Source organism: Streptomyces sp. 1114.5 (assembly GCF_003635085.1).
GTDB lineage: Bacteria > Actinomycetota > Actinomycetes > Streptomycetales > Streptomycetaceae > Kitasatospora.
In genome coordinates this window covers 458907-516089 of record NZ_RBXE01000001.1, presented here as the reverse complement: position 1 = coordinate 516089, position 57183 = coordinate 458907, and the positions used below count along the sequence as shown (strand labels likewise).

The 57183-nt window shown below is 72.6% G+C and carries 52 protein-coding genes (2 of these 52 running past the window's edge); 34 read left to right on the top strand and 18 right to left on the bottom strand.

The window, feature by feature from the left end:
* The 15 genes from BX285_RS02170 to BX285_RS02100 all read left to right on the top strand — a co-directional run.
* Window positions 1–1205: the end of a SpoIIE family protein phosphatase gene (locus tag BX285_RS02170; protein WP_121174317.1), read on the top strand. The gene continues 1546 nt to the left of window position 1, outside the view; only the last 1205 of its 2751 coding nucleotides appear in the window; its start codon lies off the left edge, out of view; it ends in the stop codon at window positions 1203–1205.
* Between the two features lie 239 nt (window positions 1206–1444).
* Window positions 1445–4054, top strand: a complete 2610-nt coding sequence (locus BX285_RS02165) for a SpoIIE family protein phosphatase (protein ID WP_373560484.1) — start codon at window positions 1445–1447, stop codon at window positions 4052–4054.
* Between the two features lie 108 nt (window positions 4055–4162).
* Window positions 4163–5968 (top strand): ABC transporter family substrate-binding protein, encoded by a 1806-nt coding sequence (locus BX285_RS02160; protein WP_183106983.1) that lies wholly within the window; start codon window positions 4163–4165, stop codon window positions 5966–5968.
* Window positions 5969–6254: 286 nt separating this feature from the next.
* Entirely contained in the window at window positions 6255–8159 is a 1905-nt protein-coding gene (typA, locus tag BX285_RS02155; protein ID WP_097236406.1) for a translational GTPase TypA, read from the top strand.
* Between the two features lie 432 nt (window positions 8160–8591).
* Window positions 8592–10235 (top strand): ABC transporter substrate-binding protein, encoded by a 1644-nt coding sequence (locus BX285_RS02150; protein WP_097236405.1) that lies wholly within the window; start codon window positions 8592–8594, stop codon window positions 10233–10235.
* A 141-nt stretch (window positions 10236–10376) separates the two neighbouring features.
* The gene (locus BX285_RS02145) at window positions 10377–11303 is read left to right on the top strand and encodes an ABC transporter permease (protein WP_097236404.1); all 927 of its coding nucleotides are present in this window, start codon (window positions 10377–10379) and stop codon (window positions 11301–11303) included.
* Window positions 11296–12240, top strand: coding sequence for an ABC transporter permease (locus BX285_RS02140; RefSeq protein WP_097236403.1), 945 nt, complete (start codon window positions 11296–11298; stop codon window positions 12238–12240). Before BX285_RS02145 ends, BX285_RS02140 begins: the two co-directional genes overlap by 8 nt.
* Before the next feature lie 19 nt (window positions 12241–12259).
* Window positions 12260–13309, top strand: a complete 1050-nt coding sequence (locus BX285_RS02135) for an ABC transporter ATP-binding protein (protein ID WP_097236402.1) — start codon at window positions 12260–12262, stop codon at window positions 13307–13309.
* Window positions 13302–14318, top strand: a complete 1017-nt coding sequence (locus BX285_RS02130; protein WP_097236401.1) for an ABC transporter ATP-binding protein — start codon at window positions 13302–13304, stop codon at window positions 14316–14318. The genes BX285_RS02135 and BX285_RS02130 overlap by 8 nt, the downstream gene beginning before the upstream one ends.
* A gap of 186 nt (window positions 14319–14504) precedes the next feature.
* Window positions 14505–16130, top strand: a complete 1626-nt coding sequence (locus BX285_RS02125) for an ABC transporter substrate-binding protein (RefSeq protein ID WP_121174315.1) — start codon at window positions 14505–14507, stop codon at window positions 16128–16130.
* Window positions 16131–16247: 117 nt separating this feature from the next.
* Window positions 16248–17174, top strand: coding sequence for an ABC transporter permease (locus BX285_RS02120; RefSeq protein WP_097236399.1), 927 nt, complete (start codon window positions 16248–16250; stop codon window positions 17172–17174).
* 76 nt (window positions 17175–17250) lie between these two features.
* Window positions 17251–18165: an ABC transporter permease gene (locus BX285_RS02115; protein ID WP_097240030.1), complete on the top strand. Its 915-nt coding sequence runs from the start codon at window positions 17251–17253 to the stop codon at window positions 18163–18165.
* Between the two features lie 28 nt (window positions 18166–18193).
* Window positions 18194–19234 (top strand): ABC transporter ATP-binding protein, encoded by a 1041-nt coding sequence (locus tag BX285_RS02110; protein WP_097236398.1) that lies wholly within the window; start codon window positions 18194–18196, stop codon window positions 19232–19234.
* Entirely contained in the window at window positions 19224–20408 is a 1185-nt protein-coding gene (locus tag BX285_RS02105) for an ABC transporter ATP-binding protein (protein WP_259470406.1), read from the top strand. Before BX285_RS02110 ends, BX285_RS02105 begins: the two co-directional genes overlap by 11 nt.
* Before the next feature lie 176 nt (window positions 20409–20584).
* Entirely contained in the window at window positions 20585–21634 is a 1050-nt protein-coding gene (locus tag BX285_RS02100; RefSeq protein WP_121174314.1) for an ABC transporter ATP-binding protein, read from the top strand.
* 14 nt (window positions 21635–21648) lie between these two features.
* On the opposite strand, the gene BX285_RS02095 is transcribed toward BX285_RS02100, so the two are convergent.
* The 5 genes from BX285_RS02095 to BX285_RS02070 all read right to left on the bottom strand — a co-directional run bounded on the left by BX285_RS02095 (window position 21649) and on the right by BX285_RS02070 (window position 27780).
* The gene (locus BX285_RS02095) at window positions 21649–23367 is read right to left on the bottom strand and encodes an ABC transporter family substrate-binding protein (protein ID WP_097236396.1); all 1719 of its coding nucleotides are present in this window, start codon (window positions 23365–23367) and stop codon (window positions 21649–21651) included.
* A 138-nt stretch (window positions 23368–23505) separates the two neighbouring features.
* Window positions 23506–25902: a hypothetical protein gene (locus BX285_RS39085; protein ID WP_183106982.1), complete on the bottom strand. Its 2397-nt coding sequence runs from the start codon at window positions 25900–25902 to the stop codon at window positions 23506–23508.
* 243 nt (window positions 25903–26145) lie between these two features.
* Window positions 26146–26604 (bottom strand): DUF6113 family protein, encoded by a 459-nt coding sequence (locus BX285_RS02080; protein ID WP_220783894.1) that lies wholly within the window; start codon window positions 26602–26604, stop codon window positions 26146–26148.
* Complete coding sequence (gene mshB / locus BX285_RS02075; protein ID WP_121174311.1) at window positions 26601–27539, bottom strand: N-acetyl-1-D-myo-inositol-2-amino-2-deoxy-alpha-D-glucopyranoside deacetylase; 939 nt, start codon at window positions 27537–27539, stop codon at window positions 26601–26603. Before mshB ends, BX285_RS02080 begins: the two co-directional genes overlap by 4 nt.
* Before the next feature lie 46 nt (window positions 27540–27585).
* Window positions 27586–27780, bottom strand: a complete 195-nt coding sequence (locus BX285_RS02070; RefSeq protein ID WP_097236392.1) for a DUF2304 family protein — start codon at window positions 27778–27780, stop codon at window positions 27586–27588.
* A gap of 314 nt (window positions 27781–28094) precedes the next feature.
* Between BX285_RS02070 and BX285_RS02065 the strand changes: the two genes are divergently transcribed.
* The 4 genes from BX285_RS02065 to BX285_RS02050 all read left to right on the top strand — a co-directional run bounded on the left by BX285_RS02065 (window position 28095) and on the right by BX285_RS02050 (window position 33393).
* Entirely contained in the window at window positions 28095–30248 is a 2154-nt protein-coding gene (locus BX285_RS02065) for a prolyl oligopeptidase family serine peptidase (RefSeq protein WP_121174310.1), read from the top strand.
* 213 nt (window positions 30249–30461) lie between these two features.
* Complete coding sequence (locus BX285_RS02060; RefSeq protein WP_121174309.1) at window positions 30462–31409, top strand: ABC transporter ATP-binding protein; 948 nt, start codon at window positions 30462–30464, stop codon at window positions 31407–31409.
* Window positions 31406–32128 carry an ABC transporter permease gene (locus tag BX285_RS02055; protein WP_097236389.1) on the top strand — a complete coding sequence of 241 codons (723 nt, stop codon included), beginning with the start codon at window positions 31406–31408 and terminating at the stop codon, window positions 32126–32128. Before BX285_RS02060 ends, BX285_RS02055 begins: the two co-directional genes overlap by 4 nt.
* An 8-nt stretch (window positions 32129–32136) precedes the next feature.
* Complete coding sequence (locus tag BX285_RS02050) at window positions 32137–33393, top strand: sensor histidine kinase (protein ID WP_183106981.1); 1257 nt, start codon at window positions 32137–32139, stop codon at window positions 33391–33393.
* Window positions 33394–33436: 43 nt separating this feature from the next.
* Here BX285_RS02050 and BX285_RS02045 read toward each other — a convergent pair whose 3' ends face one another.
* A complete protein-coding gene (locus BX285_RS02045; RefSeq protein ID WP_121174307.1) occupies window positions 33437–34846 on the bottom strand; it encodes a HAMP domain-containing sensor histidine kinase in 1410 nt (469 codons plus the stop codon).
* Complete coding sequence (locus BX285_RS02040; protein WP_121177171.1) at window positions 34840–35514, bottom strand: response regulator transcription factor; 675 nt, start codon at window positions 35512–35514, stop codon at window positions 34840–34842. The genes BX285_RS02045 and BX285_RS02040 overlap by 7 nt, the downstream gene beginning before the upstream one ends.
* 143 nt (window positions 35515–35657) lie before the next feature.
* On the opposite strand from BX285_RS02040, the gene murJ reads away from it, so the two are divergent.
* From murJ to BX285_RS02025, 3 genes are read left to right on the top strand one after another with little or no spacing between them, the layout of a single operon-like run.
* On the top strand, window positions 35658–37277 hold the full coding sequence (murJ, locus tag BX285_RS02035; protein ID WP_121174306.1) for a murein biosynthesis integral membrane protein MurJ: 1620 nt from the start codon (window positions 35658–35660) through the stop codon (window positions 37275–37277).
* A complete protein-coding gene (locus BX285_RS02030; RefSeq protein WP_097236385.1) occupies window positions 37274–37594 on the top strand; it encodes a hypothetical protein in 321 nt (106 codons plus the stop codon). Before murJ ends, BX285_RS02030 begins: the two co-directional genes overlap by 4 nt.
* Before the next feature lie 14 nt (window positions 37595–37608).
* Window positions 37609–37962, top strand: coding sequence for a hypothetical protein (locus tag BX285_RS02025; protein WP_097236384.1), 354 nt, complete (start codon window positions 37609–37611; stop codon window positions 37960–37962).
* Window positions 37963–37977: 15 nt separating this feature from the next.
* Here BX285_RS02025 and BX285_RS02020 read toward each other — a convergent pair whose 3' ends face one another.
* On the bottom strand, window positions 37978–38478 hold the full coding sequence (locus BX285_RS02020; protein ID WP_121174305.1) for a GNAT family N-acetyltransferase: 501 nt from the start codon (window positions 38476–38478) through the stop codon (window positions 37978–37980).
* Window positions 38479–38552: 74 nt separating this feature from the next.
* Between BX285_RS02020 and BX285_RS02015 the strand changes: the two genes are divergently transcribed.
* A complete protein-coding gene (locus tag BX285_RS02015) occupies window positions 38553–39182 on the top strand; it encodes a response regulator transcription factor (protein WP_097236382.1) in 630 nt (209 codons plus the stop codon).
* Between the two features lie 15 nt (window positions 39183–39197).
* Here BX285_RS02015 and BX285_RS02010 read toward each other — a convergent pair whose 3' ends face one another.
* Together BX285_RS02010 and BX285_RS02005 are read right to left on the bottom strand one after the other, a co-directional pair.
* Window positions 39198–40070, bottom strand: a complete 873-nt coding sequence (locus BX285_RS02010; RefSeq protein WP_121174304.1) for a transglutaminase-like domain-containing protein — start codon at window positions 40068–40070, stop codon at window positions 39198–39200.
* Window positions 40071–40151: 81 nt separating this feature from the next.
* Window positions 40152–41096: an N-acetyltransferase gene (locus tag BX285_RS02005; RefSeq protein WP_257032429.1), complete on the bottom strand. Its 945-nt coding sequence runs from the start codon at window positions 41094–41096 to the stop codon at window positions 40152–40154.
* Window positions 41097–41295: 199 nt separating this feature from the next.
* On the opposite strand from BX285_RS02005, the gene fdxA reads away from it, so the two are divergent.
* Entirely contained in the window at window positions 41296–41622 is a 327-nt protein-coding gene (fdxA, locus tag BX285_RS02000) for a ferredoxin (RefSeq protein ID WP_030061559.1), read from the top strand.
* A gap of 20 nt (window positions 41623–41642) precedes the next feature.
* The gene (gene dapC, locus BX285_RS01995; protein WP_097236379.1) at window positions 41643–42791 is read left to right on the top strand and encodes a succinyldiaminopimelate transaminase; all 1149 of its coding nucleotides are present in this window, start codon (window positions 41643–41645) and stop codon (window positions 42789–42791) included.
* A 113-nt stretch (window positions 42792–42904) separates the two neighbouring features.
* Here the strand turns inward: dapC and BX285_RS38065 are convergent, their stop codons facing one another.
* Complete coding sequence (locus BX285_RS38065; protein WP_259470746.1) at window positions 42905–43705, bottom strand: hypothetical protein; 801 nt, start codon at window positions 43703–43705, stop codon at window positions 42905–42907.
* Between the two features lie 307 nt (window positions 43706–44012).
* Window positions 44013–45086, bottom strand: coding sequence for a hypothetical protein (locus BX285_RS01985; protein WP_121174303.1), 1074 nt, complete (start codon window positions 45084–45086; stop codon window positions 44013–44015).
* Between the two features lie 369 nt (window positions 45087–45455).
* Here BX285_RS01985 and dapE point away from each other — a divergent pair, with 369 nt between their 5' ends.
* Window positions 45456–46532, top strand: coding sequence for a succinyl-diaminopimelate desuccinylase (gene dapE / locus BX285_RS01980; RefSeq protein ID WP_121174302.1), 1077 nt, complete (start codon window positions 45456–45458; stop codon window positions 46530–46532).
* A gap of 112 nt (window positions 46533–46644) precedes the next feature.
* Window positions 46645–47454, top strand: coding sequence for a TIGR00730 family Rossman fold protein (locus BX285_RS01975; RefSeq protein ID WP_097236377.1), 810 nt, complete (start codon window positions 46645–46647; stop codon window positions 47452–47454).
* A gap of 61 nt (window positions 47455–47515) precedes the next feature.
* Here BX285_RS01975 and folP read toward each other — a convergent pair whose 3' ends face one another.
* A complete protein-coding gene (folP, locus tag BX285_RS01970; protein WP_179853045.1) occupies window positions 47516–48328 on the bottom strand; it encodes a dihydropteroate synthase in 813 nt (270 codons plus the stop codon).
* Between the two features lie 181 nt (window positions 48329–48509).
* Here folP and BX285_RS01965 point away from each other — a divergent pair, with 181 nt between their 5' ends.
* Window positions 48510–48956: a DivIVA domain-containing protein gene (locus BX285_RS01965; protein ID WP_121174301.1), complete on the top strand. Its 447-nt coding sequence runs from the start codon at window positions 48510–48512 to the stop codon at window positions 48954–48956.
* Window positions 48953–49579, top strand: a complete 627-nt coding sequence (locus BX285_RS01960; RefSeq protein ID WP_121174300.1) for a DNA-3-methyladenine glycosylase I — start codon at window positions 48953–48955, stop codon at window positions 49577–49579. Before BX285_RS01965 ends, BX285_RS01960 begins: the two co-directional genes overlap by 4 nt.
* A 13-nt stretch (window positions 49580–49592) precedes the next feature.
* On the opposite strand, the gene BX285_RS01955 is transcribed toward BX285_RS01960, so the two are convergent.
* Entirely contained in the window at window positions 49593–50393 is an 801-nt protein-coding gene (locus BX285_RS01955) for an enoyl-CoA hydratase-related protein (RefSeq protein ID WP_121174299.1), read from the bottom strand.
* 299 nt (window positions 50394–50692) lie between these two features.
* On the opposite strand from BX285_RS01955, the gene BX285_RS01950 reads away from it, so the two are divergent.
* Window positions 50693–50860 (top strand): DUF3117 domain-containing protein, encoded by a 168-nt coding sequence (locus BX285_RS01950; RefSeq protein ID WP_014137929.1) that lies wholly within the window; start codon window positions 50693–50695, stop codon window positions 50858–50860.
* Between the two features lie 136 nt (window positions 50861–50996).
* On the opposite strand, the gene BX285_RS01945 is transcribed toward BX285_RS01950, so the two are convergent.
* Window positions 50997–51629: an O-methyltransferase gene (locus BX285_RS01945; protein WP_121174298.1), complete on the bottom strand. Its 633-nt coding sequence runs from the start codon at window positions 51627–51629 to the stop codon at window positions 50997–50999.
* Between the two features lie 288 nt (window positions 51630–51917).
* Between BX285_RS01945 and sigE the strand changes: the two genes are divergently transcribed.
* The 4 genes from sigE to BX285_RS01925 all read left to right on the top strand — a co-directional run bounded on the left by sigE (window position 51918) and on the right by BX285_RS01925 (window position 55183).
* Entirely contained in the window at window positions 51918–52649 is a 732-nt protein-coding gene (gene sigE / locus BX285_RS01940; RefSeq protein WP_097240025.1) for an RNA polymerase sigma factor SigE, read from the top strand.
* On the top strand, window positions 52646–53665 hold the full coding sequence (locus tag BX285_RS01935) for a zf-HC2 domain-containing protein (protein ID WP_121174297.1): 1020 nt from the start codon (window positions 52646–52648) through the stop codon (window positions 53663–53665). The genes sigE and BX285_RS01935 overlap by 4 nt, the downstream gene beginning before the upstream one ends.
* A gap of 159 nt (window positions 53666–53824) precedes the next feature.
* Window positions 53825–54259, top strand: a complete 435-nt coding sequence (locus BX285_RS01930; RefSeq protein ID WP_121174296.1) for a sec-independent translocase — start codon at window positions 53825–53827, stop codon at window positions 54257–54259.
* Window positions 54260–54514: 255 nt separating this feature from the next.
* Window positions 54515–55183 carry a hypothetical protein gene (locus tag BX285_RS01925; protein ID WP_183106980.1) on the top strand — a complete coding sequence of 223 codons (669 nt, stop codon included), beginning with the start codon at window positions 54515–54517 and terminating at the stop codon, window positions 55181–55183.
* A 93-nt stretch (window positions 55184–55276) separates the two neighbouring features.
* Here the strand turns inward: BX285_RS01925 and BX285_RS01920 are convergent, their stop codons facing one another.
* The 3 genes in view from BX285_RS01920 to BX285_RS01910 are tightly spaced (at most 56 nt apart) and all read right to left on the bottom strand, a layout consistent with a single transcriptional unit that may run on beyond the window.
* Window positions 55277–56437 carry an Mrp/NBP35 family ATP-binding protein gene (locus tag BX285_RS01920; RefSeq protein ID WP_097236370.1) on the bottom strand — a complete coding sequence of 387 codons (1161 nt, stop codon included), beginning with the start codon at window positions 56435–56437 and terminating at the stop codon, window positions 55277–55279.
* Between the two features lie 56 nt (window positions 56438–56493).
* Complete coding sequence (locus BX285_RS01915; protein WP_373560555.1) at window positions 56494–57069, bottom strand: DUF1003 domain-containing protein; 576 nt, start codon at window positions 57067–57069, stop codon at window positions 56494–56496.
* Between the two features lie 49 nt (window positions 57070–57118).
* Window positions 57119–57183: the 3' end of a magnesium transporter MgtE N-terminal domain-containing protein gene (locus BX285_RS01910; RefSeq protein WP_097236369.1), read on the bottom strand. The gene runs 1234 nt beyond the window's last position; the window shows 65 of its 1299 coding nt (coding positions 1235–1299); its start codon lies off the right edge, out of view; the stop codon is at window positions 57119–57121.

Below are 57183 nucleotides of genomic sequence, written 5' to 3'. Positions count from 1 at the left end.
ACCGGGCCGGCAGCTCGCTGGACAACGCCCGCCTCTACGCCCGCGAGCGCACCGCCGCGCTCACCCTCCAGCGCACCCTGCTCCCGCAGCAGGTCCCGCAGCCCACCGGCGTCGAGGTCGCCTACCGGTACGTGCCCGGCAGCAGCGGCACCGAGGTCGGCGGCGACTGGTTCGACGTCATCCCGCTGCCCGGCGACCGCACCGCCCTGGTGGTCGGCGACGTCATGGGCCACGGCCTGCGGGCCGCCGCCACCATGGGCCGGCTGCGCACCGCGGTCCGGGTGCTCGCCGCCCTCGACCTGCCGCCGGACGTCCTGTTGCGACACGTCCACGAGCTGGCCGACGACCTCGCCCAGGGCCCGGACGAGGCACTGCTCGCGACCTGCGTCTACGCGGTCTTCGACCCGGCGACGGCCCGGCTGACCGTCGCCAAGGCCGGGCACATCCCGCCGGTGCTGGTGGTGCCGGGCGAGGAGGTCCAGGAGCCGACCCGCACCGGTGGCCCCCTGCCCGGCGGCGCCGGCCGGATCCTCGACCTGCCCTCCGGCGCCCCGCTCGGCGTGGGCGGCGTCCCGTTCGAATCGGTCGAACTGAAGATCCCCGAGGGCAGTCTGCTCGTCCTGTGCACCGACGGCCTGGTCGAGTCCCGCGACAAGGACCTGGACGTCGGCCTCGGCCGGCTGATCACCGTCCTCCAGGGGCCGCACGCCTCGATCCAGGCCGCCTGCGAGGCGGTGCTCGACACCATGGAACAGGGCCGCGAGCCGGACGACGTCGCGCTGCTGCTGGCCCGGCTCGGCCACGGCCAGGCCGGCACCCCGACGGCCGGCTGGACCCTGCCGGCCGAGCCCACCGCCGTCTCCCGGGCCCGCCGGCTGGTCCGCGCCACGCTCGCCGAGTGGGGCGTCGAGGCACTCACCGACACCGCCGAACTGCTGGTCAGCGAGCTGGTCACGAACGCCGTCCGGTACGCCAGCGCCCCGATCGGGGTACGGCTGACGCTCGGTGAGACGCTGCTGGTCGAGATCTCCGACCCGTTGCCCGACCCGCCCCGGGAGCGGCACGCGGCCGAGGCGGACGAGGGCGGCCGGGGCCTGGAACTGGTCCGCCGGCTGGCCCTGCGCTGGGGCGCCCGGGCCGAGGGGATCGGCAAGGTGGTCTGGTTCGAGCAGGCGCTGCCGGGTAATGAGCCCGACGAGCCGTGAGGCGAAGAGGACCGGACGAAACAGCAGGAGAGCGGTGCCGCATATGCCATCGGGGGCCAGGGGGGAGCGCGCGCTCCGGCAGGGGGCGCGAGCGTGGCATTGTGGTTGCGCGGGCGGTAGGACAAAAACCTTCGCCCGATCTGATGTTGTGATGTTGAGGGCGTGTGAACGGACCCCTCGATGATGAATACTCGGTCTTCTCGACATCCGGACGGTCGCGGGTTGGAGGGGTCGGTCCGTTGAACAGCACTCCGGCGCGGAACGCGCCGAGCAGCAGCGGTCATGCCGCCGTACCGGGGCAGGCCGGTTCCCTGCACCTGCCCGTACCGGCGGCACCATCGGACGGCGCCACCGCGCGCCGCGGCGGCCACCCCGCCGCCGAGGCCCGGTCCTGGGGCGCCGGAGACCCGGGCTCGATCTACGACTACATCCGGGTCGCCACCTTCGCGATCGGCCCCGACGGCCGGATCAGCCAGTGGAGCGAGCGCGCCGCCGACTTCTTCGGCGTCCCCGCCGCGGAGGCCGTCGGCGCCGACCCGATCGCCACCTTCGTCCCCCGCGAGCTCTGGCAGCGCGGCCGGGCCCGGCTGGAACGCACCCTGGCCGGCGAGGAATGGGTCGGCACCACCCCCTACCGGGACGCCGACGGCAGCGAAGGTCTCGCCGAGCTCTACCTGATGCCCGACAGCGCCCTGCCCACCGCCGGCGCCACCTGCCTGGCCGTCGACCTCGGACGGCTGCGCCGGATCGAGACCGACCTCGCCGCCTCCGAGGCCGTCTTCGGGCAGACGCCCACCGGCTTCGTGCTCTTCGACGACCGGCTGCGGCTGCAGCGGGTCAACGACGCCTTCGCCTCCGGGATGGGCCTGGTCCCCACCGACCTGGAAGGCCTCACCGCGCACGACCTCTTCCCGCCGTCCGAGGCCGACCGGCTCACCGCCGCCCTGCGCAAGGTCCTCGCCACCGGCGAGCCCGTCTTCGACCTGCGCTTCCACGGCGCCGTCCCCACCCGCGAGGGCAACCGGCTCTGGGCCGTCTCGCTGTACCGCCTCAACGGCGCCGCCGGACAGCCGACCGGCGTGGCCGGACAGGTCTCCGACGTCACCAGCCGGCACGTCGCCGAGCGCGAGGCCGACGGCGTGCGCCGCAACCTCGCCCTGCTCAACGAGGCCAGCGCGCACATCGGCTCCACGCTCGACCTGGAGACCACCGCCAAGGAACTGCTGGACGTCGTCGTCCCGCCGTTCTGCGACCTCGCCACCGTCGACCTCTACACCGCGCTGCTCTCCGGCGAGACCGTCCCCAGCGCCGGCCGGCTCGGCGACACCGTGCTCACCGACGGCAGCGGCGAACTGCGCCGGGTCGCCGTCTCCAGCGTGCTCGGCGGCGCCTCCTCGGTGCTCGGCTCCGTCACCGGCCTGCCCATCGCCGAGGCCGGCGGCACCCTCTGTTACCCGCGCCGCTCCCCGCACGCCCGGGCCCTGCGCACCGGTCGCAGCGTCGTCCCCGAGCCCGGGCGCGACCCGCTGCTGCGCTCCACCCTGATCGTCCCGCTGGTCGCCCGCGACCAGGTGCTCGGCCTCGTCCAGCTCTCCCGCGCCATCGGCAGCGAGCCCTTCGACGCCCGCGACGTCGCGATCGCCGAGGAACTCGTCGCCCGCGCCGCCGTCTGCATCGACAACGCCCGGCTCTACCGCCGCGAGCACGAGCGCGCGCTGATCCTCCAGCGCAGCCTGCTGCCCCCGGGCAACCCGGCCGCCAGCGGCCTGGAGATCGCCTGCCGCTACCTGCCCAGCAACAACAACACCGAGGTCGGCGGCGACTGGTTCGACGTCATCCCGCTGCCCGGCAACCGCACCGCGCTGGTCATCGGCGACGTGATGGGCCGCGGCCTGCGCGCCGCCGTCGCGATGGGCCAACTGCGCACCGCCGTCCGCACCCTGGCCATGCTCGACCTCGAACCGGGCGAGGTGCTCACCGCGCTCGACGAGATCGCCCGAGGCCTCGGCGACGACTCCGTACCGGTCGGCCCGCCCACCCCGTACGGGCGGCTCACCTCGACCGCCGACGAGGAGGCCCGCGAGGTCTACCTGGCGACCTGCGTCTACGCGGTCTACGACGCCGTCAGCCGGCGCTGCTGGATCGCCAACGCCGGACACCTGCCGCCCGTCCTGCTCAGCCCCGGCGACGGCGCCCGGATGCTCGACGTGCCGCCCGGGCTGCCGCTCGGCGTCGGCGGCGAGCCCTTCGAGGAGGTCGAGGTCGAACTCCCCGACGGCGCCGTCCTCGGCCTCTACACCGACGGGCTGGTGGAGAGCCGCAAGCACCAGCTGGACGAGGGCCTGCGGGCCTTCCGCACGGCGCTCTCCGTCGAGGGCAAGGGCCTGGAGGACCTCTGCGACCACGTGCTCGGGGAGCTCAACCCGCACCACGGCGAGGACGACATCGCCCTGCTGATGGCCAAGGTGCACGCCTTCCCCGAGGACGCCGTCGGCAACTGGCACCTGCCGCCCGAGCCCACCTCCGTCGCCAAGGCGCGTGAGCTGGCCTGCAGCTGGCTGCTGTCCCGGGGGCTGGACGAGCTGGTCGACACCACCGAGCTGCTGGTCAGCGAACTGGTCACCAACGCGCTCAAGCACGGGCGGGGTGAGATCCGGCTGCGGCTGCTGCGTGAGCGCGGCCTGGTCTGCGAGGTCTGGGACGACGGTTACGCGCAGCCCCGGCAGCGGCGGGCCCAGGAGACCGACGAGGGCGGACGCGGCCTGCAGCTGGTCAGCCTGCTGGCCGAGCGCTGGGGCAGCCGGCGCACCCCGAAGGGCAAGATCGTCTGGTTCGAGCTGGCGCTGTAGCGGTTTCGGCCGGACCGGGTCGCGCGGATTGGGCCGGACGGGTGCAGTCGCCTCCGGCCCGCCGTGTCGGCGCGGGCGGGGCCGTACGGGCGGCGTTCGATGGCCGCCATGCGCGTCCGCCAGCTCACCACCGCAGCCGCCGCGCTGCTGCTCGCCGCCGGCCTCGGCGGCTGCTCCGAGGACCCGGCCCCCGCCCGGACCCCCGCCCCCGCGCCGGTCCGGGCCGACCCCACCGTCAGCACCGGGGACGTCCGGCCCGCCGAACGTGCCGCCGTCGCGGACGGCGGCACGCTGCGCTGGGCGGTGGACGGCGTCCCGGCCACCCTCAACGTCCACCAGGACGCGGCGACCGCCGACTCGGCGCTGATCGCCCACGCGCTGTACCCCTCGCTGTTCCGGCCCGACGAGCACGGCCGGCTCGTCCCCGACCCGGACTACCTGGCCGGCGCCGAATCCACCCCGCCCGGGCAGCAGCCGCAGGTGGTCACCTACCGGCTCAACCCGCACGCCGTCTGGAGCGACGGCACCCCGCTGTCGGCCGCCGACTTCGCCGCCCAGCGGGCTGCCCTCTCCGGCCTCGACCCGGCCTACCGGGGCGGGCATCCGGCCGGGTACGACACCATCGACTCCGTCGCCCAGGGCGCCGACCCGCACCAGGTGCGGGTCACCTTCCGGCGGCCGTACGCCGAATGGCGCTCGCTGTTCGGGCCGCTCTACCCGGCTGCCGAGACCGCCACGCCGGGCGCCTTCAACCGGGCGCTGACCGGTGTCGGCCACCCGAGCGCCGGGCCGTACATCCTCTCCCGGTACGACGCCGAGGGCGGGCGGGTCACCGTGGTGCGCAACCCGCTCTGGTGGGGCGACCTGCCCAAGGCCGACCGGATCGACTTCCTCGCCACCCCGGCCGAGCGGCGGCTGGACGCGCTCGACCAGGACCGGCTGGACATCGCCCCGCTCACCGCCGCCGTCGACCGGGCGGTGCCGGCGCCCGCCGCGGCGGGTACTCCGCTCCCATCGGTTCCGCCCGCGGCAGCTCCGCCCGCGGCCGCGCCCGAGGCGGCGGCGACGGCGCTGCGGCGGGCCGACTCGCTGCCCGGCGTCACCGTGCACCGGGCCGCCGCCGCCTCGCTCACCCAGCTCACCGTCAACGCCGCCCACGCCCCGCTCACCGACCCGGCGCTGCGGCGCGCCCTCGCCCGGGCCGTCGACCGGCGGCGGATCGCCGACGCCGCACTCACCCCGCTCGGCCTGCCCGCCGCGCCGCTGGGCAGCCACCTGTTCGCCGGGGACCAGGACGGCTACCGGGACAACAGCGAGGCGGCCGGCCCGGCGGACGCCGCCCGAATGCTCGACGAGGCGGGCTGGAAGCGGCCCCCGGGCGGGGGCACCCGTACCAAGGACGGGAAGCCACTCGCCCTCACCCTCCTCGTCCCGGCCGGCTCGGCCACCGCCAAACGCACCGCCGACGCCCTCACCGCCGTCCTCGCGGACTCCGGGATCGCCGTGAAGCCGGTGGCCGCGCCCGCCGAGACCTTCGTCCGGGACCACCTCGCCGCCGGCGACTACGATCTCGCCCTCTTCTCCTGGCCCGCCGGCCCCAGCCCGGCGAGCGAACAGCGCCCCGCCTACGCCAAGCCCCGACCCGACCCGGACGGCGCACTCGACCCCGGCACCAACTACGGCCGCAGCGGCACCGAGGAGATCGACCGCCTGTTCGACCGCGCCGCCGCCGAACTGGACCCGGCCGCCCGGCTGGACCTGCTGCAGGAGGCGGACGTCCGGATCTGGCAGCTCGGCCACTCCGTCCCGCTCTACCAGCGCCCCGACCTGGTCGGAGTCCGCACCGGCATCGACGGCGCCGGAGCCTTCGGCTACGGCTGGCCGCACTTCCAGGACATCGGCCGCCGTCGCTGAGGGCGGGTCCGGGGAACCGCGTCGGATCACGAACGGGAGGGTGCCGGTGCGGGGCCGGTGGGTGAAGGGGGTGTGACCCAGCTGTGATCTTGATCCCGCCCGACCTGCTGGTTTCAGCCCACCTGGGCGGTTCCCCGTACGATAGGAGGAAGCCGCGGCATGTCCATATGCCCGGCGGGTGGACCGGTAGTAGCAGGCGGAACGGGCGGCGGCGATCACAGGGATCGCAAGTGCGCGTCACGCAGCCGGGCGCCGCAACCCACGATTCCGGGAGAATCCGCAAGGCATGCCCACGCGCAACGACATCCGTAACGTCGCCATCGTCGCCCACGTCGACCACGGCAAGACCACGCTGGTCGACGCCATGCTCAAGCAGGCCGGCGCCTTCGCCGCCCACCAGCAGCTCGACGACCGCATGATGGACTCGAACGACCTGGAGCGCGAGAAGGGCATCACCATTCTCGCGAAGAACACCGCGGTCAAGTACCACCCGAAGGATGGTGGCGCGCCGATCACCATCAACATCATCGACACCCCGGGCCACGCCGACTTCGGTGGTGAGGTCGAGCGCGGTCTGTCGATGGTGGACGCGGTCGTCCTGCTGGTCGACGCCTCCGAGGGCCCGCTGCCGCAGACCCGCTTCGTGCTGCGCAAGGCGCTGAGCGCGCGGCTGCCCGTCATCCTCTGCATCAACAAGACGGACCGCCCGGACTCCCGGATCGACGAGGTCATCAACGAGACCTACGACCTGTTCCTGGACCTGGACGCGGACGAGGACCAGATCGAGTTCCCGATCGTCTACGCCTGCGCCCGTGACGGCGTCGCCTCGCTGACCAAGCCGGAGAACGGCACCGTTCCCGCGGACAGCACCAACCTGGAGCCGTTCTTCTCCACCCTGCTGGAGCACGTCCCGGCCCCCAGCTACGACGAGGACGCCCCGCTGCAGGCGCACGTCACCAACCTGGACGCCGACAACTTCCTCGGCCGCATCGCGCTGCTGCGCGTCGAGCAGGGCGAGCTGCGCAAGGGCCAGACCGTGGCCTGGATCAAGCGCGACGGCTCGATCCAGAACGTCCGCATCTCCGAGCTGCTGATGACCGAGGCGCTCACCCGCAAGCCGGCCGAGGTGGCGGGCCCCGGTGACATCTGCGCCGTCGCCGGCATCTCCGACATCATGATCGGCGAGACCCTGGCCGACCCGGAGAACCCGATCGCGCTGCCGCTGATCACGGTGGACGAGCCGGCCATCTCGATGACCATCGGCACCAACACCTCGCCGCTGGTCGGCCGTGGCGGCTCCGGCAAGGGCGCGGACGCCAAGTCCGGTGCCAAGGTCGACCGCAAGGTCACCGCCCGCCAGGTGAAGGACCGCCTGGACCGCGAGCTGATCGGTAACGTCTCGCTGCGCGTGCTGGACACCGAGCGTCCGGACGCCTGGGAGGTGCAGGGCCGCGGTGAGCTGGCGCTGGCCATCCTGATCGAGACCATGCGCCGCGAAGGCTTCGAGCTGACCGTCGGCAAGCCGCAGGTCGTCACCAAGGAGGTCAACGGCAAGACCCACGAGCCGGTCGAGCGCCTCACGGTCGACGTGCCGGAGGAGCACATGGGCGCCGTCACGCAGCTCATGGGCATCCGCAAGGGCCGGATGGACAACATGTCCAACCACGGCTCGGGCTGGGTCCGGATGGAGTTCGTCGTGCCGTCCCGCGGTCTGATCGGCTTCCGGACCGAGTTCCTCACCAACACCCGCGGCACCGGCATCGCGCACTCGATCCACGAGGGCCACGAGCCGTGGTTCGGCACCCTGACCACCCGCAACAACGGCTCGCTGGTCGCCGACCGCGCCGGCGTGGTGACCGCCTTCGCGATGACCAACCTGCAGGAGCGCGGCGTGCTCTTCTGCGAGCCGGGCACCGAGGTGTACGAGGGCATGATCGTCGGCGAGAACTCGCGCTCCGACGACATGGACGTGAACATCACCAAGGAGAAGAAGCTCACCAACATGCGGTCCTCGAACGCCGACGTGGCCGAGTCGATCGTCCCGCCGCGCAAGCTCTCGCTGGAGCAGTCGCTGGAGTTCTGCCGCGAGGACGAGTGCATCGAGGTGACCCCGGAGACGGTTCGCATCCGTAAGGTCGTGCTGGACCAGAAGGACCGCGGACGTACTGCCTCGCGTGCCAAGAAGGCATGATCCGGACGCACTGAACGGCCTTTGGCCGGAATGATTCGCCCCCCTTTCCGATGGAGAGGGGGGCGAACTTTTTCAACTACTCCAAGTTGTCGGGGCCGCTATTAACGGAATAGCGCTCATCACACCCGAGTGTCCGCTGAGCGGACGTGACAGTTCGTCATCCGTGACGACTGTCCGTTTGGTGCCTGTCTGGCTATGTCTCAAATGTCCGGTTTTCGAAACTTACCGACTGTTCATGTGACCTAATTGAGATCGTCACTGGTCACTTTCGTGTCCGTGCGTGACGGATAGTGGGTGCAGTCAGGCTCGGGTCAAGGGTTAACGCGCAGGGGTGCGCGCCGAAACCACGAGCGCGGACGGCACAGCGGGCCCGGTGACAAACCGTTCCGCGGTGCTCTCCTCGTTGCAACGTCGAATTCAGGAGGCACACCGATGCGTGGTGGGAGCCAGGCCAAGTGGGTTGTCGCAGCTGTTGCGGTCGCCCTTGCCGCGACTGCTTGTAGCAGCAGCAGCGACACCTCCAGCGGGGGCAGCTCCGATGGTGCCGTCAACGCCCAGGGCATCTTCAGCTACCAGAGCGGGGAGCCGCAGAACCCGCTCCAGCCGGCCAACGCCAACGAGACCATCGGTGGCCGTGTCATCAAGAACCTCTTCCGGGGCCTTGTCGACTACGATCCCGCGACCGGTGCGCTGCGCAACCAGGTGGCCGAGAAGATCGAGACCACCGATGCCCAGCACTTCACCGTCACGCTGAAGTCCGGCTGGACCTTCCACGACGGAACCCCGGTCACCTCCAACTCCTTCGTGAAGGCGTGGAACTGGTCGGCCAACGTCAAGAACAACCAGATCAACTCCTCCTGGTTCTCCGACATCGTCGGCTACGACGCCGTCCACCCGGAGAAGGGCGACCCGACCGCCACCGAGATGACCGGTCTGAAGGTCGTCGACGACACCCACTTCACCATCGAGCTGACCAGCCCGGTCTCGTACTTCACGTACAAGCTCGGCTACTCGGCGTTCTCCCCGCTGCCCGAGGGCTTCTTCGCGGACCCGAAGGGCTACGGCGAGAAGCCGGTCGGCAACGGCCCCTACAAGTTCGTCTCGTGGGAGCACAACAAGGCCATCACGGTCCAGGCGTTCGACAAGTACGCGGGCACCGACAAGCCGAAGAACGGTGGCATCGTCTTCCGCAACTACGCCACCGGCGAGGCTGCGTACAAGGACCTGATGTCCGACACCGTGGACGTCCTGGACCAGGTCGACTCGACCGACCTGCCGAAGTTCAAGGACGACCTGGGCAAGCGCGCCGTCGACCAGCCGCAGGGCGCCATCCAGAACATCTCGTTCGCGCTGTACAACGCGGACTGGTCCTCCCTGGACAAGGACAAGGCCGCCAAGATCCGCCAGGGCATCTCGATGGCGATCGACCGCGACACCATCACCAAGACCGTCCTGAACGGCAACCGCCAGCCCGCCGACGCGTTCGTGGCGCCCGGCGTCATGGGCTACAAGGCCGGCACCTGCGGCGACGCCTGCAAGTTCGACCCGGCCAAGGCCAAGCAGCTGATCCAGGAGGGCGGCGGCGTCCCCGGCGGCAAGCTCAGCATCATGTACAACTCCGACGGCAGCCACAAGGAGTGGGTGGACGCGGTCTGCAACTCGATCCGGCAGAGCACCGGCGTCGAGTGCCTCGGTGACCCGAAGCCGGACTTCAAGACCGTCCGCAACCTGGTCACCAAGCAGCAGGTCCCGAGCATGATGCGGACCGGCTGGCAGCAGGACTACCCGCTGAACGCCAACTTCCTGCGTGACGTCTACGGCACCGGTGCGTCCTCCAACGACTCGCACTACTCCAGCCCGGAGTTCGACAAGCTGGCGCAGCAGGCCGACGCCGCGACCACGGTCGAGAAGACCGCCGAGCTGTACCAGCAGGCTGAGGCCGTTCTGGCCAAGGACATGCCGTCCATCCCGCTCTGGTACTACAAGACCAGCTCGGGCTACTCCAACAAGGTCCAGAACGTGAAGTTCGACTCCTTCGGCGACCCGGTCTTCACCGACGTCGAGGTCAAGAAGTAATCGGTCGGCACCGCCTGACCCAGTGCCAACGGCCGGTGCCTGTCCCATCCCCACAAGGGCGGGGACCGGTACCGGCCGTTGGCACGCCGACTTATCTCTTGCCGGGTTGACGGGCCCGGCAGAGCCATACATGGAGGCACGATGGGGCGCTTTGTCGCGAGGCGACTGCTCCAGATGATCCCGGTCTTCCTCGGAACGACCTTGCTCATCTTTGTGATGGTGCACGCGCTGCCGGGCGACCCGGTGGCAGCGTTGTGGGGCGAGAAGGCGCCGGACCCGGCCCAGCTCGCCGCCCGGAGGCACCAGCTGGGCTTGGACAAACCCATGCTCCAGCAGTACTTCGACTACATGAGCGGCATGTTCACCGGGGACTTCGGCAAGACCCTGTCCGGGCGGCCCGTGCTCGACGTGATCACCGAAGCACTGCCGGTCACCATCCGGCTGGCGCTGTTCGCGTTCGCCATCGAGATCGTGCTGGGTGTCGGCGTCGGCCTGTTCGCCGGTCTGCGCCGCGGCAAGGCGTTCGACAAGGGCGCCCTGGTCATCACCCTGCTGCTGATCTCGATCCCGGTCCCGGTGCTGGGCTTCATCTTCCAGACGATCTTCGCGGACGATCTGAAGTGGGTCACGCCGACCGTCCAGAACTCCGACGACATCACGCAGCTGGTGCTGCCGGCCTTCGTGCTCGGCTCGCTGTCGCTGGCCTACGTCGCGCGTCTCACCCGTACCTCCATAGCCGAGAACATCAAGGCCGACTACGTGCGCACCGCGGTGGCCAAGGGCCTGCCGCGCCGCAAGGTGATCACCACTCACCTGCTGCGCAACTCGCTGATCCCGGTCGTCACCTTCCTGGGCACCGACCTCGGCGCCCTCATGGGCGGCGCGATCGTGACCGAGGGCATCTTCAACGTCAAGGGCGTCGGCAACGCGCTCTACCACGCGATCAACCTGAAGGAGGGCTCGACGGTCTCCGGCTTCGTGGCCTTCCTGGTGATCGTGTACCTGGCCGCCGGCCTGATCGTCGACCTGCTTTACGCGGTCCTGGACCCGAGGATCCGTTATGCCTGACCTGACCGAGAAGAAGACCGCCGGGGACATCCCGGCGCAGCGCACCGGGACGAGCGCGGTGCAGAAGCCGGAGAAGGCCCGCAGCCTCGGCTCCGACGCCTGGCACGACCTGCGCCGCAAGCCGATCTTCGTGATCTCCGCGCTGCTGATCCTGCTGCTGGTGGTCATCGCGATCGCGCCGGGCCTGTTCACCTCGGTGGACCCGCGCGCCGGTGACCTGCGCAACCACTACCTGACGAAGCCGAACTACAGCCACTTCTTCCAGCCGGACTGGTTCGGCTACGACCTCCAGGGGCGCAGCATCTACGCCCGCGTCCTGTACGGCGCCCGCGCGTCGGTGGTGGTCGGCATCTGCGTGACCCTCGGTGTGACCATCCTCGGTGGCATCGCCGGCATGGTCGCCGGTTACTTCGGCGGCTGGGTCGACACGATCATCTCCCGCGTCACCGACATCTTCTTCGGCATCCCGCTGCTGCTCGGCTCGCTGGTGATCCTGAACGCCTTCACCTCGCGCACCATCTGGAGCGTGGTCTTCGCGCTCGTCGCCCTGGGCTGGACCCAGATGACCCGTGTCATGCGCGGCTCGGTGATCACGGTCAAGCAGGCGGACTTCGTGACGGCCGCCAAGGCGCTGGGCGCCGGCACCGGCCGGATCATGTTCCGTCACATCCTGCCGAACGCGATCGCTCCGGTGATCGTCGTCGCCACCATCGCGCTCGGCGGCTACATCGCCACCGAGGCGACGCTGAGCTTCCTCGGCATCGGTCTGCAGGACCCGACCATCTCCTGGGGCATCGACATCAACTCGGCCCAGAAGGTGATCCGTACGGCGCCGTTCGCCCTGTTCTTCCCCGCCGGCATGCTGAGCCTGACCGTGCTGGCCTTCATCATGCTCGGCGACGCGGTGCGCGACGCCCTCGACCCGAAGCTCCGCTGAGAGAAGAGGTGACGACCCGATGACCACCGTGATCGAGAACGACCAGAAAAACGACCGTCTCGAAGTTGGCACCCCTCTCCTGGAGGTGAAGGACCTCCACGTGGAGTTCCACACCCGGGACGGGATCGCCAAGGCCGTGAACGGCGTCAACTACTCCGTCGCGGCCGGCGAGACCCTCGCCGTGCTCGGCGAGTCCGGCTCCGGCAAGTCCGTGACGGCACAGACCATCATGGGCATCCTGGACATGCCCCCGGGCAAGGTGACCCAGGGCCAGATCCTGTACCGCGGCCAGGACATGCTCACGATGAGCAACGAGGACCGGCGCAAGATCCGCGGCCGGAAGATCGCGATGATCTTCCAGGACGCGCTGTCCGCGCTCAACCCCGTGCTCAGCGTCGGCCACCAGCTCGGCGAGATGTACCGGGTGCACGAGGGTGCCTCCAAGGCCGTGGCCAAGGCCAAGGCCATCGAGCTGATGGACCGGGTGCGCATCCCCGCTGCCAAGCAGCGCGTGAACGACTACCCGCACCAGTTCTCCGGCGGCATGCGCCAGCGCATCATGATCGCCATGGCGCTGTCCCTGCAGCCCGACCTGATCATCGCGGACGAGCCCACCACCGCCCTGGACGTGACCGTCCAGGCCCAGGTGATGGACCTGCTCGCCGAGCTGCAGGCCGAGTACAACATGGGCCTGATCCTGATCACCCACGACCTCGGCGTGGTCGCCGACGTCGCGGACAAGATCGCCGTGATGTACGCCGGCCGGATCGTCGAGACGGCCCCGGTGCACGACCTGTACGCGAACCCCGCGCACCCGTACACCAAGGGCCTGCTCCGCTCCATCCCGCGCCTGGACCAGAAGGGCCAGGAGCTGTACGCGATCAAGGGCCTGCCCCCGAACCTGCTGAAGGTTCCGGCCGGCTGCGCGTTCAACCCCCGCTGCGACGTCGCCACCGACCTGTGCCGCACCGAGATCCCGGTGCTGCACCACGTGACGGACAAGGACGGCAAGGAGCTCACCGGCCGCCGCAGCGCGTGCCACCTCTGGAAGGAGACCCTCCATGGCTGAGAACATCCTGGAGGTCAAGGACCTGGTCAAGCACTACCCGCTGACCCAGGGCATCCTCTTCAAGAAGCAGGTCGGCGCGGTCAAGGCGGTTGACGGCATCTCGTTCGACCTGAAGAAGGGCGAGACGCTCGGCATCGTCGGCGAGTCCGGCTGTGGCAAGTCCACGCTGGCCAAGGTGCTGATGAACCTGGAGCGGCCCACCTCCGGCCAGGTGCTGTTCAAGGGCGAGGACATCTCCCAGCTGTCCGGTGCGGCCCTCAAGGCCGTCCGCCGGAACATCCAGATGGTGTTCCAGGACCCGTACACCTCGCTCAACCCGCGCATGACGGTCGGCGACATCATCGGTGAGCCGTTCGAGATCCACCCGGAGGTGGCGCCGAAGGGCGACCGCCGCAAGGCCGTCCAGGACCTGCTGGACGTCGTGGGTCTGAACCCGGAGTACATCAACCGGTACCCGCACCAGTTCTCCGGCGGCCAGCGCCAGCGCATCGGCATCGCCCGCGGTCTCGCGCTCAAGCCCGAGATCATCATCTGCGACGAGCCGGTCTCCGCCCTGGACGTGTCCGTCCAGGCGCAGGTGATCAACCTGCTGGAGCAGCTGCAGGGCGACTTCGGGCTCTCCTACATGTTCATCGCGCACGACCTCTCCATCGTCCGGCACATCTCCGACCGCGTCGGCGTGATGTACCTGGGCAAGATGGTCGAGATCGGCTCCGACGAGGAGATCTACGAGAACGCCACCCACCCGTACACCCAGGCGCTGCTCTCCGCGGTGCCGGTGCCGGACCCGACGGCGCGCGAGTCGCGGGACCGGATCGTGCTCACCGGGGACATCCCGTCGCCGGCCAACCCGCCGTCCGGCTGCCGCTTCCGCACCCGCTGCTGGAAGGCGCAGGACCGCTGCGCCGAGGAGATCCCGCTGCTCGCGGTCCCCTCGGTGCTGGAGGGCCCGGCCGCGCACGACTCGGCCTGCCACTTCCCCGAGGTCCGGGAGCAGGCTGCCGCCTGATCCCCGCACTCCCCGGAAGGGCCCGTGGCTTCGCCGCCACGGGCCCTTCCGTCGTTCGGGCGGTCGGGCGCTGCGTCAACTCCGCAGCAGGTCACCGCACCCATCCGGGTGCACCCGACTCGCGCCGTCGCCGGGGCGCGCTTCTCATGGGGTGTGATGCGACACACACCTTGAGGAGGGACCTCCATGCCCGTAGCTGCCCGCGCTCGCCTGGTCCTCGCCGCTGCGACGTCCGTGGTCCTGGTGGCCACCGGGTGCAGCAGCAGCGGCGGTGGAGGGGGCGGTGGCTCGTCGGACGCCACCAAGAGCTTCAGCTACCAGAGCAACGAGCCGCAGAACCCGCTGCAGCCCGCCAACGCGAACGAGGTCGGCGGCGGTCGCATCATCCAGAACCTCTTCAAGGGGCTGGTCGACTACGACCCGAGCAACGCCAAGATCCGGATGCAGGTCGCGGACAAGATCGACACCACTGACTCGCAGACCTTCACCGTCACGCTGAAGGACGGCTGGAAGTTCCACGACGGCACCCCGGTGCACGCCAAGAACTTCGTCAACGCCTGGAACTGGGGCGCCAACCCCGCCAACAGCCAGATCAACAGCTCCTGGTTCTCGGACATCGAGGGCTACCAGGACATCCACCCGACCTCCGGCAAGCCCACCACGGACAAGATGTCCGGCCTGACCGTCACCGACGACCTGCACTTCACGATCAAGCTGAGCCACAAGGTCTCGTACTTCGAGTACAAGCTCGGCTACATCGCCTTCTCGCCGCTGCCGGACGGCTTCTTCAACGACCCGAACGGGTACGGGCAGAAGCCGGTGGGCAACGGCCCGTACCAGTTCGTCAGTTGGTCGCACAACAGCCAGGTGGTCACCAAGGCCTTCCCGGACTACCAGGGCGTGGACAAGCCGAAGAACGGCGGCATCGTCTTCAAGATGTACACCACGTCCGAGGCCGCCTACGCCGACCTGCAGTCCAACAACCTGGACGTGATGGACCAGGTGCCGCCCTCCGCGCTGGCGACGTACAAGAACGACCTCGGCGATCGGGCGGTGGACGCCCCGCAGGGTGCCATCCAGAACATCGGCTTCACGCTCTACCAGGCCGACTGGTCCTCCCCGGACAAGGCCAAGGTGCGCCAGGGCCTGTCGATGGCGATCGACCGCAACACCATCTCCAAGACGGTGCTGCAGGGCTCCCGCAAGCCGGCCACCGCCTGGGTGGCCGAGGGCGTCGAGGGCTACAAGGACGGCGCCTGCGGGGACTTCTGCACGTTCGACGCGGCCAAGGCCAAGCAGCTGATCCAGGAGGGCGGCGGCGTCCCCGGCAACAAGCTGCTGATCACCTACAACGCGGACGGCGGCCACAAGGAGTGGGTCGACGCGGTCTGCAACTCGATCCGGCAGAGCACCGGGGTCGACTGCCTGGGCGACCCCAAGCCCGACTTCAAGACCGCGCGGGCAGCGATCACCGGGCACCAGCTCAACGGCGCCTTCCGCACCGGCTGGGTGCAGGACTACCCGCTGAACGCCAACTTCCTGGCCGACGTGTACCGCACCGGCGCCGCCTCCAACGACTTCGGGTACAGCAACCCGCAGTTCGACGACGCCGCCACCAAGGCCGACGAGGCGCCCAGCGTCGCCGACACCGTGACCGGCTACCAGCAGGCCGAGGCCGTGCTGCCGAGCGGGATGCCGGCCATCCCGCTCTGGTACTACCGGACCAACTCGGGCTACTCGACCAAGGTGCAGAACGTGAAGTTCGACTCCTTCGGAAACCCGGCCTGGACCCAGGTCGAGGTCAAGGGCTGATCCCCGGGCCCAGGCCCTGATCCCCTCGCGCCGGCCCCGCCCTCCCCGCACGGAGGGCGGGGCGCGGTCTCCCGGCCGACCGGCCCGGCCGGTCGACCCCCTAGGAAGGAGGCTCGGATGGGCAGTTACGTGCTGCGGCGGGTGCTGCAGATGATCCCGGTGTTCTTCGGCACCACGCTGCTGATCTTCCTGATGGTCTACTCGCTGCCCGGCGACCCGGTCGCGGCGCTGTTCGGCGAGAAGGCCGCCGACCCGGCCGTGGTGGCCAGCATCAAGCACACGTACTACCTGGACCAGCCGATCTGGAAGCAGTACCTGCACTACATGGGGAACCTCTTCCAGGGGGATTTCGGAACCAGCTTCACGGGCCGTCCGGTCTCCGAGATCATGGCGGACGCCTTCCCGGTCACCATCCGGCTGGCGCTGATGGCCTTCGTCTTCGAGATGGTCCTGGGCCTCGCCCTCGGCGTGGTCTCCGGGCTGCGGCGCGGCAGCATCCCGGACACCCTGGTGCTGATCCTGACCCTGGTGGTGATCTCGATCCCGGTCTTCGTGCTGGCCTACATCGCACAGACGGTGTTCGCCACCAACCTGGGCTGGGTCACGCCGACCGTCCAGGACAGCTACGACCTCTCCCAGCTCGTGCTGCCGGCCGTCGTCCTGGGCTCGCTCTCGCTGGCGTACGTCGCCCGGCTCACCCGGACGTCCATCGGCGAGAACCTGCGGGCCGACTACATCCGCACCGCCGTCGCCAAGGGCCTGCCCCGACGGACCATCATCACCCGCCACCTGCTGCGCAACTCGCTGATCCCGGTGGTCACCTTCCTCGGCACCGACCTCGGTGCGCTGATGGGCGGGGCGATCGTCACCGAGGGCATCTTCAACGTGCAGGGCATCGGCAACGTCCTGTACCGGGCGATCAACCACAAGGAAGGCCCCACCGTGGTCGGCATCGTGACCGTGCTGGTGATCGTCTACCTGGTCGCCAGCCTGCTCGTCGACCTGCTCTACGCGGTCCTGGACCCGAGGATCCGCTATGCCTGACATCCACGACGAGGACTCGTACGAACCGCACCCCAAGCCCGGCGTCTCCCGCCTCGACTACGCAGGGGAGCAGGGCATGGCGGTCGAGCAGGAGACCCTGGTCGAACGCGACGCGGTGAAGCGGGAGGAGGCCCGCAGCCTCTGGGGCGACGCCTGGCGGGACCTGCGCCGGCGGCCCATCTTCCTGATCTCCGCGGTGCTGATCCTGCTGCTGGTGCTGATGGCGATCTTCCCCTGGGCGTTCACCGACGCCGACCCGCGCAAGGCCGACCTGGTCAACGACTACCTGAAGCGGCCGGACTGGGGCGACGTCTTCGGGGCCGGCTGGTTCGGCTACGACGCGCAGGGCCGGTCCATCTACGCTCGGGTTATCTACGGCGCCCGCGCCTCGATCACCGTCGGCATCTTCGTGACCGCCGCCGTCACCGTGCTCGGCGGGCTGACCGGGATGGTCGCCGGCTACTTCGGCGGCGCCGTCGACGCGGTGATCTCCCGGATCATCGACATCTTCTTCGGCATCCCGCTGCTGCTCGGCGCGCTGGTGATGCTGAACGCCTTCTCCACCCGCACGGTGTGGAGCGTGGTCATCGCCCTGGGCGTGCTCGGCTGGACCCAGATCGCCCGGGTGATGCGCGGCGCGGTGCTGACCGTCAAACAGGCCGACTACGTGGTGGCCGGGCGGGCGCTCGGCGCCGGGACGGGCCGACTGATGTTCCGGCACATCCTGCCGAACGCGATCGCCCCGGTGATCGTCGTCGCCACCATCGCGCTCGGCGGCTACATCGCCACCGAGGCGACGCTGAGCTTCCTCGGCATCGGTCTGCAGGACCCGACCATCTCCTGGGGCATCGACATCTCCTCCGCCCAGAAGGTCATCCGGACGGCGCCCTACGTGCTGTTCTTCCCGGCGGCGGCGCTGTCCGTCACCGTGCTGGCCTTCATCATGCTGGGCGACGCGGTGCGCGACGCCCTCGATCCGAAGCTTCGCTGAGCGAGGGGAGCGCATCGTGAGTACAGCGATGGACACCACCGGGAGCGAACGAGAGGCGCCCTACCAGGGGCCGCTGCTCGACGTACGGGACCTGCACGTCGAGTTCGTCACCCGGGACGGCGTCGCGAAGGCCGTCAACGGCGTCGACTACAGCGTCCGGGCGGGCGAGACCCTGGCGGTGCTGGGCGAGTCCGGCTCCGGCAAGTCGGTGACGGCGCAGGCGATCATGGGCATCCTCGACATGCCGCCGGCCCGGATCCCGGGCGGCGAGATCCGCTTCCGGGGCCGGGACATGCTCAGGATGAGCAAGGACGAGCGGCGGAAGATCCGCGGCCAGAAGATCGCGATGATCTTCCAGGACGCGCTGTCCGCGCTCAACCCGGTGCTCAGCGTCGGCTTCCAGCTGGGCGAGATGTTCCGGGCCCACCACGGCGTCTCCCGCGCGGAGGCGAAGGAGAAGGCCGTCGAGCTGATGGACCGGGTGCGCATCCCGGCCGCCAAGCAGCGGGTGGACGACTATCCGCACCAGTTCTCCGGCGGCATGCGCCAGCGCATCATGATCGCGATGGCATTGGCGCTGGAGCCGGACCTGATCATCGCGGACGAGCCGACCACCGCGCTGGACGTGACGGTGCAGGCCCAGGTGATGGACCTGCTGGCCGACCTGCAGTCCGAGTTCAACATGGGCCTGATCCTGATCACCCACGACCTGGGCGTGGTCGCGGACGTCGCGGACAAGATCGCGGTGATGTACGCCGGCCGGATCGTGGAGACCGCGCCCGTGCACGAGCTGTACGCGCGGCCCGCGCACCCGTACACCAGGGGCTTGCTGGACTCCATCCCGCGGCTGGACCAGAAGGGCCAGGAGCTCTACGCGATCAAGGGCCTGCCGCCCAACCTGCTGCGGATCCCCGCGGGCTGCGCCTTCAACCCGCGCTGCCCGCGGGCGCAGGACATCTGCCGGACCGATGTGCCGGAGCTGTTCCCGGTCAGCGAGGACGACGGGACACCGGTGGAGGGGCGCGGCAGTGCCTGCTTCTTCTGGAAGGAGACCCTCCATGACCGCTGACGGGGCCAGTACGCCGGGGGCGGGGGTGCCGGGCGAGAGGGGACCGGACGGGGCGGCGCCGGCGCCGGAGGAGGCCGCCTTCGCGCAGGAGGTGCCGCGCGGCGAGCCGATCCTGGAGGTCCGCGACCTGGTCAAGCACTTCCCGCTGACCCAGGGCGTCCTGTTGAAGAAGCAGGTCGGCGCGGTCAAGGCGGTCGACGGCGTCAGCTTCGACCTGATGCAGGGCGAGACGCTCGGCATCGTCGGCGAGTCCGGCTGCGGGAAGTCCACGCTGGCCAAGGTCCTGATGAACCTGGAGCCGGCCACCGGGGGATCCGTCCGGTACAAGGGGGAGGAGATCTCCCGGCTCTCGGGAGCGGCGCTGAAGGCCGTCCGCCGGAACATCCAGATGGTGTTCCAGGACCCGTACACCTCGCTGAATCCGCGGATGACCGTCGGCGACATCATCGGTGAGCCGTTCGAGATCCACCCGGAGGTGGCGCCGAAGGGCGACCGCCGCAAGGCCGTCCAGGACCTGCTGGACGTGGTCGGGCTCAACCCGGAGTACATCAACCGGTACCCGCACCAGTTCTCCGGTGGCCAGCGCCAGCGCATCGGCATCGCACGGGGGTTGACGCTCAAGCCGGAGATCATCATCTGCGACGAGCCGGTCTCGGCGCTGGACGTGTCGGTGCAGGCGCAGGTGATCAACCTGCTGGAGCAGCTGCAGGGCGACTTCAACCTGTCGTACATGTTCATCGCGCACGACCTCTCGATCGTCCGGCACATCTCGGACCGGGTCGGTGTGATGTACCTGGGCAGGATGGTCGAGATCGGCAGCGACGCGGAGATCTACGACCACGCGACGCACCCGTACACCCAGGCGCTGCTCTCGGCGGTGCCGGTGCCGGACCCGACGGCGCGCGAGTCGCGGGACCGGATCGTGCTCACCGGGGACGTGCCCTCGCCGGCCAACCCGCCGTCCGGCTGCCGCTTCCGCACCCGCTGCTGGAAGGCGCAGCAGCGGTGCGAGGACGAGGTGCCGCTGCTCGCCTCGCCGTCCTGGCTTCGCGGGGCGGCGTTCCATGACTCGGCGTGTCACTTCGCGGCGGAGCGCGAGAATGGGCACAGCGCGGCGGAGCGCGAGAACGGGCACAGCGCGGCGGAGCGCGGGAACGGGCAGGGCGCGGACTGAGGGTTCCGCTTCGAGGGCGCGTCCACTGTCCGGTGGACGCGCCCTCGGCGTTCGGTCGGCCCGTCGGGCCCGTGATGGAAAAGAGATCTGCCGCAGGCTCGCCAAGTGCGGCCCGGTCCTTGATAGTTGCTCTGCGCCTATCGGTGGTCGCTGCTGCGATGAGGAGGGCTGCTCACATGGACGCGGTGGAGGTGATCGGCGGCGGACGGGGGAGCCTGGCGCCCGGGGCCCCGTTGCTGGAGGTCGAGGATCTGCACGTGGAGTTCCATACCCGGGACGGCGTCGCCAAGGCCGTCAACGGGGTGAGCTACGCGGTGTCGGCCGGCGAGACGTTGGCGGTGCTGGGGGAGTCGGGGTCGGGCAAGTCGGTGACGGCGCAGGCGATCATGGGCATCCTGGACATGCCGCCGGGGCGGATCACCTCGGGGCGGATCCTGTTCCGCGGCGAGGACCTGCTGACCATGGGCGCCGGCGCCCGGCGGGCCGTCCGGGGCCGGCGGATCGCGATGATCTTCCAGGACGCGCTGTCCGCGCTCAACCCGGTGCTCAGCGTCGGCTTCCAGCTGGGCGAGATGTTCCGGGTGCACCACGGCGTCTCCCGCGCGGAGGCGAAGGAGAAGGCCGTCGAGCTGATGGACCGGGTGCGCATCCCGGCCGCCCGGCGGCGGGTGCACGACTACCCGCACCAGTTCTCGGGCGGCATGCGTCAGCGCATCATGATCGCGATGGCATTGGCGCTGGAGCCGGACCTGATCATCGCGGACGAGCCGACCACCGCGCTGGACGTGACGGTGCAGGCCCAGGTGATGGACCTGCTGGCCGACCTGCAGTCCGAGTTCAACATGGGCCTCATCCTGATCACCCACGACCTGGGCGTGGTCGCGGACGTCGCCGACAGGATCGCGGTGATGTACGCGGGCCGGATCGTGGAGACCGCGCCCGTGCACGAGCTGTACGCGCGGCCCGCGCACCCGTACACCAGGGGCTTGCTGGACTCCATCCCGCGGCTGGACCAGAAGGGCCGGAACCTGCACGCCATCCAGGGCCTGCCGCCGAGCCTGCTGCGGATCCCGGAGGGCTGCGCCTTCAACCCCCGCTGCGACCGGGCGCAGGACCGCTGCCGTGCCGAACTCCCACCGCTGGTCCCGGTGACGGGGGAGCACGGGGAGGAGCTGGCGGGCCGGCGCAGTGCCTGCCACTACTGGCGCGAGACGCTGCACGGCTGAGCCGGGCCGGCGGCCTACTTCACGAAGCCGACGTTCTCCCAGACGATGTCGGACAGGCCCTGCGCGCCGATGTTGGCGAGGTCGGCGCGGGCGCCGTAAAGCTGCGGGCGCTGGTAGAGCGGCAGGACGCCGGCCACCTTCCAGAGCTCGCCGTCGGCCTGGTTGACCGCCTCGGAGACGGTGGCCGCGTCGGTCGCGGCGGCGGCCCGGTCGAGTGCGGCGTCGGCCGCCGGGCTGCCCGCGCCGACGTGGTTGGTGCCGCCGTTCTGGACGAAGTTGGCGCGGCTGCCGCTGGCCGGGAAGGGGGTGCCGATCAGCGAGTAGGCGGTGAGGTCGAAGTCGCCGCGGTTGACGTACTTGTCGAAGAACTCGTTGGCGGGGGCGCTCGCCGTGGTGACCTTGATCCCGACGTCCTTGAGCATCCGGGTGGTGTCGGCGGCCTCGTTCTGGGCCTGGGTGACGCCGGCCGGGATGATCATCCGCAGGTTCAGCTCGCGGCCGTCCTTCTTCCGTACGTCGCCGCCGTCCGTCTTCCAGCCGGCCGCGTCCAGCTTGCGGGCGGCCTCGGCGGGGTCGTAGCGGGCCAGGCCCAGGGAGTTGTCGCGGTAGCCGTTCTGGTTGGTGACCAGCAGGTGGTTGTTGAGCGGGACGACGGGCCAGTCCAGGCCGTTGAGGTCGGCGCGGATGAGGGCGTCCCGGTTGATGGCCTGGAAGACGGCCTGGCGTACGGTCGCGTCGCTCAACGCGGGGGTGCGGGCGTTCAGGGTGAGCTGCCGGAAGTCCGGGCCGCCGGCGCGGCGCACGACGGCGCCCTTGACGTTCCGGATGGTCTGGTAACCGGCCACGTCGGGGCCGTTGTTGACGAGGTCGAGCTGTCCCTTGGCGAAGGCGGCGGGCATCGCGTCGGGGAGCATCGCGTGGAAGACGATCCTGTCCAGCACGGGCTTGTCGCCCCACCAGGCGGGGTCGGCGACCAGGGTGACGGTCTGTGCGGCACGGTCCAGCTGTTCGACCTTGAACGGGCCTGCGGTGACCGGGATCGCGTCCAGGTAGGAGGAGTTGAACAGCTCCGGGGTGGAGATCCGGGAGGCCGGCAGCAGCGGGGCGTTGCCGGCGCCGTTGAACATCGACTGCCACTCGGAGAACGGCCGGTCGAAGGTCATCACGGCCTGGAAGTCGTCCTTGCCGCGCTCGACCGCCGAGACCAGCTCGAAGCCGGTGCTGCTGGAAGGCTTGTAGGCCGGGTCCTTGCCGTTCAGGGCGCGCCAGTTGGCCTCGATGTCGCGCCAGGTGATCGGGGTGCCGTCGGACCAGTGGGCCTTCGGGTTGAGCGTCCAGGTGACCACCTGCCGGCCGTCCCTGAGCTCGGAGTGGGCCTCCTGTAGGTAGGCGGGGTTGACGGTCTGGGTGCCGGCCGCGTCCGAGCGGAAGAAGGTCGGCAGCAGCGGCTTGGTGACGGCGATGGTCGAGGACTCGCTGCCGTCGGTGTGGATCGGCGACCACTGGCGGGAGAACTGGGTGATCGCCAGATTGAGGGTGCCGCCCTGGCGCAGCTGGGCGCGGTCGTGGGGGTTGATGTCGATCGAGGTGAGCTTGGGCGACGCGGGCGCGGACGGCAGTGCGTCGCTGCCGCCGCCCTGGCCGGCTGCGCAGGAGCAGAGCGCCAGCGAGAGGGTGAGCGCGGTGAGGCCGGCGAGCAGGGCCGTCCCGTGGTGCTGGAGGCGGCGGCCCATCGACGTGCTCCCCGAGGTGGATGTGGCGGAAGGTGTGGCGTCACATCTTGCTGACCGGCAGGGCAGTTGTCGAGGGGCGGGCCCGGATGCGGACCCGCCCCCGTGACGAGGGCCCCCGATGACGGGGGCTCCGGTGCGTCAGACCGTGAACTTGAAGGTGCGGTCCTTGTCGCCGGTCTTGTCGAGGACGGAGGTGATGCCGTCCGCGACGTCCTGCGGAGCGATCGGGACGAGCTGGCCGTTCTTCTTGACCTTCACCTTGTCGAACACGTTGCCCAGCTGGGAGGCGAGCGCGTCGAGGTCCCACTTGGGCACGATCTTGCCGGAGGCGTCCGGGACGAGCGTGAGCACCTTGGCGGCGGTCTTCGGGCCGAAGTCCCAGGACTTGGTGCCGGCCACGACGTGCACCTTGCCGGCGGCCACCTGCTTGCCGAGGCTGTCGGCGGCGGCCTGGAGGGCCTGGGTGGAGACCTTCGGCTGGGCGGCCGTGACGGCGAGGGCGATCGGCTGGTCGGGCTTGCCGGCCGCGCGGTCGCGGTAGGCCTGCTCGATCACGTCCAGGGCGCTCGCCGAGTCCACCGCCTGGCCGGCCCGGCCGGGGACGACGATCGGCTCGCCGTTGGGGTCGCCGAACCTGACGTAACCCTCCTGCAGGCCCTGGCCGGAGCCGGCGGCCAGCGTGTCCAGGGCGGCCTTGAGCTTGGCCCGGTCGACCTTGACGTCCGGCGCGACGGCCTTGCTGCCGCCCTTGAGCGACTTGAACACGTCGACCGGGTTGTAGCTGTGCTGGGCCAGGCCGTCCACGGTGCCGGTGGTGTCGAAGCCCAGCCCGGCCACGGTCGGGTCGAGGTCCACGGTCTGGTCGCCGATCTTCAGCTTGAGCGGCTGCTGGCCGGCCTTGCCGACCGACTCGTCCAGGGTGTGGATCGCCTGGTCACGGCTGTTGCCGCCGATGTCGGTGCCGAGCACCACGGTGCCCTTGGGGACGTCGGACTGGTTGAGCATCAGGCCGGTGCCGTACGCGGCGGCGCCGAGGAACAGCACGGCGCCGATGCCGTAGACGCCCAGCTTGACCAGCTTCTTGCCGCCGCCGCGCTTGGCCTTGCCCTTGCCCTTGGCGGGCGCGGGCGCGGGCTCGGCCTTGGCGGGCGCCGGGGCGGGTACGGGCGAGGCGGCGGACGGACCGCCGTGGGCGGGCTCGGGCCGGGGCCCGGTGCCCGGGGCGGGCAGCGGGGTGACCTCGGTGGCCTCCGGGTCGCGGCCGGGCTGCGGGGGGCGGCCGGGCTGCGGGGCGGTGCCGGGCGCGCCCGGGAAGAGCGCGCCGGGTCCCGCCGGGCCGGCCGGGCCGTCCTGGCCGGGGCCGGCCGGGCGCTGGGTGGCGAACGGGTCGGCGCCGGTCGGGGCCGAGGTGAACAGGCCCGGCTGCTGACGGCCGTCGGCACCGTTCGGGGCGCCGTTGCGCGGAGGGCCGGATATCCCGGCGGGCGGCGGGGCGTCCTCGCGGATCGGCTTGAAGCCGTCGACCGAGGTGTCCTCCGGGCCGGGCTCGGGGCCCGGGCCGCCCTGCGGGCGCGGGCCGTTCGGCTGGAAGCCGTTCTGCGGGCCGCCCTGCTGCGGGCCGCCCTGCGGGGAGCCGTTGGGCCGGGCGCCGTTCGGCCGCGGGCGGTTCGGCAGCTGCCGGCTCTGCTGGGGGCGGCCGCCGCGCGGGCCGCGGGTGCCGGCGTCGGGGCCGGGGGTCGGGGCGAACGGGTCGGCGACCGGGGCGAAGGGGTCGGCGGCGGGCGCGAACGGGGCGGCGGCCTCGTAGACGCCCGGTTCCTCGGCCGGGGCGTCGGCGCGGCGCGGCTCGGCGGGCGTCGGGGCGGTCCGGTTCGGCGACTTGCCCTGCGCGGGCACCGGACGGCCGTTGGGCGCGCCGTCGGTACGGGCGGCGCCGCTCGCGCCCTGACGGGCAGCCTGCGGCCGGGGCGCGGCGGCGGTGCCGGACGCGGCCGGGCCCTCCGGTGCGCTCGGGGCGCCGGACGGCACGGCGGCGGGGGCGGGCTCGGTGGGCTGGGCCTTCTTCTGCCGCGGCCGGAACCAGGCGCCGGTGGACTCGGACTCGGAGGTCGCCGCCGGGATCGCCGGGATCTCCCACTCCGGCGGCAGGTTCGGCGGGGTGGCCGAGCGGTCGCCGCCCTCCATCACGCCGAGGACCGGCGAGGCCGGCGCGGAGCGGTGCCGCGGCCCGCCCTGCTCGGCGGCGGCCTGGGCCTCCTCGGCCGGGGCGTCCTCGTTCTTGACGGTGCTGCGGACGACGACCGGCGGGATCGGGCGCGAGCCGGGGATGTTGATCCGGACCCGGGTGGTCAGGGTGGTCTCGGTCTTCGGGCCGTCGTCCTCGCCGCCCGACGCGGCACCCTGGCCGGCGCCGGCCGCGGCCCGGTCGCCGCCGGGCAGCCCCGGTGTGCCGTAGGGCGGGGTGCCCGACGGGTAGGCGTCCGGGCCCGTGCGCCGGGGCGTCGGGTGGGCGTTGTCAGATTCGCGGCTGCTCAATGCTGCTCTGCTCCGGGTTCGCGGGCGGGCCGTGCGGCGCGACCGCGGTTCGTGGGCGCCGGGCCCGGCTGGGGCGGGCGGCGGTCGGGTACGGCGTTCTGCGGGACCACCATACTGGGAAGAACTGAGCGGTGAACGGCTTCGGACAGATCCTGATACGTCCGGTTCCTCCGGTATGAGAGTAAGGCCGTGTGTTCCTGACTGCGCGTCGTACGCGGTGCCGTACGGCGTGCGCGGCCGGGGTCAGCGCGGAGGGCCGGGTACCCCGGGGAACCAGCTGGTGCGGGTGGGCAGGGTGGCGCAGATCACGCCGAGGACCGAGCCGGCGAACAGCCAGGCCAGCGAGGTCGCGTTGGACCACAGCACGTTGTCGCCCTCGGGTCGGGGCACGATCATCAGCAGCATCGCCACGAACCAGCCGGCCACCGGGGCGGCCGCGCCGAGCCGGGTGCCGGTGACCCGCAGCCCGGCGTAGAAGGTGGCGGCGGTCGCGGCGAGCGCCAGCAGGACTCCCACGGGCGGCCACAGGGCCTGCACAAAGGATCCGCAGACCGACACCGCGAAACCCAGCAGGCAGAACAGGACATAGGCCGCGATCCGGGCGGCGCGCGGGGGTTGGGGCTCGGCCAGCCGCTCCTCGCGGGTGCCGAGGACGGCCGCCGGGATCGAGCGGCGCGGCGGCGGGGCGGCGGGCTTGCTCATCGGACGCCCTCCCCGGCGCTCGCGGTGGCGTCGTCGAGTTCCGCCTCGACGGGGGCGGTGGGGTCGAGGCCCGCGAACAGGTCGTCCTCCGGCTCGCCCGGCCCGGCCTGGCCGCGCACCAACTGGTAGTACTCGGTGGCGAGCAGCGGCTGGCCGAGGTCGTTGGAGAGCGCGAAGAAGGCGCCGTCCACGGTGATCTGGGTGGCGTGCGCGGCCATCGCGGCGGCCTTGGCCCCGGCGTACGCGGCGCCGTCCAGCGCCGTGGTGACCACCTCGTCGGCGACCACGCCGGGGACGTCGGACGGCTGCGCGACGCCCGGGAAGCGGGCCGCGGCGGCGGTCTCGGCGAGCCCGGCCTCGATCACCGAGCGGGGCATCCGGTTCCAGTACACCTTGGCGATCCGCCAGGCCGGGCCCGCCTCCGGGCGGTGCGCCGGATCGGCGGCCAGGTCGTACGCGCGCATCGCGACCCGGTGGGCCTGGATGTGGTCCGGGTGCCCGTAGCCGCCGTTCTCGTCGTACGTGACCAGCACCTGCGGCCGCACCTCGCGGATCACCGCGACCAGGTGGCCGGCCGCCTCGTCCACGTCCGCCTGCCAGAAGCAGCCGGGCGCGTCGTTCTCGGGCACGCCCATCATCCCGGAGTCGCGGTAGCGCCCGGGGCCGCCGAGGAAGCGGACGTCGGTGACGCCGAGGGCGTGCATCGCCTCGGTCAGCTCGCCGATGCGGTACGCGCCGAGGGTGTCGTCCCGATCGGCCGTCAGGTGGGCCAGCTCCGGGGGGATCACCTCGCCGCCCTCGCCGAGGGTGCAGGTCACCAGCGTGACCCGGGCGCCCTCGGCGGCGTACCGGGCCATGGTGGCGCCGTTGCCGATCGACTCGTCGTCGGGGTGCGCGTGCACGAGGAGGAGTCGGCGGCCGGTAGTCGCGGTCATGGGAGGAAGCCTAACGACCGGGCGGTACGGGTCTGGTCGCTCGGGGTCAGAGCTTCAGGCCATTGATCATTCCGGCGAGGTTGCTGGTGACCTGGCTGATCGACGGGGCGATCGAGCTGGAGGCCAGGTAGAAGCCGAGCAGTGCGCAGACGATCGCGTGCGCCAGCTTCAGGCCGGAGCGGCGGATCAGCACCACCACGATGACCAGCATCAGCACGACTGCGGAGACGTTCATGGCCATGTCGGCTCACACCCCTTCTCGGGCGCGCCACCCCCTGGGGAGGGGCGGCGGTGGGACGGTGCGGGACTGAGGCTGCGGGCGGTCGGGGCCCGGGACGGGGCGACGATCACTCGCCTGACAAGTCATACCCGATGGGTAAGGGACGCATTACCTTCGGTGAGCCCCGGCGTGCCGGGGCGTCGCGGCACTCGCGGGGCGCATGGGCCGGTCGGAGGCGGTTTGGACCTCTTTGGGGCGTACTTGGCGACGATGCTCCGAACGAGTGATCACCAGCCTCCCGGTAGCGGCAGTTCGGCGTCGTAGGGTCTGGTGCCATGACCTCCCACACCCCTGCGGACACCTTCCCCCGGCAGTACGCGCGGACCCTGCGCTACACCGTCGGCGCCCCCCGTTCGTTCTCCGTCGCACCGGACGGCTCGCGGGTCGTCTTCCTCCGCTCGCGCTCGGGCAGCGACCGGGCCAACCTGCTCTGGAGCCTGGACACCGCCACCGGCGAGGAGCGGATCGCCGCCGACCCGGCCGCGCTGCTCGGCGGCGGCGAGGAGGACCTGTCGCCGGCCGAGAAGGCCCGCCGCGAGCGCAGCCGCGAGGGCTCGGCCGGCATCGTCGGCTACTCCCTGGACGCGGCCGGCGCGCGGGCCGCCTTCGCGCTGTCCGGCCGGCTGTTCACGGCCGACCTGGTCACCGGCTCCACCGCCGAACTGCCCGCCCAGGGGCCGCTGTTGGACCCGCGGATGTCGCCGGACGGCGGGTACGTCGCCTACGCCAACACCGCCGGAGAGCTGCGGCTGACCCGGACCGACGGCAGTGGCGACAAGGTGCTCGCCGAGCCGGACGGCCCGAACGTCACCTGGGGGCAGGCCGAGTTCATCGCCCAGGAGGAGATGGACCGCGCCCGCGGCTTCTGGTGGTCCCCGGCGGGCGACCGGCTGCTGGTCGAGCGGGCCGACGACAGCCCGGTGGGCCGCTGGTGGATCGCCGACCCGGCCAACCCGGACCGCGAGCCCGCCGAGATCGCCTACCCGGCGGCCGGCACCGCCAACGCCGAGGTCGGGCTCTGGGTGCTCGACCTGGACGGCGGGCGCACCGAGGTGGTCTGGGACCGTACGGCCTTCCCGTACCTCGGCCGGGTGCACTGGTCGGAGGGCAGCGTGCCGCTGCTGCAGGTGCAGTCCCGCGACCAGCGCAGCCAGCGGATCCTCGGCCTGGACGTGGCCACCGGCGCCACCGAGGTGCTGCACGAGGAGAAGGACGGCACCTGGCTGGAGCTGTTCCCGGGCGTCCCGGCGTGGACCCCGGACGGCAAGCTGGTGCGGATCTCTGACGAGGGCGGGGTGCGCGCGCTGGTGGTCGGCGACCGGGTCGTCACCGGGGCCGACCTGCACCTGCGGTCGGTCGTCGCGGTCACCGCGGACGAGGTGTTCTTCACCGCCTCCGGCGGTGAGGCCGAGACCGACCCGGAGCCCGGCTGGATCGCCGTCGGCCGGATCAGCCACGACGGCAAGCGGCTCGGCTGGGAGTCCTCCAACGGGCGGCCGTTCACCTCCGTCACCAGCGCGGTGCACGGCGGCGGGATCACCGTGCGCGCCACCGCCGAGCCCGACCTGCCCGGCGCCCTCGTCCAGGTCGCCCGGGACCTGCCGGAGGGCGTGGTCGTCGACGACGTCGCCACCATCGCCTCGTACGCCGAGACCCCGGTCATCACCGCCCGCCCGGTCTTCCGCTTCGCCGGCGAGCGCCGCATCCCGACCGCCGTCTTCCTGCCCACCGGCTACGACCGCGAGCGCGACGGCCTGCTGCCCGTCCTGATGGACCCGTACGGCGGCCCGCACGGCCAGCGCGTCGTCCAGGCGCACAACCCGCACCTCAACTCGCAGTGGTTCGCCGACCAGGGCTTCGCGGTGGTCGTCGCCGACGGGCGCGGCACCCCCGGGCGCGGGCCGGCCTGGGAGAAGTCGATCGCCTTCGACTTCGCCGGGGCCACCCTGGACGACCAGGCGGACGCGCTGCAGGCGCTCGCCGAGGAGTTCCCGCTGGACCTCGGCCGGGTGGCGATCCGCGGCTGGTCGTACGGCGGCTACCTCGCCGCGCTGGCCGTGCTGCGCCGCCCGGACGTCTTCCACGCGGCCGTCGCCGGCGCGCCGGTGACCGACTGGGCCCTGTACGACACCCACTACACCGAGCGCTACCTGGGCGACCCGGCCGAGCGGCCCGAGGTGTACGCCGCCAACTCGCTGGGCGGGTACGCGGCCGGGCTGGAGCGCCCGCTGATGATCATCCACGGGCTGGCCGACGACAACGTGCTGGCCGCGCACACCCTGCGGCTCTCCTCGGCGCTGCTCGCCGCCGGGCGCCCGCACACCGTGCTGCCGCTGTCCGGCGTCACCCACATCACGCCGCAGGAGGAGGTCGCGGAGAACCTGCTGCTGGTCCAGGTCGACTTCGTGAAGCGCTCGCTGGGACTGTGAGCGAGCCGGGGGCGGCAGGCCGCCCCTGACCGGCCCCTTCGCGGCCGGTGCCCCCTGACCGGGGTACCGGCCGCCGGCATGACATCCGTCATACCGAAGGCACGACGGCGGACACTGCCGCCGGGCCCGGCCCGCGCGGGACTCTGAGGTGGTGCGAACAGCACCGACCGTGACATCACGAGCGTGACACCATCAGGGAAGAGGAGCCGGGCGATGGACACCGAGGTGGCCGCCTTCCGCGGCGTGGGCAAGAGCTACGGGCGGGTACACGCCGTGGACGGACTGGACCTCGTGCTGCGGCCGGGCGAGACCGTCGCCCTGCTCGGCCCGAACGGCGCCGGCAAGTCCACCAGCCTGGACCTGCTGCTCGGCCTGCGGGAGCCCGACCGGGGCAGCGTGACGCTGTTCGGCGGCACCCCGCGGGCGGCGATCGCGGCCGGCCGGGTCGGGGCGATGCTGCAGAGCGGCGGGCTGATGTCCGACGTCAAGGTGCGCGAGCTGGTCCAGCTCGCCTGCGACGTGCATCCGCGCGGGCGGTCGGTCACGGGGGTGCTGGCCGACGCGGGGATCACGGAACTGGCGGAGCGCCGGGTCGACAAGCTGTCCGGGGGCCAGGAGCAGAGGGTCCGCTTCGCGCTGGCGATCGCCGGCGACAACGACCTGATCGTGCTGGACGAACCCACCACCGGCATGGACGTCAGCGTCCGGCAGGCGTTCTGGGCGAGCATGCGGGCGCAGGCCGACGCCGGGCGCACGGTGCTGTTCGCCACCCACTACCTGGAGGAGGCCGACTCGATCGCCGACCGTGTCCTGGTCCTGCACCGGGGCCGGCTGATCGCCGATGGCAGCTCCGCCGAGATCAAGGCGCGGGCCGGCGCCCGCCGGATCGCCTTCGAACTCCACGACGCGGACGGGCAGTTCGCGGAGAGCGTGCTGCGCGCCCTGCCGGGCGTGCAGTCGCTGGACGTCACCGCCCGGGTCCCCGGGGTGCGGACGGTGCGGATCCGGACCGCGGACTCCGACGCGAGCGTGGCCGGGCTCTACCGGGCGGGCCTGTACCCGCGCGGGCTGGAGGTCACCGGCGTGGGCCTGGAGCAGGCCTTCCTGACCATCACCGGCGAACTGGACCAGTACGAGGCAGCCATGGAGAGTGCGCGATGACCACCCTGATCAGGCTGGAGATCCTGCGGACCCTCCGTAACCGGCGCTACCTGCTCTTCACCATCGCCTACCCGGCGCTGATGTACTTCTTCTTCATCCACGCCTACGGCACCACCAAGCTGGCCGGCGGACTGCCGGTGAAGACCTACTTCATGGTCTCGATGGCCACCTTCGGAGCCGTCGGCGCGGTGCTCACCGGCAGTGCGCAGCGGATCTCGTTGGAGCGCAAGAGCGGCTGGGTGCGCCAGCTGCGGCTGACCGCACTGCCCGGCCGGGCGTACACCGTCGGCAAGATCGCGGCGAGCGCGGTCACCACCCTGCCGTCGATCCTGGTGGTCTTCGCGGTCGGCGCGAGCCAGGGCGTCTCGCTCACCGCGGCGCAGTGGGCCGGGCTGGCGGTGGCGCTGTGGCTGGGCAGCTTCGTGTTCGCGGCGCTCGGCGTGGCGCTCGGGTACGCGGCGGCGCCGGACTCGGTGCAGACCATCGTGATGATCACGTACATGCTGATGTCGCTGTTCGGCGGCACCTGGTTCCCGGTGACCGGCACGCTGGAGAAGTTCGCCCGGTTCAACCCGGTGTACCTGTACAACCACCTGGCCACCTTCACCCGGCCCGGGAACTCCCTGGACCTCGTCGCGGTCGCCGGTCTGGCCGGCTTCCTCGCGGTGTTCGTCGTCGCCGCGGCGGCCCTGTACCGCCGCGACACCCGCCAGGCATGATGATCCACATGAGCGACGCGCGTCAGACCCACCGCCCCGACGAGCATCCGGAGGTGGGTGTGGCGCGTGCGTCGTTCATGAACGTCCCCGGCGCCCCGGTGGAGACCCGGCGGCAGATGCTGGTCAAGGTCGCCTGGATGCTGCTGTGGATGCTCTACCTGGCCTACCCGGCGGGCGACCTGCTGAGCGGGAACCACAGCACGGCCGGGAACGTGTTCGGGTGGTGCTGCCTGGCCGGGTTCGTGGCCGCCTACGTCCTGCTGGTGATCTTCCGCTCGCAGGCGGGGATGCGGCCGCGCGCCTGCGTGGCGATCGTGGCGACGATGATCGGGCTGGCGACCGCCGCCTCGGTGGTGCTCGGCGGCGCGTTCCTGACGCTGTTCATCTACGCCTCGGTGTGCCTGGCGATCATCATCCCGGCGCAGTACGCGCTGCGGGCCCTGCTCGCCCTGGCCGTGCTCACCGCGGCGGTCGGGCTGGGCATCGGCGCCGGCAACGACAACATCACCACCTTCGCGCTCAGCGCCTTCCTCTCCGGCGTCGCGATGACCGGCCTGCAGCGGCTGGTCGCCACCATGAAGGAACTGCGCGAGGCCCGGGCCGCCGTCGCGCACCTGGCCGCCTCCGAGGAACGGCTGCGGCTCGCCCGCGACCTGCACGACCTGCTCGGGCACTCGCTGTCGCTGATCACCCTGAAGAGCGAGCTGGCCGGGCGGTTCATGGACGCCGGCAAGGACGAGGCGGCGCGGGCCCAGGTCGCCGACATCGAGCAGGTCGCCCGGCAGTCGCTGATCGACGTCCGGGAGGCGGTGACCGGCTTCCGCCGGCCCACCCTGCCGGTCGAACTCGCCGCCGCCCGTACGGCGCTGGCCGCCGCCCAGGTCCGGCTGGAGGCCGCGCCCGAGCTGGTGGACCGCTGGCCGGGGCTGGCCAACGAGGAGGCGGGCGCGCTGGCCTGGGCGCTGCGCGAGGCCGTCACCAACATCGTCCGGCACGGCGAGGGCGCCACGGTCTGCACGGTCACGGCGGACGAGAGCTGGGAGTCGGGCGGCGAGCGCTACGCCGTCCTGGAGATCGCCGACAACGGGCGCGGGCCGGGCAAGTCCCAGCCGGGGAACGGGCTCTCCGGGCTGGAGGAGCGGCTGGCGCTGGTCGGCGGGCGGCTGGAGACCGGGCCGGGGGAGCGCGGGAAGGGCTTCCGGCTGCGGGCCTCGGTGCCGTTGCGGACGGTGTCGGCGCCGTCCGAGCCCTCGACGGCGGGTTAGGGCCTGTCCGGGGGCCTGTCTTCAGACCCCCGCCTGCGGGGCTTCAGGCGGACGGGAGTTCCAGCACGAAGCGGGCGCCGCGCGGCGCGTGGGCGACCCGCAGGGTGCCGCCGTGCCGGGTGGCGACGTCGGCCGCGATGGCCAGGCCCAGGCCGCTGCCGCCCGCGTCCCGGCTGCGGGCCTCGTCGAGCCGGGTGAACGGCTCGAAGATCCGCTCGCGGTCCTCCGGCGGCACGCCCGGGCCGTCGTCCCGGACCTCCAGGACGCAGCCGCGCGCGGTCTGCCGTACGGACATCGCGACCTCGGTGGCCGCGTGCCGCCGGGCGTTGTCCAGCAGGTTGCGCACCAGGCGGTGCAGCCGGATCCGGCTGCCGCGCACCAGCACCTCGTCGGGCGCGTCCACCCGCAGGGCGAGCCTGGGGCCGAAGGCCGGGCGGTACTGGTCGGCGAGTTCGCGCAGGACGGTGGACAGGTCGACGGTGGCGGGCCGGCCGGCCGTCTCCGGACGGGTGCCCCTGGCCAGGAACAGCAGGTCCTCGGTGAGCTGTTGCAGCCGCTCGACCGAGGTGAGTGCCTCCTGGGTGGCGGCCGGCCAGTCGGTGCGCTCGGGGTGGGCCAGCGAGACCTCCAGGTTGGTGCGCAGTGCCGCGATCGGGCTGCGCAGCTCGTGCGAGGCGTCCGCGACGAAGCGCTGCTGCTGGGCGGCCGAGCGCTCCAGGCGGTCCAGCGTGGCGTTGGTGGTCCGCGCCATCCGGGTGATCTCGTCGCCGGAGGGCGGCACCGGGACGCGACGGTCCAGCCGGTGCTCGCCGATCTCGGCGAGCTCGGCGCGGATCGCCTCCACCGGGCGCAGCGCCCGGCTGGTCGCCAGCCAGGACATCAGTGCGACCAGCAGCGCGGCGGCCGGTACGCCCGCCTGCAGCACCGGGTCGATGGTGCGCAGCGAGGCCTCGGCGGCGAACGGGGTGGCCAGCACGTACACCGTGAACGGGCCGACCTGCGGCTTCACCTGGTAGCCGTCCTTGCGCAGCAGCGGGCTCCAGCTGCCCATCGCGGTGAAGGTGCGGCCCGAGTAGCGGTTGGCGGCGGCGCCCCCCGCGGGGCCGACGGTGATCCGCTGCACCGACTGCCAGTCGTCCGGCGCCAGGTTCGGTACGGCGGGCGGCAGCGGCCCGGCCAGGTGCTGGGTGGTCAGCGGACCGCTCATGATCACCACCTGGCCGTCGCTGCCCAGTACCAGGTACGGCAACTGCCCTTTGTCCGCGAGCTGTTGACCGAACTTGTAGCCGGTGCTGATCTCCCGGGCCTGCGTCCTCGCTTCGGACTCGGCGGCCGCCAGCTGCGCGTCGTAGAGGTGGCCGCGCAGCCACCAGGCGCCGCCGCCGAGCAACAGCAGTGCGGCCAGGCCGGCCGCCAGCGAGGTGCGCAGCCGGGTGGAGAGGCGGCTCAGCACGACCCGGCCTCCAGCCGGTAGCCGGCGCCGCGCACGGTGGTGATCGAGCGGACGCCGAACGGGGTGTCCACCTTGCGGCGCAGCATGCTCACGTACACCTCGACGATGGACTCCTCGCCGTCGAAGGCGATGTCCCACACCTCGTCGACGATCCGGCGCTTGGACAGCACCTCGCCGGGGTGCTCGGCCAGGCAGCGCAGGACGGCGAACTCGCGTTCGGTGAGTGTGACTTCGGCGCTGCCCCGGCCGCAGCGGCGGGCCGCCGGGTCCAGCCAGAGGTCGCCCACCCGCAGCAGCGGGCCCGGCGTCTGGCTGCGGCGGATCAGGGCGCGCAGGCGGGCCAGGAAGACCAGGTAGGAGAACGGCTTGGTGAGGTAGTCGTCGGCGCCCGTGTCCAGGCCCTCGGCCTCGTCGTACTCGCCGTCCTTGGCGGTCAGCATCAGGATCGGGGTGGTCACGCCGTCGGCGCGCAGCGCCTCGCACACCTTGTAGCCGTTCAGGCCGGGCAGCATGATGTCGAGCACGATCGCCTGGTAGGCGTGCCGGCGGGCCAGCCGCAGGCCGGTCAGGCCGTCCGGGGCGAGGTCGACGGTGTAGCCCTCGGCGTCCAGGCCGCGCCGTACGGCCGCGGCGACCTGGGCGTCGTCCTCCACCACCAGAATCTCCATGCGGATCAGCATGCCACCGGGGCCGGATCCGTTCCTTAAACGGGCTTCAGCTTTCTCAGCCTCGCTTCAGGGGTGCTGACGCATGCTCTCGCCGATCTCGCCGGCCTGTTCGGGCCGGCGCCCGGAGCGGGAGGAGCTGGCGGATGACCGTTCTCCAGGAAGTGCGGCCGGTGCCGGTGCGGCCCGTCCCTCCCGTTCCGTCGGCCTCTCCCGGCGCGGCCGCCCGGCACCGGAGGCCGCGGCGGCCCGCCCCGCCCGGCCTGGTGATGGCGGCGGGCACGGTCGTCTCGCGGGCCACCGGCTTCGTCCGCTCGGCGGTCCTCGTGGCCGTCCTCGGCTCGGGGGTGCTCGCGGACGGCTACACCGTGGCCAACACCGTGCCCAACATCCTGTTCGTGCTGCTGATCGGCGGCGCGCTGAACACCGCGCTGGTGCCCCACCTGGTGCGCGCCGCGAAGGAGTCGGCGGACGGTGGCGCGGCGCACCTCGACCGGCTGGTGACGGTGCTGGTCGCCGCCCTGCTGGCGCTGACGGCGTTGGTGGTGCCGGCCGCGCCGCTCGTCGTCCGGGCCTACACCTCGTACGGGGGCGCGCAGTTGGAGCACACCGTGCTGCTGGCGTACCTGTGCTTGCCGCAGGTGTTCTTCTACGGCCTGTTCACGGTACTGGGCCAACTCCTCAACGCCCGGCGGAGGTTCGCGCCGATGGCGTGGGCGCCGGTGCTCAACAACCTGGTCGTGATCGGGGTGTTCGGCGGCTACGTCGGCCGACCGGCGCTGTCCGCCGCGGACCTGACCGTCCTCGGGGCCGGAACGACGGCCGGTGTCGTCGCGCAGAGCCTGGTGCTGCTGCCCTGCCTGCGGGCGGCCGGGGTGCGGCTGCGGCCGCGCTGGGACTGGCGGCAGGCCGGGCTCGGCGAACCCCTGCGGGCCGCCGGGTGGACGCTGCTGCTGGTGCTGAGCGACCAGGTGAGCTACTGGGTGGTGACCCGGCTGTCCACGCTCGCCGGCGAGCAGGCCGCGGCGGCGGGGCTGCCAGGTGTCGGGTACACCGCGTACAGCAGCGCGTACCTGCTGTGGATCGTGCCGCACGGCGTGGTCACGGTGTCCGTGGTCACCGCCGTCGTCCCCGCGCTGAGCGCGGCGGCCGACAGCCCGCGCGCCGTCCGCTCGCTGCTGACCCGGACCGTCCGCACCGTCGGGGTGGCCACCGTCCCGGCGGCCTGCGCGCTCGCCGTCCTCGCGCCGCAGCTGTGCGACCTCGCCTTCGGCCACGGCCGGACCGACCCCGCCGACGTCCGGGCGATCGCCGGCATGCTGACCGCCTTCGCGCCCGGCCTCGTCCTCTACTCGGCCTCGTACGCCCTGACCCGCGCCTTCTACGCGCTCGGCGACAGCCGGACGCCCTTCCTGCTCAACCTGCTGCCCGTCGCCGCCACCGCGCTCGGCGCCCTGCTCTGCCACCGGCTGCTGCCGCTGCGCTGGGCCGTCACCGGGATGGCCGGCTGCTACGGCGCCTCCTTCCTGCTCAGCTGCACGACCGCCGGACTGCTGCTGCGCCGCCGACTCGGCCCACTGCGCGTCCTGGCCGTCCACGCCAGGCCGCTCGCCGCCGCCCTGCCGGCCGCGGGCGCCGCCTGGTGGACCGCCCGCTACGGCCTGCTCCCCGCCGGCGCCGTGCTGGCGGCCTGCTACCTGCTCCTCGCCCGGCTCCTCCGCATCGACGAACTGTCCGCCCTCACCACACGATTGCGCCGCTCATGACTCAGCTGCCCGATGACATCGCCCGTACCCTCGACGTCCTCCTCCCGGAGGGCCACCCCCTGCGCGCCCAGGTCCCGCACCTGCGGGTGGAGTCCCGCTGCCGCTGCGGCTGCAGCACGGCCCTGTTCGCCGGGGTGGCGGACGGCGCGCGCTCGGAGGTGGTGGCCGAGGCGGCCATCGGCTCCGACGGCGAGGTCCTGCTGTTCGCCGACGAGGGCCGGCTCTCCTGGCTGGAGGTGTGCTCCTGGACCGACCCCAAGCTCACCCTCGCCGACGTCGCCCGCTTCCTGCGCGGGGAACCTGCCGGGCCGAGCTGATCGTTCGTCCGACCATGACCACTGTTCTCGTCCTCGGCTTCGACCCGCACGCCGTCCCAGGCATGGACGGCGACGGCCTGCGGGCCGTCCTCGACGCCGAACTCGCCCGCTTCGCCGAGCACGGCATCGACGCCGCCATGACCTTGGTCGCCCCCGACGCCACCGCCGAGCCCGCGATCATCGCTGCGCTCGCGGGGCGCGCCTGGGACGTCGTCGTCATCGGCGGCGGCATCCGCAAGCCCGAACCGGCGCTGCCGTTCTTCGAACTCGTCGTCAACCTCGTCCGGCGCCACGCCCCCGGGGCCGCCATCGCCTTCAACACCAGCGGCGCCGACAGCGTCGAAGCCGCCCGGCGCTGGCTGGAGTAAGCCCGGCTGGTCCGGCTATGCCGAGGGGCGGAGGTCGGTGAGGTCGCGGCGGTAGGCGAGGCCGGGCCGGCCGCCAAGGCGGCACTCGTGCCTGACCCGGAAGCCGTTGTGGGCGAGGACGGCCCGGGAGGCGGCGTTGTCGACAGTGGTGGCGGCGGTCAGCGCGGTCAGACCGTACGCCGCGGCGGCGAGCCGGCAGACCTCGGCGACGGCGGCCCGCGCCAGGCCGCGGCCGGCCGCGGATTCGGCGATGCGGTAGCCGAGTTCGGCGCTGCCGTCGACGAGGTCGATCAGGTTGACCCGGCCGACGACCTCCCCGTCCGCGCCGCGGATGACGTGGAACCGGCAGACGCCCTCGGCCTGTTCGGCGAGGAGGGCGGCGTGGCGGGCGGCGAACTCGGCGAAGTAGGCGTCGCCGCGGTCCGGGATGCTGCGCGCGAAGTAGGCGCGGTTGGCCCGTTCGAAGGCCAGCACGGCCTCGGCGTGGTCGGGGCGGAGGAGTTCCAGCGTCGACATCCGGCCAGTCTGGCGCGGGGAGCAGTCGCGGACCACCGAAATACCCCGCCGCGGACACGCCCTAAGGTCGTGGCATGAGTGACATTCAGAACGGGGCCTCGATCCGCGTGCTGCTCGCCGAGGATCAGGGGATGGTCCGGGAGGCGCTGGCCGCGCTGCTCGGGCTGGAGGGGGACATCGACGTCGTCGCGCAGGTCGGGCGCGGGGACGAGGTGGTGGCGGCGGTGCTGGCGAACGACGTGCAGGTCGCCGTGCTGGACATCGAGATGCCGGGGATCACGGGCATCGAGGCGGCCGCCGAGCTGCGCCGGCGGGCGCCGGGCACCAAGGTCGTCATCGCGACGACCTTCGGCCGCCCGGGCTACCTGCGCCGGGCGATGGAGTCCGGGGCGGACGCGTTCCTGGTGAAGGACGCGCCCGCCTCCGAGCTGGCCGAGGCGATCCGCCGGGTGCTGCGCGGCGAGCGGGTCATCGACCCGGCGCTGGCGGCGGCCGCGCTGGCCGAGGGCGCCAACCCGCTGACCCCGCGCGAGCGGGACGTCCTGGGTGCGGCGGCCGACGGCGCGGTCAACGCGGACATCGCCAAGCGGCTGCACCTGTCCGAGGGGACGGTCCGCAACTACCTGTCGATGGCGATCCAGAAGACCGAGGCCCGCAACCGGACCGAGGCGGTGCGGATCGCCCGCGAGAAGGGCTGGCTGTAACGCTGCGGACGGCCGTCAGTTGAGCCGGTGCCGCGCCGCCCGCGCCTCCTGGCGGACCTTGGCGGCACCGTCCGGGTCGAAGGCGTCCAGGATCTGCGCGTACGCGTCCATCTCGGCCGAGCCGCCGAGGAAGTCCCCGGTGCGGACGAGGAGCTCGGCCCGTTCCAGGCGGAGCTGGGCCGGGTGCCGGGGGAGCAGCAGGGCGAGTTCGGTGGCCCAGAGCTGGGTGCGGGCGTGCTCGGGGCGATCGGCGGCCCAGGCGCGGATGTTGCCGAGCACCCGCAGCACGATGTCCAGCGGTTGGGCCGGGGTGAGCAGGTCGGGCGTGAACTCGACGCCGGCGGCGGCGACCAGGCCCTGGACGTCCTCCTGGTCGAGCAGCCGCCCGCCGTGGAACGGGTCGGCCAGGACGTACTCGTCGCCGCCGGCCGGGCCGCCGACGGCGACGATGAAGTGGCCGGGCAGCGCGATGCCGTGGATGCTGAGCCCGGCGCGCCGCCCGACCGCCGTCCACACCAGCGAGAGCATGATCGGCAGTCCGCGCCGCCGCCGCAGCACCTCCGGCAGCAGCGAGGACTCCAGCCGCCGGTAGTCCGCCTGCCGCCCGTGGAAGCGCTCCCGCCCGCCCAGGACGGCGGCGAGCAGGGCGGCGGTCTCCTCGGGCCCGGCGGGCGCGCGCTCCGCGACGGCCTGCCGTACGGCCGCCGCGTGCCGGTCCAGCGCGGCCTCGCAGGCAGCGAGCAGGGCGTCCACGCCCGGCGGTTCGCCGGGGTCGCCCGGGTCGAGCGCCGGGCCGTGTTCGGCGGCGGCGAGCAGGCAGAGCAGCACCGGGTCGGGCTGCTCGGCGCGGGCGGCGGTCCGGAAGCGGTCTCTGCTCTGCTCGGTCACGGTGACGGCGACGGCTTTCGTACGGCGAACGGAAAGGACGAACGGACAAGACGGACAGGAAGGGCGGAAACGACCCGACCGCTACCCCTGGGGAAGGAGGGCGTAGTGGTAAGTGTGACTGGTCGTGAAGCCGAGTCCGTCATAGAGCGCGATCGCCCCCGCGTTCTCCGCCTCGACCTGCAGGTATCCGCCGCTCGCCCCCTCCTCCGCCGCGCGCGAGGCGAGCACCGCCATGACCGCCGTCCCCAGCCCGGCCCGCCGGGCGTACGGCTGGACCTCGACCGCACCGAAGCAGGCCCAGGGCCCGTCGATGACACAGCGTCCGATCGCCAGCGGCGGCTGCCCGGGTGCGCCCGGCACGGAGGCGAACCAGACCGACGGACCGCCGTGCAGCACCTGCCGGGCCGCCGCCTCCACCGCCGGGTCGCCGCTCACCCGCCGGTACGCCGACAGCCAGGCCGCGTCGGCCGTCCGCGCCAGCCGGACCCGGTCGTGCCCGGAGCCGGCCCGGGCGAGCCCGGCCAGCGGGACGGTGCGGACCAGGGTGGGCGCGTACCCGGCGCCGAGCCGGTCGAGTTCGGACCGCAGCGCGTCCGGCGACCCGGGGGTGACCACCTCGACGTACGCGGGCAGCCCGCGCTGCGCGTACCAGTCGCGGACGGCCGCCAGCGCCTGCGGCAGCGGCGCGCCCGGGTCGCCGAGGGCCTGGACGGAGTTGGCCCGCCGGGTGAACCCGGCCGCGGCGCGCAGCGTCCACTCGCCGAGCGGCTCCTGCTCCACGGCCGGCCAGCCGCGCCCGGCGATCCGCTGCAGTTCGAGCGGCGTGGCGACCGGCAGCGGAGCGCGCCGGGCCGGGAACGGCGGCACGACCTTGCCCGCGACCAGCAGCTTCTCCGGGAAGGAGACCGGTTCGCCGGAGCGGGGCACGATCGTCAACCCGTGTTCGTCCCACGATGTGAGCACGCCGATCGAATCGCGGAAGACCGGACGGTCGTCCACGAACTCCGACAGGCGCCTGACGGACACGCGTCGTCCCACGTCAGAGCGATCTATCCGGACCTCCGGACGGTCGCCCGCGGGGTTCCCGGTCGTCACTTGACCACCTCCTGTGCATTTGCGGTCTCCGACCCGCGATACTAGGGGCGGGCATCGACGACGCCGCGCTCACCGCGCACGCGAGCAGAACAGAACGGGCCGCCAGGCCCTTCCGAGGAGGAACGACAGCGTGACCTACGTCATCGCGCAGCCTTGTGTCGACGTGAAGGACAAGGCGTGCATCGAAGAGTGCCCGGTTGACTGCATCTACGAGGGCGAGCGATCGCTCTACATCCACCCGGATGAGTGTGTCGACTGTGGCGCATGCGAGCCGGTCTGCCCGGTCGAGGCGATCTTCTACGAGGACGACACTCCGGAGGAGTGGAAGGACTACTACAAGGCGAACGTCGAGTTCTTCGACGACCTGGGTTCGCCCGGTGGTGCCTCGAAGCTGGGCCTGATCGAGCGTGACCACCCGTTCATCGCCGCTCTGCCGCCGCAGAACGCCGACCACTGACGATCGGTGGCTACCAAGCTGTGAGCACCAACAGCACGCGCGCGCCGTTCCCGGGCCACCCGGGGGCGGCGCGCCGCGTTTCCGACCGGCTCCCCGTCTTCCCCTGGGACAAGTTGGAGCCGTACAAGAAGACCGCGCTGGCCCACCCGGGTGGCCTCTGCGACTTCTCCGTCGGCACCCCGGTGGACCCGGTCCCCGAGGTGATCCAGAAGGCGCTGGCCGCGCACACCGACACGCCCGGCTACCCGACCGTCTGGGGCCCGCTGGAGCTGCGCGAGGCGATCGCCGGCTGGCTGCACCGCCGCGTCGGCGCCGGGATCGGCCCGCAGGCGGTCCTGCCGACCGTCGGCTCCAAGGAGCTGGTGGCCTGGCTGCCGACCCAGCTCGGCCTCGGCCCCGGCGACCAGGTCGCCTACCCGCGCCTGGCCTACCCGACCTACGAGGTGGGCGCGCGCCTGTGCGGCGCCGAGCCGGTCGAGTACGACTCGGTGGACGAGCTGGACGGCTCCCGGGTACGCCTGCTCTGGGTGAACTCGCCGTCCAACCCGACCGGCCGGGTGCTGGCCGCGGACGAGCTGCGCCGCGCCGTCGAGTGGGCCCGGGAGCACGGGGCGCTGCTGGTCAGCGACGAGTGCTACCTGGAGCTGGGCTGGGAGGCCGACCCGGTCTCCGTCCTCCACCCGGAGGTGTGCGGCGGCGGCCACGAGGGCCTGCTGGCCGTCCACTCGCTCTCCAAGCGCTCGAACCTGGCCGGCTACCGCGCCTCCTTCGTCGCGGGCGACCCGGTGGTGGTCAAGGAGCTGCTGGAGGTGCGCAAGCACGGCGGAATGATCGTGCCCGCCCCCGTGCAGGCGGCGACCGTCGCCGCGCTCGCGGACGACGCGCACGTGGCCGAGCAGCGCGAGCGGTACGCAGCCCGGCGCTCGGCGCTGCGGAGCGCGCTGGAGGCGTACGGCTTCCGGATCGAGCACTCGGAGGCGAGCCTCTACCTGTGGGCGACCCAGGACCGCCCGTGCTGGGAGACCGTGGCCGAACTGGCCGGGCTGGGCATCCTGGTGGCGCCCGGCGACTTCTACGGGCCGGCCGGCGAGCGCTTCGTCCGGGTCGCGTTCACCGCGACCGACGAGCGGGTCGCGGCGGCGGTGGAGCGGCTGAACGGGGCACGCTGACCGGCGTACGGCGACCGCACGCCGAAGGGGCTGGTGTTCCGCGGAGGAACACCAGCCCCTTCGGCATGAGGACGGCCGCGCGGGCCGCCCCCGGCGAGGGCCTAGAGCACGGCCTAGAGCGGGAGGCCGCTGATGCTGCCGCCGTTGACGCCGTTCAGCAGCCCGCCGACCGGGCCGAGCGCGCCGGTCAGGCCGGACAGCGGGTTGTTCGGGCCGAGGTCGGCGCCGCCGAGGCGGTTGGCCGAGCCGTGCTCGGCCAGGCCCAGGACGTCGGTGCCGGGCGCGCCGGCCAGCGTGTGCTCGACCGAGCCGAGCGGCAGCGCACGCTCCACCGAGCCCAGCGGCAGGGCGTCGGTGACGGCGTTGGTGCCGGGGACGGCACCGGAGAGCTTGTCGGCGCCCGGCAGGGCCTGGGCGACGGAGCCCGCCTGGGCGAGCCCGCCGACCGGGCTGCTGCCGGCGTTGGCGCTGCGGTTCTCCGCGCCCTTGCCGGTGACGGCCTCGCCGAGCTTGCCGGCCAGCGCCGAGGCGACCTTCGGGGTGACGGCGGAGAGCTGGCCGGTGGTGGCGGCGGTCTGGTCGACCGGCGCGGTCAGCGAGCTGGCCTTCTCGTTCGCCTCCGGGAGCTGGTGGGCGATGATGTTGCCGGCCGCGTCGGCGGAGGCCGGTACGCCCGCGGCGACGGTGGCCGCACCGGTGGTGCCGGCGGCCTGGCCGAGCTGGTGGGTGGTGTGCTGCAGGGTGGAACCGGTGTCGGTGTTGGTCAGCTGGCCCAGCGGCGCCGCGAGGTCGCTCTTGGGCAGCAGGGCGTCCCCGCCCAGTGCGGACGCGGAGCCGGCCGCGACCAGCGGGGTCGCTCCGGCGGCCACGACGAGCGCGGCCTGGGCGATCCGGCGCGTGAGGGGGTGAGACATGGGGCTCCTCGAAGGGGGTCTGGGTCCGTCCCGTCCGCCCGCGAGCGACCGGGTGCGGACGACCGGGCGGACGAGGTTGTTACCGCTTGAGAAGCCAGAAGGTTTCGGCCGGTGCAAGGAAAGTGTCTGACCGACGATCGGATCGTATGACTGCCGCGAGGGCGCCTGCCGAGCCCCGCGGGGCGGCGCCGAACCGGTCGCGGCCAAGGGAAGTGACGGTTCTCCACCGCGGGTCGCCGGAATGGGGGTCGGGTCCACCGGGGTTGACCGGAATCACCCGTCCGGCGGCAACCCGAACGTCTGTGCGTCAGCTCTTGTCGGACGGTGCCAGGGTGACCTGGACGAGCTTGGTCGAGGTGCCCGAGGTCTGCGACTGCCAGCCGTCCCCGGACGTGCTCTTGCGCCAGATCTTCCCGTCGTAGGCCACCGTCGCGATGCCCAACTGCTGGGCCTGGGCCACCGCCCAGTGCGCGACCTCCCAACCGCTGGCCCGCTCGGCGCTCACCCCGCCGTCCGCGCCGGAGTCCGACGAGGAGGTCAGCGCGGCGGTCGCCGGGTCCGGGGTCAGCGAGACCGCGTTCTCGGCCCCCTTGATCGTCGAGGCGTACCCGGTGGCCGGCGTGACCGTACGGCCGAACTCCCGGCGCACCCGGTCGGCCAGCACCTGGGCCCGGTCCGGCACCGCGGCCGGGGTGGCCGAGGCGCCCGCGGCGGGGGCGCCCGCCGTCGGGGAGGCGGAGTCCGCCGGATCCGGCTTGGCGTAGTCGTGCACGATGCAGGAGAACGAGGCGGGCTCACGGCCGGCCAGTGCCGACGTCAGCAGGGTCGCCTTGGTCTCGTGCTTGGCGTAGGCCTGCGGGTAGCCGCTCTTCTGCACCGCCTGGGCGGCGTCGGTCAGCGGCAGCCGGGTGTAGCCGGGGACCTTGACCAGGCCGTCCAGGAACTTGTTGGTCGCGTACACCGGGTCCGAGATCTGCGCCGGGGTGCCCCAGCCCATCGAGGGCCGCTGCTGGAACAGGCCGATCGAGTCCCGGTCACCGCCCGCGAGGTTGCGCAGCTTGGACTCCTGCATCGCGGTCGCCAGCGAGATCGCGGTCGCCCGGTCCGGCAGGCCGCGCGAGCGCGCCACCGCGGCGATCGTCGCCGCGTTGGCGGCCTGCGGCAGCTCCAGGGTGCCGTTGCCGGCCGCGGTCTTCACCGTGCAGCCCTCGGACTCGCCCGGCTTGAAGCCGAACCACCAGATCCCCACGACGGCCAGACCCGCGACCAGCGCGAGGCCCAGCAGCCCGACGATCACCAACAGCAGGGCGCGCAGCGGCCCGCGGCGACGGGCGGGCTCCGTCTCGTCGCCCAGCTCCTCGCTGCTCCTTCTCCTGGCCACCGTCGCCCCTCTCGCACCTGCTCCTTGATCCGACACCGTACCCACTCGGACGGATGTGCGGCGCCCCCCGGTTGCTGCTATTCGCGCCGCTCGCCTCCGGGGCGCTCCGATCCGGCGCCGACGGTCGGCGCGCCAAGGCCCTCGTTCCTCGGGCCTCCTCGCTTCTCCCTTTCGGCACCGGCGCGCCCCTTCGGCTCGGGGCGGGATTCGCGCCGCTCGCCCTGTGATTCTGCTCGGGGCGGGATTCGCGCCGCTCGCTCTGTGATCCTGCTCGGGGCGGGATTCGCGCCGCTCGCTCTGTGACGCGGCTCGGGGCGGGGCCGCCTGCTGGCCCCCCGGGGTGTACGGCCCGCGGACTAGGCTGGCGCCATGAGCAGCCCGAATCCGACGCCCCTGGACCTCACTCTCGACGGCGGCACGCTGACCGCCCGGCTCGTCGACTTCCCCTCGGTGAGCGGCGACGAGCAGGCGCTCGCCGACGCCGTGGAGGCCGCCCTGCGCGCCTACCCGCACCTCACCGTGGACCGGTACGGCAACAACGTGGTCGCCCGCACGAACCTCGGCCGCGACGAGCGGGTCGTGCTCGCCGGCCACCTGGACACCGTGCCGATCGCCGACAACCTGCCCTCGTACGTCGACGGCGACCTGCTCTACGGCTGCGGCACCTCGGACATGAAGGCCGGCGTGGCCGTCCAGCTGCGGCTCGCCGCCACCCTGCCCGAGCCCAACCGCGACCTCACCTTCGTGTTCTACGACTGCGAGGAGGTGGAGGCCCACCGCAACGGCCTCGGCCACCTGGTCAAGGAGCACCCGGAGTGGCTGGCCGCCGACTTCGCGGTGCTCATGGAGCCCAGCGGCGGCATGGTCGAGGGCGGCTGCCAGGGCACCCTGCGGGCGCAGGTCCGGCTCACCGGCGTGCGCGCCCACGCGGCCCGCAGCTGGCTCGGCGACAACGCCATCCACCACGCCGCCGAGGTGCTGACCCGGCTGGCGAACTACCAGCCGCGCCGGGTGGAGATCGACGGCCTGGAGTACCGCGAGGGCCTGAACGCGGTGCGGATCGACGGCGGCGTGGCCGGCAACGTGATCCCGGACGAGTGCGTCGTCACGGTCAACTTCCGCTACGCGCCGGACCGCAGCGAGGCGGAGGCGGAGAAGCACGTGCGTGAGGTCTTCGACGGCTTCGAGCTGACCGTGACGGACTTCGCCGCGGGCGCTCTGCCCGGCCTGTCCCAGCCGGCCGCGAAGGCCTTCCTGACGGCCACCGGCGGCCAGGCCCGGGCCAAGTTCGGCTGGACGGACGTCGCCCGGTTCAGCGCGCTGGGCGTCCCGGCGGTCAACTACGGCCCCGGCGACCCGAACCTGGCGCACAAGCGCGAGGAGCACTGCTCGCTGAGCGCCATCGCGGAAGCCGAGGAGCGGCTGCGCGCCTGGCTGACCAGCTGAGTCCCCACCCCGGGAGGCTGATCCGATCAACGGTCGAACGCCATCTTCCGGTTGCCCAAGCGACCTTCCCCCGTTTCCTGAAAACGTGGGAAGGCGGGCGTAGGGTTTCGTCATGACAGGCACAGGAGACGAGAAGCACTACGGACACGGCCCCGAGCAGGTCGGCGAGCCGCGGAAGAAGAAGGCCTGGCCCGAGAAGCAGAAGGGCCCGGTGCTGGTGCGCCGGGACCAGGTCGGCACGAGCACCACGGACCAGCGCCTGCTGGACACCACGGGCCCCACCGACTGGCTGCACACCGATCCGTGGCGGGTGCTGCGGATCACCTCCGAATTCGTCGAGGGCTTCGGCGCCCTCGCCGAACTCCCGCCCGCGGTCAGCGTGTTCGGCTCCGCCCGGACCCCGGCCGACTCGCCCGAGTACGAGGCCGGCGTGGCCATCGGCCGGGCCCTCGCCGAGGCCGGCTACGCGGTGATCACCGGCGGCGGCCCGGGCGCCATGGAGGCCGCCAACCGCGGCGCCTCCGAGGCCGGCGGCCTCAGCGTCGGGCTCGGCATCGAGCTGCCCTTCGAGCAGGGTCTCAACGAGTTCGTCGACCTCGGGCTGAACTTCCGTTACTTCTTCGTCCGCAAGACGATGTTCGTGAAGTACGCGCAGGGCTTCGTGGTCCTGCCCGGCGGCCTCGGCACCCTGGACGAGCTGTTCGAGGCGCTCACCCTGGTGCAGACGAAGAAGGTCACCCGCTTCCCGGTGATCCTCTACGGCACCGCGTACTGGGGCGGCCTCTTCGAGTGGCTGAAGAACACCCTGGTCGCGCAGGGCAAGGCGGCTCCGCACGACCTGGAGCTTTTCCACATCACCGACGAGGTCGACGAGGTCATGAAGATCCTCGCCGACGCCCGCCGGCCGGTGAACGAGATCTAGCGGCCTCCCAGGCCCTGGCGGCCTCCCACGCTCGGCGCGAGCCGAACGTCAGGAGGGCAGCTCACGCCAGCCCCCGGCGGGCGACCGCCGGGGGGCGGGTGCCCCGGATCGAGGCGACCATGTCCAGCACCTGCCGGGTCTCCGCGACCTGGTGCACCCGGTAGACCTGCGCGCCCAGCCAGGCCGAGACCGCCGTGGTCGCCAGGGTGCCGAGCAGCCGCTCGTCCACCGGCTTGTCCAGGGTCTCGCCGACGAAGTCCTTGTTGGAGAGCGAGACCAGCACGGGGAAGCCGGTCGCGGTCATCTCCGGCAGCCGCCGGGTGGCCTCCAGCGAGTGCCGGGTGTTCTTGCCGAAGTCGTGCCCCGGGTCGATGATCACCGCGTCCCGCCGCACGCCCAGCTGCACCGCGCGCTCGGCCAGGCCGACGGTCACCCGCAGGATGTCCGCCATCACGTCCTCGTACCCGGTCCGGTGCGGGCGGGTCCGCGGCTCGACGCCGCCCGCGTGGGTGCAGACCAGCCCGACGTCGTGCCGGGCGGCGACCTCGGCGAGCTTCGGGTCGACCCCGCCCCAGGCGTCGTTCAGCAGGTCCGCGCCCGCCTCGCAGACCGCCTCGCCGACCTCGTGCCGCCAGGTGTCCACGCTGATCACGGCGTCGGGGTGGCGCTTGCGCAGCTCGGCCACGAACGGGACGGTGCGCCGCAGCTCCTCCTCGACCGTGACCTCGTCGCCCGGCCCGGCCTTCACCCCGCCGATGTCCAGGATCGCCGCGCCCTCGGCCATCGCGCGGTCGGCGGCGGCGAAGGCGGCCTCGTCGGCGAAGGTGGCGCCCTTGTCGAAGAAGGAGTCCGGGGTCCGGTTGACGATCGCCATGATCACCAGCTCGTCGTCACCGAATTCCCGCGGTCCCAGGCGCAGTGCCACCGATGTCTCCTCCAGAGCTCCTGCGGGTGCGATGATGGCCCCCGGCCTCACTAGGGGACCATGCTGTCATGATCAGTCTGGTTCCCCGGCACGTGGACGAGGACCGGCCGGGAGTTCGGGAGGACAGCTCGTGTTCTGGGTGATCGTGGTCGCCATGGCCGTGGTGGTCGGCGGCGCCGCCCTGGTGGCGCTCGGCGGGGGCGGCTCGATGCCGGAGGCGGTACCCGACCGCATCGCCGCGCGGCTGCCGCAGGACCGCCCGCTGGGCAAGGCGGACGTGGACGAGCTGCGCCTGCCGATGGCCCTGCGCGGCTACCGGATGGACGAGGTGGACGACGTCCTGGACCGCCTCGGCGCCGAGCTCGCCTACCGGGACGCGCGGATCGCCGAACTGGAGGCCGCCGCCCACCTGCGCGGCGCGGTCGAGGCGACCAACGGCCCCGACCCGGCGGCCGAACCGCTGCCCGGCCTGGAGCAGTTCGCCAAGGTGGTCGAACCGGCCGTCGCACTCACCACGCCCTCGGCCGAGCCGCCGGCCCCCGCGCCCGAGGACGCGAAGCCGGTGAAGGACCAGTGACCGAGCCCGCCGTCGCCGGTGCGGTGCTCGGCGCGGACGGCCTGCTCCGCTGCGCCTGGGGCGACTCCACCGACGACTACCGGATCTACCACGACACCGAGTGGGGCCGCCCGGTGCACGGCGACGACGCGCTGTTCGAGCGGGTCTGCCTGGAGGCCTTCCAGTCCGGGCTGTCCTGGCTGACCATCCTGCGCCGCCGCGAGGGCTTCCGGGCCGCGTTCGCCGGCTTCCGGATCGCCGAGGTCGCCGAGTTCGGCGAGACCGACCGGGAGCGGCTGCTCGCCGACGCCGGGATCATCCGCAACCGGGCGAAGATCGACGCGGCGATCGCCAACGCGCGGGTCGCCCGCGAGCTGGAGGGCGGACTGGATGCGCTGATCTGGGGGTTCGCCCCGGAGCCGGGCCGGCCGGCCCCCCGCGCGCTGAGCGAGGTGCCGGCCGTCACGCCCGAGTCGACGGCACTGGCGAAAGCGCTGAAGAAGGCGGGCTTCCGCTTCGTCGGCCCGACCACCGCCTACGCCCTGATGCAGGCCTGCGGCCTGGTGGACGACCACCTCGCGGACTGCCACGTCCGCACCGGCATGCAGGGCCAGGGTCAGGTGCAGAGCCGGGGCCGGGCCTAGGCCGTCAACCGTCCTAGCGGCCCACGTACTTGGGCTTCTCCTTGGCGATGAAGGCGCGCACCGCGATCCGGTGGTCCTCGCTCTCCCCGGCCAGGGTCTGCAACTCGTCCTCCTTGTCCAGGAGTTCGTCCAGCGAGTGCGAGGCGCCGTACGCCAGCGAGGCCTTGATGGCGCCGTACGCGACGGTCGGGCCCTCGGCCAGCTCGCGGGCGAAGACCCGTGCGGTGGCGGCGAGTTCCTCGGCCGGGACCACCTTGGTGGCCAGGCCCAGCTCCATCGCCTCGGCGGCCTTGACCGTCCGGGGCAGCATCAGCAGCTCGGTGGCCTTGGCGTGCCCGACGAGCCGGGGGAGCGTCCAGGAGGCGCCCGAGTCGGCAGTCAGGCCGATCCCGGCGAAGGCGGTGTTGAAGCCGGCCCGGTCGGACAGGATCCGGAAGTCGCAGGCGAAGGCGAGCGAGGCGCCCGCGCCGGCCGCCACCCCGCCGACCGCGGCCACGGTCGGCTTGCGCATCCCGGCCAGCGCCCTGGTCAGCGGGTTGTAGTGCTCGGCGACGGTCCGCAGCGCACCTTCGCCGGTCTCCTCGGCCTGCTTCAGCATCGCCAGGTGCTCGTTCAGGTCCTGCCCGACGCAGAACGCGCGCTCGCCCGCCCCGGTCAGCAGGACGGCCCGGACCTCCGGGTCCTCGGCCGCGGCGGTCACGGTGTCGCGCAGCGCGACCTTGGTGGCCACGTCGAGGGCGTTCATCGCCTCGGGGCGGTTGATGGTGATGACGGCCAGGCCGCCGTCCAGCTCGTACAGCACGGAATCGGACATGGGCGAGGGCTCCCCGGTGGTCGTCGTGGTGTCGGTGTCGTGTGCCAGGATGCCGGAGCACGCGGTGGCCTGGGGAGTGTGAGGTATCGCACCTTCCCGTACGGCCCGTACCGCCGCCACGCCGGGGCTTATGACGCGAATTGCCACGGTTGGGGGCGGTCCGGCCGAGGTTGCACCGAGAGTGATGTTGGTCATCAGCCCGTGGCATGCGGGATAATGGCTTCCGATCAATGCGTTCGATACCGGCGGTGGACGGACTGCCGGTGCGTAGCTGAGCGGTTGCAGGAAGGGGAACGAGCATGGCGGCCATGAAGCCGCGGACGGGTGACGGCCCGCTCGAAGTCACCAAAGAGGGGCGGGGCATCATCATGCGCGTTCCGCTCGAAGGCGGCGGACGCCTCGTGGTGGAGCTCACGCCTGACGAGGCCGACGCCCTCGGCGAGGCCCTGAAGAAGGCCTGCGGCTGACCGCAGCGGGTGCTCACCATCTCCTGGAGATGCGCTGCCGGGCCCGGGTACGACGTCATGTCGGCCCGGGTCCGCGCGTTTTCCGAGGCCCCGGGAAGGCCCGCCGGGCACGTCGGGAAGGCCCGACGGGCACGTCCTAACGCTTGACCGCGCAGAGCAGCCCGTCCGAGACCGGCAGCAGCGCCGGCAGCAGGGCCTCGCTCTCCCGGACGTCCCGGACCAGGTCCCGGACCGCGCCGGTCTGCGGGTCCTGCAGTTCCGGCTCGGCCAGCCGGCCCTCCTGGAAGACGCCCTCGAAGCAGACCATCCCGCCCGGCCGCAGCAGTCGCAGCGACTCCAGTAGGTACTCGCGGGACTCGGCCGGGTCGCCGTCGCAGAACACCAGGTCGTACTGCCCGTCGGCGAGCCGGGGCAGCACGTCCAGGGCCCGGCCCGGTATGAACCGGGAGCGGTTGGCCGCGAACCCGGCCGCGTGGTACGCCTCGCGGGCCAGCTGCTGGCGCACCGGCTCGGAGTCGACCGTGGTCAGGACGCCGTCCGGCCGCATCCCGCGCAGCAGGTAGACCCCGGACACCCCGGTGCCGGTGCCGATCTCGGCCACCGCCTTGGCGTCCAGGGCGGCCGCCAGCAGCCGCAGGCAGGCCCCGCCGCTCGGCCCGATCGCCCGTATGCCGGTCCGCGCGGACTGCGCCCGGGCGTAGGTGAGCACGGCGTCCTCGCCCACGTAGGTGTCGGCGAGGGCCGCGCGCGCGGGCCCGAACTCGCTGATGGCTGCCTCTTTCGGAGCCCCGGGTGGCGGCCCGGTGCCGGGGGATGTCGATATTTCCTGCCACAGATTACTGGCCGGGCGGGAACCGCGTACGGCGGCGGGCCGTTGTCATCTCGGACCGGGTACGGGAGACCTCCCGGGCACTTTTATCCGGGCTTGACGGGTGAGGTGGATATGGTGGTGGCCCTGCTGGGCAGAAGAGCCGACCGAGGAGGTGTGGCCGAGGGCGACGTCCCCGTGCGGCGGCACTCCCGCGGCACCGCGTCGGCCCGTACGCCGAAGCCCGTGATGAACCAGCCTGCGCACTCCGATCTGGACCAGCCCGCCGCCGAGACGCCGGCTGCCGGTACCACCGAGGCCCCCGCCCTCGCGACCTTCGCCGAGGGCCCCGACGCGCAGACCTGGACTCCGCCCAGCTGGGAGGAGATCGTCGAGGCGCACAGCGCCCGCGTGTACCGGCTCGCCTACCGTCTGACGGGCAACCAGCACGACGCCGAGGACCTCACCCAGGAGGTCTTCGTCCGGGTCTTCCGTTCGCTGTCCACCTACACCCCCGGCACGTTCGAGGGCTGGCTGCACCGGATCACCACCAACCTGTTCCTGGACATGGTCCGCCGCCGCCAGCGCATCCGCTTCGACGCGCTCGGCGAGGACGCGGCCGAGCGGCTCGCCTCCCGCGAGCCCAGCCCGGCGCAGCACTTCAGCGACACCCACTTCGACGCCGACGTCCAGCAGGCCCTGGACACCCTCGCCCCGGAGTTCCGCGCCGCCGTGGTGCTCTGCGACATCGAGGGCCTGTCGTACGAGGAGATCGCCGCCACGCTGGGCGTCAAGCTCGGCACCGTCCGCAGCCGCATCCACCGCGGCCGCTCGCACCTGCGCGCCGCACTCAAGCACCGTGCCCCCGGCTCGGCCCCCGGCCGTGAGCGCCGCGGCGGCTCGGAGGAGCCGGTGCCGGTCGGCGTCGGCGCGGTGGAGGTCGCGGTCGCGCCCGGTGGGCGCGGACGGAGGCGATCGTGAGCGGAACCAGCCGGTCCGGCTCGGACCGGTCGGACTCGTCCGGCCGGTCCCTGAACCGGCGGGGCTGGGCCCTGCCGGGTCGTCGCGGTACCGACGAACCCGGTGAGCCCGTGCTGCCCGCGCTGGCGCTGCCCGCCGACACGGCCCTGCACGCGCTGCCCGTACGGCCCGCCGAGCCCGCCGCAGAGGAGCACCACCTCGGCGAGCGGCTGTCCGCCTTCCTGGACGGCGAACTCGGCCACGACTCGCGCGAGCGGGTCCAGGCCCACCTGGCGACCTGCCCGCAGTGCCTCGCCGAGGCCGACGAGGGCCGCGCCGTCAAGCACCTGCTGACCGGCACCGGCACGCCCGGCCCGTCCTCCTCGCTGATGGCCCGGCTGATGGCCGTCGGCAACCTCCCCGAGGACGGCCCGGCGGACGGCGGCTGGCCGCCCGGGCACGGGCGCCGCGATGACGACGACGACCTGCCCGGCGGCGGGGTCGCCGCCACCGGCACGCTCGGCGGCAGCCGGCTCACCGGCGGCTCCTTCGGCCGCGGCGCCGGGGCCTCCTTCGGCGCGGGCGCGCTCGGCGCGGACACCCCGGTGCCCGGGGTCGACCCGCGCGCCTTCGGGCGCGGCACCGGGCTGCGGCCGCTGATGGGCCGGCGCTCCGCCCGCCCCGAGCCCACCGCCGGACCGGACCGGGCCGCCCGGCCGCAGCCGGCCGCCACCGCCGTCCGCACCCCCGCGCGGGGGCGTCGCCTGGTCTTCGCCGCGGCGGGCGCCTTCTCCGTCGCCGCGGTCACGCTCGGCAGCGTCGGCGGGCTCAGCCCGCAGGGCGAGGACCGGCACGGTACGACCGTCAGCCCGGCCGGCGGCAACGCCGGTACCGGCCGGGGCGGCCTCGTCCCGATGAACGCGCAGGTCCCGGTGGACTTCCCCGGCCGCCCGATCGCCGCGACCCGCGAGGCATCCCCGCCGTCGTCCCCGGAGCGCCCCGGCGGCGTCGCCGCCCAGCGCCAGCAGATCCGCTAGCGCCCGTCCCGGAGCGCCTCCGGACAGGCAGCCTCCCCTGGCTCGACGCACCCGGCCACCGGCAGGTCTTTACCACGGCTTCATCGCAGCGTGGACCAGGGACTCGCCGGTGGCCATTACCCTGATAGGAACCGTCGTCCGACGAGCTAGGGAGCAAAGGTGTTCAGCGACGTAGGTGGGCTGGAGATCCTGACCCTGATCGTGATGGCGATCATCATCTTCGGTCCGGACAAGCTGCCGAAGCTGATCCAGGACACCATGGGCTTCATCCGGAAGGTCCGCTCCTTCGCCGACAACGCGAAGGAGGACATCCGCAGCGAGCTCGGCCCCGAGTTCAAGGACTTCGAGTTCGAGGACCTCAACCCCAAGACCTTCGTCCGCAAGCAGCTCATGGGCGGCGACGAGGACCCACTGGGCCTCAAGGACATGAAGGACTCGCTGGACATCCGCTCCGTCCTGGACGACAAGCCGGCGGCGCCGGTGAACGGCCGCAGCGGCAGCGTCAGCTTCGAGAAGTCCGGCCCGGCGCCCGCCTCCGCCGGGGCCCCGCTAACGGCCGGCGAGCGCCCCCCGTTCGACCCCGACGCGACCTGACCGGCCCCTGACCGCCGCCTGAGCGGCACCTGACGGGGGCTCCGGTACGACGCCCCGGCAGCACGCCACCGCCCCGCCCGGCCGCCCGGCTGAGCGGGGCGGTGGCGTGTGCGCCGCTATTGTGCTGATTGTTCCCGCTGAGCCGTCCGTCACATTCCGCGCCGTCATGGCCCGGGACCGGCCCCCGGGAACGCCGCGGTACGCCACCATGGGAGCGCGCCACGGCAGGCGACGTGCGTTTGAGGAGGCCCGGGGATGGACGCGACGAGTCAGGCGGGAGGGGCGACGGTCACGGCCGGCGGCCCGGTGGTCGGCGGACAGGCCGGCCCGGCGGACCCGCTGGTGCCCTACCTGTCCGCGGACTTCCCCTGGTACGGGCTGGACGAGGGCTGGACCGGCCGCCGCTACCTGATGCAGGCCGGCGCCGGCGGCCGGGCCACGGGCAGCGTCGACTACGGCTCGCTCGGCCACGGCGACGAGCCGGCCAAGCAGTACGAGCCGCGCGACATGCGCAAGTTCGCGGCCGTGGTCACCATGGCCCGCCGGGACAGCCGCCGCAGCGCCGACAACACCGGCACCCTGGAGGCGACCTCCGCGTCCTCCGCCGCCTGGCTGGCCGGCTCCGGCCTGCTCGCCGCGACCTGGCCCGGCCAGCTGGACCGTACGCTGCGCCAGGACTGGCTGGACCAGCAGAGCAGCCTCGCCTGGGACCTCGCCGACGACCTGGCCGGCCCCGGCTGGTCCACCCTCAGCCTGCCGGTCAACGGCCTGCCGCAGCCCTTCCGCTACCGAGAGTCCGAGTACGGCTGGGTGCTGGCCGGCGAGGCCCCCGGCGTCCTGCTCGGCGCCTACGGCCGCGGTGTCAGTGCCTACGGCATCGGCTTCTGCACCGTCCCCGACCTGGCCGCCTACACCCGGCCGTAGGACCTGCAGCCGAAACGCAGGGGCCGGTGATCCGTGGATCACCGGCCCCTGCCGCTGCTCGCCTCAGCCCTGGGGGCCGAGCCGATCACCGGATCAGAACTTGTTCTTGGGCGTCAGTCCGAGCGACATCCCGGACAGCCCGCGCTGGCGGCCGCCGAGCTTGCCGGCCACCGCGCGCAGGGCGGCGCCGGCCGGGGAGTCGGGGGCGGAGAGCACGACCGGGCGGCCGTCGTCGCCGCCCTCGCGCAGCCGGACGTCGATCGGGATCGAGCCGAGCACCGGGACGGTCGCGCCGACCGTGCGGGTCAGCGCGTCCGCGACGGTCTGGCCGCCGCCGGTGCCGAAGACGTCGATCATCTCGTCGCAGTGCGGGCACGGCATGCCGGACATGTTCTCGATGACGCCGACGATCTTCTGGTGGGTCTGCACGGCGATGGTGCCGGCCCGCTCGGCCACCTCGGCGGCGGCCATCTGCGGGGTGGTGACGATCAGGATCTCCGCGTTGGGCACCAGCTGGGCCACCGAGATCGCGATGTCGCCGGTGCCGGGCGGCAGGTCCAGCAGCAGCACGTCCAGGTCGCCCCAGTACACGTCGGCCAGGAACTGCTGGAGCGCGCGGTGCAGCATCGGGCCGCGCCAGACCACCGGGGCGTTGCCCGGGGTGAACATGCCGATCGAGATGACCTTCACGCCGTTCGCCTGCGGCGGCATGATCATGTCCTGGACCTGGGTCGGCCGGCCCTCGACGCCCAGCATGCGCGGCACGCTGTGGCCGTAGATGTCGGCGTCCACCACGGCGACCTTCAGGCCGTCCGCGGCCATCGCGGCCGCCAGGTTGACCGTCACCGAGGACTTGCCGACGCCGCCCTTGCCGGAGGCGACGGCGTAGACCCGGGTCAGCGTGCCCGGCTTGGCGAACGGGATCTCCCGCTCGGGGGCGCCGCCGCGCAGCAGCTGGGAGAGCTCCTTGCGCTGCTCGTCGCTCATCACGTCGAGCTCGACCTCGACACCGGTCACGCCGGGGATCCTGCCGACCGCCTCGCGGACCCGGGTGACGATGGTGTCGCGCATCGGGCAGCCGGAGACCGTCAGGTAGACCGCGACGCGCACCGCGCCGCCCTCGGCGATCTCGACCGATTTCACCATGCCGATCTCGGTGATCGGGCGGTTGATCTCCGGGTCGTTGACGGTCGCCAGCGCCTGGCGTACGGACTCCTCCGTGACGCCGGCCGCGACCTCTGTCTCGTTGGCCATGCCTTGATGGTACGGCGCCGGGCCAACCGGTTGACCCGTCGGTAGCGTGCCGCGGATCACAGCGGCTCGGGGGCCTCCCGGCGCTCCTCGATCTCCCTGAGCAGGGACTGCAGTTCGGAACGGATGAAGTCACGGGTGGCGACCTCGCCCAGCCCGTGCCGCAGGGCCGCGACCTCGCGGGTCAGGTACTCGGTGTCCGCGATGTTGCGGTCGCTGCGGGCCCGGTCCTGCTCCATGTTGACCCGGTCCCGGTTGTCCTGGCGGTTCTGCGCCAGCAGGATCAGCGGCGCCGCGTACGAGGCCTGCAGCGACAGCGCCAGGGTCAGGAAGATGAACGGGTACTCGTCGAAGCGCACGGGCGCCGGCAGCAGCGTGTTCCACGCTATCCAGATGACGACCACCACCGTCATCCAGACGATGAACCGCCCGGTTCCGAGGAAGCGGGCGATCCGCTCGGACAGGACGCCGAAGGCCTCCGGGTCGTAGGAGGGCAGCGAGAGCAGGCCGGGCCGCTCGGTGCGCGGCTGGTCGAGCCGGGTGCGGCCGGTGCCGGTGATCGGGGCGGTGTCCGTGCGCCGCTCCCGGCTGCCCGCGCGGGTGCGCAGCTCGCGGAGCTGGCGCAGCTGCCGCAGTTCGCCCTGGAGGCGCCGGCGCGCGGAGTCGTCCGGCCTGCCGTTGCGGTCACCGTCCACCGGTCACCCCTTCCCTCTCGTCGTGCCGGGTGTCGTCGTCGGCGTGCAGCGCGA

What these genes read in the sequence shown, in the direction of transcription:
- BX285_RS02160 (WP_183106983.1), top strand. Translation starts at nt 4,163, where the DNA reads ATGCGCGTCCGCCAGCTCACCACCGCAGCCGCCGCGCTGCTGCTCGCC.
- typA (WP_097236406.1), top strand. Translation starts at nt 6,255, where the DNA reads ATGCCCACGCGCAACGACATCCGTAACGTCGCCATCGTCGCCCACGTC.
- BX285_RS02150 (WP_097236405.1), top strand. Translation starts at nt 8,592, where the DNA reads ATGCGTGGTGGGAGCCAGGCCAAGTGGGTTGTCGCAGCTGTTGCGGTC.
- BX285_RS02145 (WP_097236404.1), top strand. Translation starts at nt 10,377, where the DNA reads ATGGGGCGCTTTGTCGCGAGGCGACTGCTCCAGATGATCCCGGTCTTC.
- BX285_RS02140 (WP_097236403.1), top strand. Translation starts at nt 11,296, where the DNA reads ATGCCTGACCTGACCGAGAAGAAGACCGCCGGGGACATCCCGGCGCAG.
- BX285_RS02135 (WP_097236402.1), top strand. Translation starts at nt 12,260, where the DNA reads ATGACCACCGTGATCGAGAACGACCAGAAAAACGACCGTCTCGAAGTT.
- BX285_RS02130 (WP_097236401.1), top strand. Translation starts at nt 13,302, where the DNA reads ATGGCTGAGAACATCCTGGAGGTCAAGGACCTGGTCAAGCACTACCCG.
- BX285_RS02125 (WP_121174315.1), top strand. Translation starts at nt 14,505, where the DNA reads ATGCCCGTAGCTGCCCGCGCTCGCCTGGTCCTCGCCGCTGCGACGTCC.
- BX285_RS02120 (WP_097236399.1), top strand. Translation starts at nt 16,248, where the DNA reads ATGGGCAGTTACGTGCTGCGGCGGGTGCTGCAGATGATCCCGGTGTTC.
- BX285_RS02115 (WP_097240030.1), top strand. Translation starts at nt 17,251, where the DNA reads ATGGCGGTCGAGCAGGAGACCCTGGTCGAACGCGACGCGGTGAAGCGG.
- BX285_RS02110 (WP_097236398.1), top strand. Translation starts at nt 18,194, where the DNA reads ATGGACACCACCGGGAGCGAACGAGAGGCGCCCTACCAGGGGCCGCTG.
- BX285_RS02105 (WP_259470406.1), top strand. Translation starts at nt 19,224, where the DNA reads ATGACCGCTGACGGGGCCAGTACGCCGGGGGCGGGGGTGCCGGGCGAG.
- BX285_RS02100 (WP_121174314.1), top strand. Translation starts at nt 20,585, where the DNA reads ATGGACGCGGTGGAGGTGATCGGCGGCGGACGGGGGAGCCTGGCGCCC.
- BX285_RS02095 (WP_097236396.1), bottom strand. Translation starts at nt 23,367, where the DNA reads ATGGGCCGCCGCCTCCAGCACCACGGGACGGCCCTGCTCGCCGGCCTC.
- BX285_RS02080 (WP_220783894.1), bottom strand. Translation starts at nt 26,604, where the DNA reads ATGAGCAAGCCCGCCGCCCCGCCGCCGCGCCGCTCGATCCCGGCGGCC.
- mshB (WP_121174311.1), bottom strand. Translation starts at nt 27,539, where the DNA reads ATGACCGCGACTACCGGCCGCCGACTCCTCCTCGTGCACGCGCACCCC.
- BX285_RS02070 (WP_097236392.1), bottom strand. Translation starts at nt 27,780, where the DNA reads ATGGCCATGAACGTCTCCGCAGTCGTGCTGATGCTGGTCATCGTGGTG.
- BX285_RS02065 (WP_121174310.1), top strand. Translation starts at nt 28,095, where the DNA reads ATGACCTCCCACACCCCTGCGGACACCTTCCCCCGGCAGTACGCGCGG.
- BX285_RS02060 (WP_121174309.1), top strand. Translation starts at nt 30,462, where the DNA reads ATGGACACCGAGGTGGCCGCCTTCCGCGGCGTGGGCAAGAGCTACGGG.
- BX285_RS02055 (WP_097236389.1), top strand. Translation starts at nt 31,406, where the DNA reads ATGACCACCCTGATCAGGCTGGAGATCCTGCGGACCCTCCGTAACCGG.
- BX285_RS02050 (WP_183106981.1), top strand. Translation starts at nt 32,137, where the DNA reads ATGAGCGACGCGCGTCAGACCCACCGCCCCGACGAGCATCCGGAGGTG.
- BX285_RS02040 (WP_121177171.1), bottom strand. Translation starts at nt 35,514, where the DNA reads ATGGAGATTCTGGTGGTGGAGGACGACGCCCAGGTCGCCGCGGCCGTA.
- murJ (WP_121174306.1), top strand. Translation starts at nt 35,658, where the DNA reads ATGACCGTTCTCCAGGAAGTGCGGCCGGTGCCGGTGCGGCCCGTCCCT.
- BX285_RS02030 (WP_097236385.1), top strand. Translation starts at nt 37,274, where the DNA reads ATGACTCAGCTGCCCGATGACATCGCCCGTACCCTCGACGTCCTCCTC.
- BX285_RS02025 (WP_097236384.1), top strand. Translation starts at nt 37,609, where the DNA reads ATGACCACTGTTCTCGTCCTCGGCTTCGACCCGCACGCCGTCCCAGGC.
- BX285_RS02020 (WP_121174305.1), bottom strand. Translation starts at nt 38,478, where the DNA reads ATGTCGACGCTGGAACTCCTCCGCCCCGACCACGCCGAGGCCGTGCTG.
- BX285_RS02015 (WP_097236382.1), top strand. Translation starts at nt 38,553, where the DNA reads ATGAGTGACATTCAGAACGGGGCCTCGATCCGCGTGCTGCTCGCCGAG.
- BX285_RS38065 (WP_259470746.1), bottom strand. Translation starts at nt 43,705, where the DNA reads ATGTCTCACCCCCTCACGCGCCGGATCGCCCAGGCCGCGCTCGTCGTG.
- dapE (WP_121174302.1), top strand. Translation starts at nt 45,456, where the DNA reads ATGAGCAGCCCGAATCCGACGCCCCTGGACCTCACTCTCGACGGCGGC.
- BX285_RS01975 (WP_097236377.1), top strand. Translation starts at nt 46,645, where the DNA reads ATGACAGGCACAGGAGACGAGAAGCACTACGGACACGGCCCCGAGCAG.
- folP (WP_179853045.1), bottom strand. Translation starts at nt 48,328, where the DNA reads ATGGCGATCGTCAACCGGACCCCGGACTCCTTCTTCGACAAGGGCGCC.
- BX285_RS01955 (WP_121174299.1), bottom strand. Translation starts at nt 50,393, where the DNA reads ATGTCCGATTCCGTGCTGTACGAGCTGGACGGCGGCCTGGCCGTCATC.
- BX285_RS01950 (WP_014137929.1), top strand. Translation starts at nt 50,693, where the DNA reads ATGGCGGCCATGAAGCCGCGGACGGGTGACGGCCCGCTCGAAGTCACC.
- sigE (WP_097240025.1), top strand. Translation starts at nt 51,918, where the DNA reads ATGAACCAGCCTGCGCACTCCGATCTGGACCAGCCCGCCGCCGAGACG.
- BX285_RS01925 (WP_183106980.1), top strand. Translation starts at nt 54,515, where the DNA reads ATGGACGCGACGAGTCAGGCGGGAGGGGCGACGGTCACGGCCGGCGGC.
- BX285_RS01920 (WP_097236370.1), bottom strand. Translation starts at nt 56,437, where the DNA reads ATGGCCAACGAGACAGAGGTCGCGGCCGGCGTCACGGAGGAGTCCGTA.